47 protein-coding genes (2 of these 47 running past the window's edge) are annotated in these 57671 nt (G+C 50.0%); 12 read left to right on the top strand and 35 right to left on the bottom strand.

Annotated elements, in window-relative coordinates; translation table 11 throughout:
* The 7 genes from NYE33_RS15990 to fabZ all read right to left on the bottom strand — a co-directional run.
* Window positions 1-274: the start of an RNA polymerase sigma factor gene (locus tag NYE33_RS15990; protein WP_042138850.1), read on the bottom strand. Its footprint begins 323 nt before the window's first position; the window shows 274 of its 597 coding nt (coding positions 1-274); its start codon is at window positions 272-274; the stop codon falls past the left edge of the window.
* 239 nt (window positions 275-513) lie between these two features.
* A complete protein-coding gene (locus tag NYE33_RS15985) occupies window positions 514-1869 on the bottom strand; it encodes a glycoside hydrolase family 30 protein (protein ID WP_039310022.1) in 1356 nt (451 codons plus the stop codon).
* Between the two features lie 61 nt (window positions 1870-1930).
* Window positions 1931-3571, bottom strand: a complete 1641-nt coding sequence (locus NYE33_RS15980) for a sugar ABC transporter substrate-binding protein (protein WP_336102067.1) — start codon at window positions 3569-3571, stop codon at window positions 1931-1933.
* A 66-nt stretch (window positions 3572-3637) separates the two neighbouring features.
* Window positions 3638-4525, bottom strand: a complete 888-nt coding sequence (locus tag NYE33_RS15975) for a carbohydrate ABC transporter permease (protein WP_039310017.1) — start codon at window positions 4523-4525, stop codon at window positions 3638-3640.
* Window positions 4526-4540: 15 nt separating this feature from the next.
* Window positions 4541-5521, bottom strand: coding sequence for an ABC transporter permease (locus NYE33_RS15970; protein ID WP_341066603.1), 981 nt, complete (start codon window positions 5519-5521; stop codon window positions 4541-4543).
* 183 nt (window positions 5522-5704) lie between these two features.
* Complete coding sequence (locus NYE33_RS15965) at window positions 5705-6724, bottom strand: LacI family DNA-binding transcriptional regulator (RefSeq protein WP_039310015.1); 1020 nt, start codon at window positions 6722-6724, stop codon at window positions 5705-5707.
* Window positions 6725-6835: 111 nt separating this feature from the next.
* Window positions 6836-7264: a 3-hydroxyacyl-ACP dehydratase FabZ gene (fabZ, locus tag NYE33_RS15960; RefSeq protein WP_336102066.1), complete on the bottom strand. Its 429-nt coding sequence runs from the start codon at window positions 7262-7264 to the stop codon at window positions 6836-6838.
* A gap of 299 nt (window positions 7265-7563) precedes the next feature.
* On the opposite strand from fabZ, the gene NYE33_RS15955 reads away from it, so the two are divergent.
* Window positions 7564-7692, top strand: coding sequence for a hypothetical protein (locus tag NYE33_RS15955; RefSeq protein ID WP_341066600.1), 129 nt, complete (start codon window positions 7564-7566; stop codon window positions 7690-7692).
* Between the two features lie 834 nt (window positions 7693-8526).
* Here the strand turns inward: NYE33_RS15955 and NYE33_RS15950 are convergent.
* Window positions 8527-9915, bottom strand: a complete 1389-nt coding sequence (locus tag NYE33_RS15950) for an MATE family efflux transporter (protein WP_341066599.1) — start codon at window positions 9913-9915, stop codon at window positions 8527-8529.
* A 44-nt stretch (window positions 9916-9959) separates the two neighbouring features.
* On the bottom strand, window positions 9960-10391 hold the full coding sequence (locus tag NYE33_RS15945) for a MarR family winged helix-turn-helix transcriptional regulator (RefSeq protein ID WP_197074262.1): 432 nt from the start codon (window positions 10389-10391) through the stop codon (window positions 9960-9962).
* 369 nt (window positions 10392-10760) lie between these two features.
* Here NYE33_RS15945 and NYE33_RS15940 point away from each other — a divergent pair, with 369 nt between their 5' ends.
* Window positions 10761-11594, top strand: coding sequence for an SDR family oxidoreductase (locus tag NYE33_RS15940; RefSeq protein ID WP_341066596.1), 834 nt, complete (start codon window positions 10761-10763; stop codon window positions 11592-11594).
* Window positions 11595-11684: 90 nt separating this feature from the next.
* Entirely contained in the window at window positions 11685-12263 is a 579-nt protein-coding gene (locus tag NYE33_RS15935; RefSeq protein ID WP_042138858.1) for a TetR/AcrR family transcriptional regulator, read from the top strand.
* 54 nt (window positions 12264-12317) lie between these two features.
* On the opposite strand, the gene NYE33_RS15930 is transcribed toward NYE33_RS15935, so the two are convergent.
* A complete protein-coding gene (locus tag NYE33_RS15930; RefSeq protein ID WP_171718135.1) occupies window positions 12318-13073 on the bottom strand; it encodes a YheC/YheD family protein in 756 nt (251 codons plus the stop codon).
* 212 nt (window positions 13074-13285) lie between these two features.
* Here NYE33_RS15930 and NYE33_RS15925 point away from each other — a divergent pair, with 212 nt between their 5' ends.
* Window positions 13286-14101 carry a DUF6492 family protein gene (locus NYE33_RS15925; protein ID WP_340943947.1) on the top strand — a complete coding sequence of 272 codons (816 nt, stop codon included), beginning with the start codon at window positions 13286-13288 and terminating at the stop codon, window positions 14099-14101.
* A 14-nt stretch (window positions 14102-14115) separates the two neighbouring features.
* Window positions 14116-15441 (top strand): sugar phosphate nucleotidyltransferase, encoded by a 1326-nt coding sequence (locus NYE33_RS15920; RefSeq protein WP_341066593.1) that lies wholly within the window; start codon window positions 14116-14118, stop codon window positions 15439-15441.
* Between the two features lie 56 nt (window positions 15442-15497).
* On the opposite strand, the gene NYE33_RS15915 is transcribed toward NYE33_RS15920, so the two are convergent.
* The 4 genes from NYE33_RS15915 to NYE33_RS15900 form a co-directional block, all read right to left on the bottom strand.
* The gene (locus NYE33_RS15915) at window positions 15498-18989 is read right to left on the bottom strand and encodes a glycoside hydrolase family 2 TIM barrel-domain containing protein (RefSeq protein ID WP_341066591.1); all 3492 of its coding nucleotides are present in this window, start codon (window positions 18987-18989) and stop codon (window positions 15498-15500) included.
* A gap of 53 nt (window positions 18990-19042) precedes the next feature.
* Window positions 19043-20653 (bottom strand): extracellular solute-binding protein, encoded by a 1611-nt coding sequence (locus NYE33_RS15910; protein ID WP_341066590.1) that lies wholly within the window; start codon window positions 20651-20653, stop codon window positions 19043-19045.
* Window positions 20654-21056: 403 nt separating this feature from the next.
* Window positions 21057-21851, bottom strand: coding sequence for a Nif3-like dinuclear metal center hexameric protein (locus NYE33_RS15905; protein WP_341066587.1), 795 nt, complete (start codon window positions 21849-21851; stop codon window positions 21057-21059).
* 34 nt (window positions 21852-21885) lie between these two features.
* Window positions 21886-23970 (bottom strand): alpha-glucuronidase family glycosyl hydrolase, encoded by a 2085-nt coding sequence (locus NYE33_RS15900; RefSeq protein ID WP_341066586.1) that lies wholly within the window; start codon window positions 23968-23970, stop codon window positions 21886-21888.
* Window positions 23971-24262: 292 nt separating this feature from the next.
* On the opposite strand from NYE33_RS15900, the gene NYE33_RS15895 reads away from it, so the two are divergent.
* A complete protein-coding gene (locus tag NYE33_RS15895; protein ID WP_340943933.1) occupies window positions 24263-25168 on the top strand; it encodes an AraC family transcriptional regulator in 906 nt (301 codons plus the stop codon).
* Between the two features lie 82 nt (window positions 25169-25250).
* Here NYE33_RS15895 and NYE33_RS15890 read toward each other — a convergent pair whose 3' ends face one another.
* Window positions 25251-25904, bottom strand: a complete 654-nt coding sequence (locus NYE33_RS15890; protein WP_076248876.1) for a GntR family transcriptional regulator — start codon at window positions 25902-25904, stop codon at window positions 25251-25253.
* A 223-nt stretch (window positions 25905-26127) separates the two neighbouring features.
* Here NYE33_RS15890 and uxuA point away from each other — a divergent pair, with 223 nt between their 5' ends.
* Both uxuA and NYE33_RS15880 read left to right on the top strand, forming a co-directional pair.
* Window positions 26128-27204, top strand: a complete 1077-nt coding sequence (gene uxuA / locus NYE33_RS15885) for a mannonate dehydratase (protein ID WP_341066584.1) — start codon at window positions 26128-26130, stop codon at window positions 27202-27204.
* Window positions 27205-28821, top strand: a complete 1617-nt coding sequence (locus tag NYE33_RS15880) for a mannitol dehydrogenase family protein (RefSeq protein ID WP_341066583.1) — start codon at window positions 27205-27207, stop codon at window positions 28819-28821.
* 121 nt (window positions 28822-28942) lie between these two features.
* Here NYE33_RS15880 and NYE33_RS15875 read toward each other — a convergent pair whose 3' ends face one another.
* The 3 genes from NYE33_RS15875 to NYE33_RS15865 all read right to left on the bottom strand — a co-directional run bounded on the left by NYE33_RS15875 (window position 28943) and on the right by NYE33_RS15865 (window position 31237).
* On the bottom strand, window positions 28943-29224 hold the full coding sequence (locus NYE33_RS15875; RefSeq protein ID WP_341066581.1) for a hypothetical protein: 282 nt from the start codon (window positions 29222-29224) through the stop codon (window positions 28943-28945).
* A gap of 109 nt (window positions 29225-29333) precedes the next feature.
* On the bottom strand, window positions 29334-30368 hold the full coding sequence (locus NYE33_RS15870) for a DUF1835 domain-containing protein (RefSeq protein ID WP_341066579.1): 1035 nt from the start codon (window positions 30366-30368) through the stop codon (window positions 29334-29336).
* Window positions 30369-30676: 308 nt separating this feature from the next.
* Window positions 30677-31237 carry a bifunctional transcriptional activator/DNA repair enzyme AdaA gene (locus NYE33_RS15865; protein ID WP_341066576.1) on the bottom strand — a complete coding sequence of 187 codons (561 nt, stop codon included), beginning with the start codon at window positions 31235-31237 and terminating at the stop codon, window positions 30677-30679.
* Between the two features lie 139 nt (window positions 31238-31376).
* Between NYE33_RS15865 and NYE33_RS15860 the strand changes: the two genes are divergently transcribed.
* Together NYE33_RS15860 and NYE33_RS15855 are read left to right on the top strand one after the other, a co-directional pair.
* Window positions 31377-32366, top strand: coding sequence for an arsenic resistance protein (locus tag NYE33_RS15860; protein ID WP_341066574.1), 990 nt, complete (start codon window positions 31377-31379; stop codon window positions 32364-32366).
* A 398-nt stretch (window positions 32367-32764) separates the two neighbouring features.
* The gene (locus NYE33_RS15855; RefSeq protein WP_042138433.1) at window positions 32765-33973 is read left to right on the top strand and encodes an IS110 family transposase; all 1209 of its coding nucleotides are present in this window, start codon (window positions 32765-32767) and stop codon (window positions 33971-33973) included.
* A gap of 261 nt (window positions 33974-34234) precedes the next feature.
* Here the strand turns inward: NYE33_RS15855 and NYE33_RS15850 are convergent, their stop codons facing one another.
* From NYE33_RS15850 to NYE33_RS15840, 3 genes are all read right to left on the bottom strand, one after another.
* The gene (locus NYE33_RS15850; protein ID WP_341066571.1) at window positions 34235-35821 is read right to left on the bottom strand and encodes a glycoside hydrolase family 43 protein; all 1587 of its coding nucleotides are present in this window, start codon (window positions 35819-35821) and stop codon (window positions 34235-34237) included.
* The gene (locus NYE33_RS15845) at window positions 35818-37785 is read right to left on the bottom strand and encodes a YjhG/YagF family D-xylonate dehydratase (protein ID WP_341068682.1); all 1968 of its coding nucleotides are present in this window, start codon (window positions 37783-37785) and stop codon (window positions 35818-35820) included. Before NYE33_RS15845 ends, NYE33_RS15850 begins: the two co-directional genes overlap by 4 nt.
* 68 nt (window positions 37786-37853) lie before the next feature.
* Window positions 37854-38609 carry an IclR family transcriptional regulator gene (locus NYE33_RS15840; RefSeq protein WP_042138873.1) on the bottom strand — a complete coding sequence of 252 codons (756 nt, stop codon included), beginning with the start codon at window positions 38607-38609 and terminating at the stop codon, window positions 37854-37856.
* 95 nt (window positions 38610-38704) lie between these two features.
* On the opposite strand from NYE33_RS15840, the gene NYE33_RS15835 reads away from it, so the two are divergent.
* On the top strand, window positions 38705-39640 hold the full coding sequence (locus NYE33_RS15835; protein ID WP_341066568.1) for a dihydrodipicolinate synthase family protein: 936 nt from the start codon (window positions 38705-38707) through the stop codon (window positions 39638-39640).
* Between the two features lie 195 nt (window positions 39641-39835).
* Window positions 39836-40864: a CdaR family transcriptional regulator gene (locus NYE33_RS15830; RefSeq protein WP_341066565.1), complete on the top strand. Its 1029-nt coding sequence runs from the start codon at window positions 39836-39838 to the stop codon at window positions 40862-40864.
* 618 nt (window positions 40865-41482) lie between these two features.
* On the opposite strand, the gene NYE33_RS15825 is transcribed toward NYE33_RS15830, so the two are convergent.
* The 14 genes from NYE33_RS15825 to NYE33_RS15760 all read right to left on the bottom strand — a co-directional run.
* The gene (locus tag NYE33_RS15825; RefSeq protein ID WP_341066562.1) at window positions 41483-42625 is read right to left on the bottom strand and encodes a glycerate kinase family protein; all 1143 of its coding nucleotides are present in this window, start codon (window positions 42623-42625) and stop codon (window positions 41483-41485) included.
* A gap of 27 nt (window positions 42626-42652) precedes the next feature.
* On the bottom strand, window positions 42653-43954 hold the full coding sequence (locus NYE33_RS15820; protein ID WP_076248968.1) for a GntP family permease: 1302 nt from the start codon (window positions 43952-43954) through the stop codon (window positions 42653-42655).
* A 205-nt stretch (window positions 43955-44159) separates the two neighbouring features.
* On the bottom strand, window positions 44160-45620 hold the full coding sequence (locus tag NYE33_RS15815; RefSeq protein ID WP_341066559.1) for an MDR family MFS transporter: 1461 nt from the start codon (window positions 45618-45620) through the stop codon (window positions 44160-44162).
* Between the two features lie 124 nt (window positions 45621-45744).
* On the bottom strand, window positions 45745-46107 hold the full coding sequence (locus tag NYE33_RS15810; protein WP_341066556.1) for a MarR family winged helix-turn-helix transcriptional regulator: 363 nt from the start codon (window positions 46105-46107) through the stop codon (window positions 45745-45747).
* A gap of 249 nt (window positions 46108-46356) precedes the next feature.
* On the bottom strand, window positions 46357-46824 hold the full coding sequence (locus NYE33_RS15805) for a hypothetical protein (RefSeq protein WP_341066554.1): 468 nt from the start codon (window positions 46822-46824) through the stop codon (window positions 46357-46359).
* Window positions 46825-46829: 5 nt separating this feature from the next.
* On the bottom strand, window positions 46830-47357 hold the full coding sequence (locus tag NYE33_RS15800) for a CdiA C-terminal domain-containing protein (RefSeq protein ID WP_341066551.1): 528 nt from the start codon (window positions 47355-47357) through the stop codon (window positions 46830-46832).
* Window positions 47358-47518: 161 nt separating this feature from the next.
* Window positions 47519-47950, bottom strand: coding sequence for an SMI1/KNR4 family protein (locus NYE33_RS15795; RefSeq protein WP_076248972.1), 432 nt, complete (start codon window positions 47948-47950; stop codon window positions 47519-47521).
* A 7-nt stretch (window positions 47951-47957) separates the two neighbouring features.
* Window positions 47958-48041, bottom strand: a complete 84-nt coding sequence (locus NYE33_RS15790; RefSeq protein WP_256704081.1) for a hypothetical protein — start codon at window positions 48039-48041, stop codon at window positions 47958-47960.
* 338 nt (window positions 48042-48379) lie between these two features.
* The gene (locus tag NYE33_RS15785) at window positions 48380-48961 is read right to left on the bottom strand and encodes a hypothetical protein (RefSeq protein WP_144026241.1); all 582 of its coding nucleotides are present in this window, start codon (window positions 48959-48961) and stop codon (window positions 48380-48382) included.
* Window positions 48962-49009: 48 nt separating this feature from the next.
* On the bottom strand, window positions 49010-51007 hold the full coding sequence (locus tag NYE33_RS15780; RefSeq protein ID WP_341066549.1) for a hypothetical protein: 1998 nt from the start codon (window positions 51005-51007) through the stop codon (window positions 49010-49012).
* A gap of 38 nt (window positions 51008-51045) precedes the next feature.
* Window positions 51046-54219, bottom strand: a complete 3174-nt coding sequence (locus NYE33_RS15775) for a DUF5704 domain-containing protein (RefSeq protein WP_341066547.1) — start codon at window positions 54217-54219, stop codon at window positions 51046-51048.
* Between the two features lie 111 nt (window positions 54220-54330).
* A complete protein-coding gene (locus NYE33_RS15770; RefSeq protein WP_341066544.1) occupies window positions 54331-55635 on the bottom strand; it encodes an S-layer homology domain-containing protein in 1305 nt (434 codons plus the stop codon).
* Between the two features lie 326 nt (window positions 55636-55961).
* Complete coding sequence (locus tag NYE33_RS15765) at window positions 55962-56360, bottom strand: hypothetical protein (protein ID WP_042138882.1); 399 nt, start codon at window positions 56358-56360, stop codon at window positions 55962-55964.
* A 13-nt stretch (window positions 56361-56373) separates the two neighbouring features.
* Window positions 56374-57671 carry the 3' portion of a hypothetical protein gene (locus tag NYE33_RS15760; RefSeq protein WP_445669782.1) on the bottom strand. It continues 301 nt past the right edge of the window, so only the last 1298 of its 1599 coding nucleotides appear in the window; its start codon lies off the right edge, out of view; it ends in the stop codon at window positions 56374-56376.

The raw sequence follows: 57671 nt of genomic DNA, 5'->3' as shown, positions 1-57671 counted from the left end.
TGGAGGGAAACTGCACTCTCTTCCGCAGTTGGTCATTACATAAGTTCCGGGCAATCGTATATAAGTAAGCACGGCATTTCCCGCTATTCGAATACCTTGCGATATGCCTGCAGAACCGGTAAAAGGTCTCCTGGGTCAGATCCTTGGACTCTTCCTCACTGCGGAGCCGGTAATAACAGTACTTCTGTATTCCGGCGTAATACCGCTCAATCAGCGGCGTCAGATACCTGGTCTCCCCCTCCTGGATGCGACGAACCCATTCACCTTCATCCACTTGCGTCCTCTCCTTTCTACTCTATATAACTGTATTTGGCAGATAAAAAGTGAAGTATATTTGTGACCTTTTGATGAAGATTGATATTTTTTACATTTCCGGCAAAAAAGAAGCGTCCCGGCAGCCAGTTCATGGCTTTGCGGAACGCCTTGTTCATTTAATCTATTCGATTCCTTTTATTTGTAAATAAATAACGTGACTGGACACAAGCTGATCTGGCTGAACTTGTCGGGAGCCTGCTACTCCCTACTGCCGTCCACCTTCAATGATACAGCACTTTTAGGCGCCATGGGGAAGGTCAGTACCTCATCCCCTTGCAGCTTCACAGCTACATTCTCTTGCGTATCCCCATCGTTGAACAAAACCGCCGCAAACGATCCGTCACTGTTGCGGAAGGCAACGGAGCGTACTTGCTCATTGCTAGCGGCAGAAGCAAGGCGCAGCGCCTTGGGCCGGATGACTTTGCTGAAATGCGCCAGCGCGTAATAATCCAGGGTATATGTAAGCTCCCTTGTCTGCTGGTTGACCGTCACTACTCCGCGGCAGGTACTCTTGCCGAAGCCGGGAACGGTTGGACCATTCTGTTCATCCAGCGCCATATTCCACAGCACGAACGACTTGCTGTGATTCCGCAAAATCTCAATTCCCGTGCGCATCACATTGGAGAACGCCTGCTCAAACGGCGGAATCCATTCCCCGCCCGAGCCTTCGGTGAAGTGTACTTCTTTGCCGGGATAAGCCGCCAGCACTTCTGACTGCGCAGCCGGTGCACCGCCATACCAGTGCCAGGCTACACCATCCACTTCCGCTTCGGCCTGCTCAAGAACGGTCAGCGGATAATCCGGCCGGTCCCAGTTGTGATCGTAGCAGAGGATTTTGGCTTCAATTCCATTCTTCCTGAAGCTTGGCTTCAGATAGTCGCGGATGAACTCCAGCTGCTCCTCCGGCAGCATAAGCATGCCCGGATAATGCTGCGGTTCATAGAGCGGCTCATTCTGCGCAGTGACGGCATAGGTAGGCAGACCATGAGCCGCGAAGTCCTGAATATAGCAGACGAAATAGTCCGCATACACCTGATAGTGCTCCGGCTTCAGCTGACCGGTAATCATCGACCCGCTGGTCTTCATCCAGCCCGGTGCGCTCCAGGGTGAAGCCATCAGCTTGATTTCCGGATTCAGCTTCAACGCCTGCTGCAATAAAGGAATAATATCCGCTTCATCATGGGCTATGGAGAACCCGGACAATCCGGGATCTGTCTCGTTCTCAGGCAGATCATTATAACTGTAGACCGTTCTGGCATAATCCGATGCCCCCATCGGATTCCGCAGGAAGGACAATCCTATCCCGTCCTGCGGGTGGAACAGCTTGCTCATTACTTCCGTTCTTTGCTCCTCGTCAAGCACCTGATGAATCAGATAAGCGGCCGAGTCCGTGAAGGAGGCCCCGAACCCATCCATCTCCTGATACGTATGACTGGCATCTATCTCAACTGTGGCAGTAACCGTATCAGCAGAAATTTGCGGCAGTTGTGCAACTGACTGCTCCACAAACAGCTCGTCTTCTCCGTTAGACTGATACATGATAATTTCCCGCATGTGTTATCCCTCCATCTTTTTATGCAAAAGGGCCCAAAGCGGGCCCCTTCCTGTGCCTTGCTTATTTAATGCCCAGCTTTTCCTTGTTGGCTTGCATCTTCCCGCTGCGGATTTCTACGATCTTATCCCAGCTGTTTTTGTCCAGGAAGGCTTTATAATCAGCCAAGGTACTGTCAAAGGCTGCATCATCCTTGGCACGGATCATACTTACCATTGTTGTATTCCAGGTGGTGTTAATCGCCGTCAGGCCGCGTGCTTCGGCTGTACCCTGATCGGGATTGATGTTCTCCAGGATGAAATGCGGTTTCAGCTTGCCGTGGCCCCATTCCTGCATTTGCTTGATCGATTCAGGGAAGGCATCCTTGCTCAGCGCTTTGTGGCGGTCATGCCCGAAGAACATGAATTCGCCCATCCGGTAATCCTTCTTGAACTTATCCGCATTATTCAGCTGCAGATCCTTCACTTCCGGCAGCAGTTCTACCGTACCGTCGCTATTTGCCTTGTAGGTCTCGCCTTCAATACCATAGTTCATCAGCTTCTGGCCTTCTTCGCTAAGCAGGTACGTGAAGATTTGAATCGCTTTGGCCGGGTCCTTGCAGTCCTTGGTGATGTAGCTGATCATCCAGCCGGTAATCCCGGACTGATTGAGGGTCGGCTGATGTCCCACTGTGCTCTGCGGACCATCGATGGCAATGTACTCTTTTCCCGGATTAGCACTCATGAAGATCTGCAGATTCCCGCCCTGCTGTGGAGTACCGTCGAGCAGCATCGTGGCATATTTACCGGATTTCACTTTTTCCTCAAAGCCTGTACCGTCATCGGCGAAGCTGTCGTCACTGATCGCCCCGTCTCTGTATACGGCATTCAGCGTCCGCAGCCAGGTCAGGTAATCCTCATCCAGATTGCGGTTGTAGAACTTGCCGTCTTCGGTTTCCAGCGGCACGCCGATGAAATCCTGCAGCACATCCCCTAGTGAGCCGGTGCCTTCCCCAATGGAGTTGAAACCGAAGGGAATCATGTCAGGGAACTGTGTTTTGATCTGATTCATGACATTCTTGAATTCTTCCGGGGTCCCGAAGGAGGGGCTGCCCAGTGCTTCATAGACATCCTTGCGGATAACAAAAGCCGTTTTGGCCGGAATGTTACCGCTGTCATAATCAGCCTGTGTATTGGAATAGTTAGGATAGCCATAGGTTTTGCCGTCTTTCAGTTGGAACCAGTTCAGCGTGTCGGCCGCAGCGACCTTGTTGAAGTAAGGATCATATTTCTCGGCCAGATCATTCAGCGGGAGCGCCCAGGTAGCAGCTTTCTGTACTACTGGTGAGTTCGAGTCGAAGATCGTCAGCAGATCCGGCATATCGCCGCCCGCGAAGAATGTATTCAGCTTGGTGTCGTCCCCCGTAATGAACTTGATGTCGATGTTCAGATCCTCTTTGATCTTCTTGGTCACCACATCCTTGCCGAAGTCCGTATTCCACCAGTCCGCGTTGACATACCAGGTCAATTCCGTAGTCTCCGATTTCTTATCCAGCTGCCAGGCCGGAGTTTCCGGGTCCACCGTGTAGCGGTCTTCTATTGAGACATCGCTGCCCTTCTTCGAACCGCCGTTTGAGCTGCAGCCTGCCACCACCAGCATTGCCGCCATCAGCAGCAGAGCGAGCTTAACACCCTTATTTCCCAGGACTTTATTCATTTTAATCATTGATAAACCTCCTATAATATGATGTAGAAACCGATTTCTTTTGAAAAATACGCCCCCTCTTCTTCTCTACTCTTTGACCGCCCCCATCATCATGCCGGAGATAAAGTACCTTTGAAGAACTGGATACATCGCAACAATAGGCAGGGTAGTAATGACAATTGTTGCTAGCTGAACCCCTTTGGTGGTGGTTTCAATCACGGCTGAGCCCCCGATGTTCTGCATCGACTGGGTCTGTGACTGCACGATAATCTCATACAGCTTCATCTGCAGCGGATAAAGGGCCTGATTGGTGATATATAGCTTCGTTGTCATGAAGTCGTTCCATTGCCCCACCCCGTTGAACAGGGCGATTGTCGCCATAGCGGGCATGGAGAGCGGAATGAAGATTTTGAGGAAAATATGCCAGTCGCCTGCGCCGTCAATCTTGGCCGATTCTTCCAGCGAATCCGGGACATTCCGGAAAAAGTTCATCAGAATGACAACGTCGTAATAGCTGAATAATGCGGGGATGATGTACACCCAGAAGCTGTTCAGGAGTCCGAGCGATTTAATGAGCAGGTAAGTCGGAATCATCCCGCCGGAGAAAAACATCGTAATGACGCCCATCGCCACATACAACTTGCGGCCGCGGATGTATCTTTTGCTGAGACCATAGCCGATCATGGCGCAAAAGAATACATGGGTGAAGACCCCGACAAAGGTTTTGGAGATGGAGACCAGGAAGGACTGCCCGATACTACTGTCATTGAATACCGCGCGGTAATTCTCCAGGGAGAACTCCTTGGACCAGAAAATAAACCCGCCCTCGGCAAGCGCCTTGCCTGAGCTCAAGGATGAAATAATGACGTTCCATAAGGGAACGAGAATAATAACCATGAAGATTATCAGCAGAACCATATTGACCGCGTCAAAGATCCGGCTGTCGATATCTTCTTTAACCACCTTTCGGTTCACAGCACATGCCTCCCTTTATAACACGGATTGATTATCATTTAACTTACTGGTGATTTTGTTGGCCGTAACCAGCAGGATCACTGAAACGATGGAGACACCCAAACCAACGGCGGTCGCATACGAGAAGTCACCTTGCGTCATCCCCATACGGTATACATACGAATTGATGACCTCCGCTCTGGCCCGGTTCTGGGAGTTCATGAGGACCAGCGTCTGATCCAGATTAGAACCGAGTAAACCGCTTACAGTCAGAATCAGATTCAGGCTGATAATCGACTTCATGTTCGGAAGCGTGATATTCCAGATTTGCCGGAGCCGGCTGGCTCCATCTATTTTGGCCGCCTCGTAGTAGGTCGGATCGATTTTTGACATAATGGCCAGGTACAGAATTGTGCCCCAACCGGCTTCTTTCCAGATATCGGACAACGTGGCAATCCACCAGTACTTGCCGGAATCCAGCAGAATGTTGGACGGCTTCGAGATCAGTCCCAGATTCAGCAGCAGCTCATTGAACAAGCCGGAAGTAGAGAACCAGGTGATCAGCATCCCGCCGAGAACGATCCATGACAGGAAATGCGGCAGGTAGGAGATGGTCTGGACGAATTTTTTGAAGCGCCCCATATTCAGCTCGTAAATCATAATGGCGAGAATAATCGGAATGATAAACCCGATCCCAAGCTTCAGGAAGCTGATGCCCAGCGTGTTCACGACTGCATCCCAGAAGTATTCGTCAGACAGAATAATCTTGAAGTTATCCAGCCCCACCCAGGGTGCGGAAGATAGTGTGTCTATGACCGTGTAGTTCTTGAAGGCAATTGTCAGACCGTAAATCGGTATGTAGCAAAAAATAATCATAAAAATAATGCCCGGCAGAATCATGGATTGAATCTCCCACTGCCTTTTGTAATCGATTACAAACTCTTTGATCCGATGCCCCATAGGCTTCTTGGCGTTCGGCGGCATTGAAGTTGGCGGTACTACAGCTGTTTTATTCACGTTCTTCTCCCCTCCAAATCAAGAAATCAGATGTTCAAATCAATAAAAACGTTTTTATTTCCGTGCAAAAAAAAGCCCCCCTGCTGTGCATATTTTTATATAACAATGAAGTAGAAACAGAAGGAAACCTAATCGTGTGAAAACATATGGATGCTTATATCTGGAAACGACCACTCCTGCTCTCTAAGGGCGGTCATTCCGGTCCATCTTTACATGGCTTGAGCCTCTTACTACCAGTTCACCCTGCAATTTCTGTACGGCGCCTTGCTCTTTCTCTTGAATCATGCGCACCAGATGGTCAATAGCCAGCATGCCCTGCCTTGCGATCTGATTCCTCACTGTCGTGAGCGGCGGCGAGTAGTATGGAGCGATATCAATATCATCGAAGCCCATTACGCTGACATCCTCCGGCACCTCATACCCGTAGCTCTTAAGCGCCTGGATACAGCCGATCGCACTGATATCATTACCGGCCAGGAAGGCGTCAGGCAATTTCTCGGGATGCACGCGGATAAAGGACTTCACGGCATTATAGGTACTGTCTTCCTCAAAATAACCCTGAAGAATATAATCATCATCCACCGGAAGCTGATATTGGCGGAGCGCTGCCAGATAACCCTCCCGCCGCTGTACGCTGTCGAACATCGTATCTACGCCGGAGATATAGGCAATTTTCTTATGCCCCAGGCCGATTAAATACTTGGTAGCCTCATAGCCTGATTCAAAAGAATCAAAAATGATGCTCCCCATCCCCTCGTCCTCCAGCACCCGGTCCAGAAATACCGCCTTAATCTTGTCTTTCTTCATCGCGGCAATATCCTTCTCGTCGATGCCCAGCTCCTCGTAGATAATGACACCATCCACGCGCCGTCCGAGAATATTGCTCATGACCACCTGTTTGTCCTTGGTGACAAATACATTCAGGCCATAACCCAGGCGGTCGCATTGACGGGCCATGGATTCTACCAGCTTGTAAAAGTATGGACCTGACACACTTGTGGTGAAGAACCCCAGCATCTTGGTCGTACCGGACTTCAGCAGCTTACCGTTCAGGTTCGGAACATAATTCAGGCGCTGCGCTACCTTCAGCACATGGGATTTGGTCTCCGGGTTGAGTACATCCACGTCATTCAAGGCGTTGGAGACCGTGGAGATGGAGACGCCTGCTTCTCTGGCCACGTCTTTGATTGTTATCTTTCCCATATCATTGTTCCTCTGCAATAAAAACGTTTTTATAGTTTATAAAATAGCATGAAACCGTTTTAAACACAACACTTTTTCTCATGATCTTTCTCCAGCCACCTTTTCCGCTAGTTATTGCCCGCTGAAGGCAAACATAATCTCTGCCTCGCACACCCGCTCACCGTCTACAGTGGCGGTCCCGGTTCCTTTTACAATCATCCCTTTGACGCGGGTGACCTCAAATTCAAGGCGCAGCCGATCTCCCGGCTTCACTTGACGCTTAAACCGGCAATTGTCGATTCCCGTGAGCAGTCCGATGGTGCTTCCGCCCTCTTCCTGCTTGGACATGGCTATACCGCCTACCTGGGCCAATGCCTCTACGATCAATACACCCGGCATCACCGGATATCCGGGGAAATGCCCCTGGAAGAATGGTTCGTTTATACTCACATTCTTAATCCCGACCGCCCGCTTGCCTTCTTCAAGCTCGGTGATCCGGTCTACCAGCAGAAACGGATAACGGTGGGGAATCCGCGCCTGAATTTCATTCACGTCCAGCATACAGTAACTCCTCTGTGATTAAATTTATCTCATTTTACTATAAAGCAGCGGGATTTAGCTATGCAGGAGTTGGGCGGGCGGATGCGGGCGGCAAGTAACCAGGGTGAAGTATGATGCCGGTAACTGGCGGGGTGCGGGCGGGGGCGGTGGGTGCAGGTGACTGGCGGTAGTTCGGGCAGGGGCGGGGGGTGCCGGTGACTGGCGGGGTGCGGGCGGGGGCGCTGGGTGCCGGTAACTGGCGGGGTGCGGGCGGGGGCGCTGGGTGCCGGTAACTGGCGGGGTGCGGGCGGGGGCGGTGGGTGCCGGTGACTGGCGGGGTGCGGGCGGGGGCGGTGGGTGCCGGTGACTGGCGGGGTGCGGGCGGGGGCGAGTTGGGAGGTGAGTGCGGACGGAGTGTTATAGGTGCAGGCGATGATGAGGCGTATTGAGAGACGTTGTCCCCCTTCGTTCCACTCACTAGCCCATTTGCAGCAGAATTAAAGGGATTTTTCCCTCTAATTTCACTCGTCCCGCCTACTTTTGGTGTATTTAATGGGATTTATCCCTCTATTCCCCTCATTCTGCCTACTTTCGGCGTAATTAGTGGGATTTTTCCCTATATTTTTCATCTGCGCCCCACTTCCACCGGAACCAGGGGCACTTTTGCCCCTCAATTCCCACTCCAGGCCCACCTCCACCGGAATCAGGGCACTTTTTGCCCCTCATTTCCCCTCCAGGCCCAATTCCACCGGAATCAGGGCACTTTTTGCCCCTCATTTCCCCTCCAGGCCCAATTCCACCGGAACCAGGGGCACTTCTGCCCCTCATTTCCCACTCCACGCCCACTTCCACCGGAATGAGGGGCACTTTTGCCCCTCATTTCCCCCTACAGGCCACTTCCACCGGAATCAGGGGCACTTTTGCCCCTCATTTACCTCTCCAAGCCCACTTCCACCGGAACCAGGAGAACTTTTACCCCTCATTTACCTCTACAGGCTTACTTCCACCGGAATCAGGGGCACTTTTGCCCCTCATTCCCTCTCCAAGCCTACTTCGGGGGTCCCATGAATACATTGCATAATTTCCTAAACGCCAAAAAACCTTGGATATAAGCTAAACTTAAGAATGTTGACCAGCCGATGTACGAACCTCCTGCAGAGCAAGGTTTCGTACATGCAGCAATTCAGATTCTAAGTTTACCCTATATAGATTCAAGGTTTTTAAAGAAATCTAAGTAATTTACTTAGGGCTTCAGGTCTTCAAGGCATCATTGCTTCAGGGCGTCACACCGACGCCACCGGAGCAGCCCCCTCCGGATCGTCTACACTACCCAATCTCCCCAGCTTCCGGTTGAAGCCGATGAACAGAATCACGCCCAGGAGGCTTGTCGTCACCTCGGTAACGGTCATGGACCAGATCACGCCATGCAGGCCGAAGAAATGATGCAGTACGATAATCACCGGGATATAGAGCACGCCTTGCGTAACTGCCATAATCCCCGCCTGTGCGCCTTGGCCTGTAGCCTGGAAAATGCTCATGAACAGACCGGTGAAACCATTGAACAGCGCGGAGATGAGCATGGCTGCCAGAATGTAAATCCCCATGCTGATCACCGAGTTATCATTGGAGAACAAATGCAGGATAGGTCCCCGGAACACATAGACCAGACTGACAAATACCACCGCAATGCTGGCGATATAGCCAAAAGCATACTTAATACTTGAGGTAAGTCTGGCTCTGTTCCTGCTGGCATAGTTAAAGGCGAAGAGCGGGATCAGGCCCAGGAACAGTCCCATCGACAGGAACTCGGGAATCTGCACAATTCTCAGCGCTACCCCGAACCCGGCTACCACATTATCACCATACTGGATGGAATAGTTATTAAGCAGCAGTGTTGTCACAATCAAAAAAGCGCATTGCAGCAGTTCAGTGATGCCGACTTTATAAATCTCCAGCTTATCCTGCAGGGATATTCTGAAATGCTTCAGGAACCCCCTGAGATTCTGACTCCGTTTCTCCAGATAATAGAGATAATAGAGTGCCGAACCAAGGTTAGCGAGGCACATGGCCAGCGCCGCTCCGGCTACATGCCAGCCCAGAATCAAGATAAACAGCGGGTCAAAAATCAGGCTGAGCGCCGTGCTGATGAAGATCCCGTACATGGACTCCTTCGACGCCCCCTCCGCACGGACCAATTGTTCGAGTGCAAAGTTAAGCACAATCGCGAAACCGCCGGCGAACATCGTCAGGGCATAGGTCTTCGTGTAATCGAAGGTTGCCGCATCCGCACCGAGCAGGCGGGTGAGCGGATTAATCGCCAGCAGCGCCAGCAGGGCGATAACGATCCCGGCGATGATGCTTGCATAGAAGGTATATCCGGCGATCCGCTTTCCCTTCTCCGTATTCTTCTCCCCGGCCAGCCGGGTGACGAAGGTTCCGCCCCCCACTCCGAACACATTGCCGAAGGCCATCAGGACGGTAAAAATCGGCAAGCCCAGCGTGATCGCCGTCAGCATCCCCGTATTATGCAGCAGGCCGATGAAATACGCGTTGATCACATTGTAGACCGTTCCGACTGACATGCCGATCATCATGGGAACCGACAAATGGAATATCGCCTTTTTCATTGGAGCGGATTCCAGGTAATATTGGTTGGATACTTCCTTGTTCATATTCATTCCTCCAAACGTATACTTTCATAATCCAATTCATTCCATTACAAGCTTTGATTAACTTTGGACAGCAGCGACAATAGGGTTGATGCCTCCTCTTTGCTGAGCTGCCGGGTAATACCGGCTTCAACATCCGAGAACATAAGGTTGAACTCCTCGACCAGGATAACTCCCTTCTCCAATACGGTCAGCTTCTTCTGACGCTCATCCTTCTCATGGGTGACGCGGGCAATGTAGCCTTTTTTCTCCAGGCCCTGGAGCATGCTGGTGATGCTGGCCCCGCGCCGCTTGAACTGCTCCGCCAGATCCTTCTGGATCACGCCTTTGTCCTGATTCTCATAGATATATCCGATCATCCGGCCTTGCGCGGAATTCAGTCCCAGCTCGTTCAGCCGGGCATCGGCAGAGCTCTTAAGCTTCAAGCCAATCTCACGGATCAAATCTGAATACGGTGTATGCAAAATAGGTTCGGTCATCTTCATGTCCCCTTGTCAATTAGATAGAATTCTAAGTAATATAGCAAGCATAGTAGATAGAATCCTAACTGTCAATGTTCTAACTATCTGGACATCTTCTAATTATCTGGATATCTTTTAGCTAACTGGATACCGAAGCAGACCTAAGCCTCTCCTCCTTTCGGCATAGCCTTGATCCCTGCTGCAGACCTAATGTACTTAGGGAATGTAAACTGAGTTTAAACGGAATCTAACCAGCAAGTATCTTCATCCTTGACAATCCCCGCCGAAAGGATAATAATGTCCCTAGAATGATCATTCTAATGGATGGTATATTTTTTTATCACGCATTAGAATGATCGTTCGATCTAATAATAGGAGGGAATATTCATGTCTACTAACAGAGCAGCTCAAACGATTTTCATCACAGGTACCAGTTCGGGACTCGGAAAGCTAACGGCGATTCATTTCGCCAAAATGGGCTGGAATGTGGCGGCCACTATGCGTACACCGGAGAACGGGCAGGAGCTGCGCCAGTACGACAATATCAGGCTGTTCAAACTGGATGTTACAAATCCGGACCAGGTGAGTTTGGCTGTGGATGCGGCTATAGACGCTTTTGGCAAGATAGATGTTGTTGTTAACAACGCAGGAATGGGCACCTATGGACCGCTGGAGCTGGCGGCTGAGAAGGATATCGATTGGCAATTCGCTGTCAATACCCGGGGACCGATCAATGTGATCCGCCGCTTCCTGCCTCACTTCCGGGCCAATGGCGGCGGGATGTTCATCAACATCAGCTCCTTCATGGGTGTGACTACTGCGGTGCCGCTCGGCTCTCTCTACAACATGTCCAAGTTCGCGCTGGAAGGATTAACCGAAGGGTTGTACTACGAGCTGAAGCCGCTGAATATTGAGCTGAGGCTGATCGAGCAAGGCGGTTCTTCCGGCAATAACTTCACGGATAATATCATCTGGAACAGAGATGAGAAGATTACAGTGTACGATGAGATGATGGATAAACTGAGTGCGCTTATGGGAAACCGCGACAACAGCCAGCTGGATGACCCGCAAGTAATTGTAGATGCGATAGCAGACCTGGCCACCGGGGTAAGCAGCAAATTCCGGACGGTGATCGGCGATACAGGGAACAGCTTGATGGCGCTGCGTAATTCCGTGCCGATTGAAGAGTATCTGGAGACCATGGCGCAGAATAACCGCTAAAACGCAGCCGTAATGCCGCCCCCTGCGTGCCTTGACAAGCCGGAACCTCTTGCCTTACATTAGAATGAATGTTCGATTGGAGGCGGGTTTATGTTCGACAATTATAATAAGGTTCAGCAGGCCGTCCTGGAAACGACGCTGGGTCTGATTATTGAGAAGGAGCTTCAGGCGACTTCCATGTCGCTGATTGCCAGGAAATCCGGGATTTCTACCGGAAGCATCTATCATTATTTTGAGAGTAAAGAAGCAATCATCAATGAGCTGTATAGGGGTATCGTTACTTTTAACGGGCATAAGGTGCTTGACGGCGTATATACCGACGAACCTCTGCGCACCCGTCTGGAGCGGGCCTGGAGGAATCTGATCACCCTGTCACTGGAGTATCCGCAGGGCTTTCAATTTATCGAACAGTATTCGTTCTCGCCCTATATCTATGATGAAGTCAAGCAAGCGGCCTATGAAGGCGGCTGGTGTCATCCGCTGGAGAAGCTCTACGCCGAAGCCGTTGAGCAGAAGCTGTTTACCGCTATGGACCCCAAGTTCATGGTGCAGATGCATTACGGCTCCATCGTCTATGTCGTGAAAAGCGCACTGAACCATTATCTGGACCTTAAGGACGAGGAGATCGACGGTCTAATTGACTCCTGCTGGCAAAGCGTAAGCCTATAAAAAAATGATCATAAAAGAAAGGCCTTGCACGTTGGCAGGCCTTCTTTGTGTGCTCTATGGCTTCAGGCTAAAACGCCGGTACCTCATTACTCTGCGGTACATGGATTTATCCTTAAGCTGATTAAAGATATACGGGTCAGGATTCATGTTCACTTCAATAATCCATGGCTTGAGCGTCCGGTCAAGGCCGATGTCTACACCGAATTGCCGGTGGCGCGGATAGGTCTTCTGCATTTGAACCGCGATGCGTGTGCCCAGACGGTTCAGTTCTCCCTTCAACTGCGCGAGCTGGTGGGCCGACAGATGGGTAGAGAGCAACTGCTCCACTGCGGTCGGTTTGCCGCCGCTGTGGTAATTGGTTACTATTTTGCGCGGATGCCCCAGCCTGCCAATGATCCCGGTAGCCTCCCAGACGCCCTTAGGGCTGAGCTGCACCATCACCCGGATGTCGAAACGGCGCCCGCCCTGCTTCAGCAGATGGATACCTTTTTGAACCAGATAGCTCCTTCTGCCGATCTTCTTCGCCAGACTTTTATGAAAAGCTTCAAACGTATCGAAATGGCGCCGCGTTTCCTCATACTGGTACGTATACCCCTGCCGTTCCCCCCGCTCAGCGCGGATCACTCCATTGCCATAGGTTCCCCGTTCCGGCTTGACATAAATCATTCCATAGCTGTGAATCATCTGCTCCAGATTGCGTCTGGTAAACCTCCGGGTATCCGGGATGAAGGGGGTAATGGTTTGGTTCTTAAGCAACAATTGGGTCTTGTACCATTTGCTCTGACCTGACTGAACCTGCTTGGCTGTCACGCATGCACTCTCCTGTCCGGGAAGGAGCTCTCCATCCTCCCTTGATTTGCATAGTCGCTGCATTCTATGCGGAAGAAGGCGTATTTGAATAAAGCATCTGCCCCCTATGGGAAGATAAACTTTCAGCAGGATCATTGCCCTGTCAACCGTTAATCCGCAGGCATACCCTAGTGCAGACGCTCAAGTGTCAATATAGGTACGGAGATGAACCCATGTCAGATACTTCGGAAAATGTAACGAAAAACGGCCCTCCAATCGATGTTCTGATCCCGGCTATTGAAAAGGATCTTGCCACCCTCCCCCATGTGATCGACAGTCTCCGCCGCTACGTCCGCCACCCTATCAGCCATATTTATATTGTTTCGCCGAACAGCAGCAAGATCAGAGGGCTGTGCTCCCGCAAAAATTGTGTCTTTGTCAATGAAACCACCGTTCTGCCGTTCACCAAGAAAGCTATCCGCTACTCCTCTTCCCGCTGGAACCGTTCCGGCTGGCTGTACCAGCAGCTGCTTAAGATGAACGGGGATCATATTTGCCGCGAGAAATTTTTCCTGGTGGTTGATGCGGATACGGTGCTGATTCGCCCCCATCGTTTCCGTTCCGGCGGGAAAAGCATCTTTTATTGCCGTAGCTGGAGCCAGCCGGAATATTTCCGCACCTACCGGAAGCTGCTCGGCGCCGCCGCTCCTTCCCCTAAGTCTTTTGTTACACACTATATGCTGTTCGAGTCCGCGAAGCTGGCCAGTCTCAAAAGAACTATTGAAGCCCGGCACGGGATGCCCTGGCATGCCGCCATTCTCCGCTCCATCGACAAAACGAAGCAGTTCGGCTTCTCCGAATTCGAAACCTATGCCAACTATGTGTACAGCAGGAACAGCGCCGCTGTGCTGCTCAGGAACGCCAACAATAAAGCTCTGAAGACTCCGGCGGGCTCTCTGGGCAAAGCGCAGCTTCAGAAGTATGCCCGTACGTACCGTTCGCTGTCCTTCCATCAGCGCAAGGGATATTCCACTCCGCCCAAACCTTAAGGAGGCAGACCGCCTTGCATACTATTCTTCTAAGCGGGGGCTCCGGTATGCGGCTATGGCCCCTCTCCGGCAGCCTCCGTTCCAAGATGTTCCTGCCGCTGCTTCCTGCACCTGACGGGGGCACGGAGTCCATGATCGGACGCGTATGCCGGCAGCTCAGTCAAGCGGGACTTGACGAATCCGTGCTGTTCGTTGCGCATCAGGAGCAGATGGCCATTACCCGCCGCTATACCGGAAACAAGTTTCCAGTAATCGGGGAGCCTCACAAGCGCGGCACATTTACGGCAGCCGCCTATGGTGCCCTGCATTTGTACTCCGCAGGAAAGGCTGGACCGGAGGACATCATCTGCGTGGCTCCGGCTGATATGTATGCGGACGAAGACTTCTTCCGGCTGTTTCCTCAATTTCCGGATATTCTGGCATCCTCACAGGCAGAGCTCCTCCTGCTTGGAACCCAGCCTGCCCATCCATCGGATCAATACGGCTATATTGTCCCGGCACAAGGGGGCACGGAGGCGTATGCTCAGGTGCTCTCTTTTGCAGAGAAGCCGGATATCGCCAAAGCCCGGGAGCTGATAGAGGAGCATGCTTTATGGAACTGCGGGGTATTCGCGTTTCGGCTAAGCTTCCTGCTGTCGCATCTGCAGAGGATGGGGCTGCCCGCTGATCATGCGGCATTTGCTGCGCAATATGCCGGACTTCCGGTCCGCAGCTTCGACAAGGAAGTGGCGGAGCACAGCACCAAAGCAGTCGTTGTACGGCATAAGGGGGAATGGTCTGATCTGGGAAGCTGGGATACGCTGGCTGCCCGGCTGGACTCCCCGTTGACTGGCGAAGGAGGCCTATGGGGGGAATGCCGGGATACCCATATCGTCAATGAGCTGAAGGTTCCGCTGCATGTAATCGGTGTACCCGGCATAGTCGCCATAGCGAGCCCCGAAGGCATCCTGGTTGCAGCCAGGAAGGAAGCAAACATGATCAAGGATATCCTGCAAGAGCATTCTGTTCAGGAGCCGAGGTACGGTGAGGCCGGCTGGGGCAGCTATACCCTTCTGGACCAGGCAGCAAATGGCACCCGCCTTGTACTTACGATGATATTAAGACTGCTGCCGGAGCATGACATCCCGGAAATGGACTGTAAGCATTCTGCCAAGACATGGATGATTGTATCGGGTCACGGTGAGGTCACGGTGAACGGAGCCGCAGCCGCAGCATCGGCAGGCGGAATATTCACTATAGCCCGTGGAGACCGGCATGCGGTCAGGGCTGTCAGCACAATGAAGCTTATTGAGGTACGGATCAGTGAAGCAGGCGATGACGGGCGGATATATGGCAGCTGATAGAAAAAGGGATATCTCAAACGCCAGATGGTGGCTGTTTGGGATATCCCTGATTGCTATACGGACGGCAGAAACTGGAACCACTTGAAGTCAAACCGGCTGCCCGGCAGGAACAGGAAGGTGACCGTCTGGCTGCCGCTTACCGGCGGCTCCAGAGTGAATTCACGCTCCGTATAGCTGCCGCTTCCGGCAAATTCAATCAGCTGCTTGGACTCGCCGCCGGGACCGCTGAACAGGATCTGCAGCGTATTGTTCGCAAGCGTTGAGCGTCCGCAGATGACAACCCTTGAGCATCGCCCCCCGCCAAAGTCCATCCCGGCAAATATAAGCGAGACATTGTTGCCGATCCCTTCAATGGCATCCTCCGTTATGGTGAAGGCATCCCCGTAAACGGCACTGTTGGCCTGTGCAGCCAGACGCTCATACGCCTTGTGCCTGCGGACAAACGAGAAGCCCTTCAGATGGATCTTCTTCCGCAGGACGAAGGACAGTGAAGTGATGCCTGTCAGCCTTTTGGGCAGCGTATAGCTTGCTTCCTGGTACACATTCCAGCGGGACGGCTTCTGGTAAATGACTGAGGTGAGTAGCTCGGCACCATTCTCTCCGGGAATGCCTTCCCATATCTCAATCGGGAATTCCTGATCATCCAGCGAGAAGATTGGCAGAACGATCTCATCGGCTCCATCATCCCCAAAGTCAATCCGTTCGAAGCAGATCCGGCTCTCCCCTTCCCGGGCTGTAGCTACACCGCGTTCATTGCCGTTGGTCAGATTCCGGCTATGGCTGCTGTTGAATCCGGAGGAGACAAACTCATACGGATTCAGATAAGCCTGGCCAAGCCCCGTAAGCTTGAATTCCATCTGTGAATAGAGCCGGATGCCGTCTGCGCCATTGGCTGTCCCGCAGCGGATGTATACATCGCCATCGCCCAAAGCCGTGATTACGGCTTCATGCCCGCTGGTCTCAATGGTGGCAATATTGGCATCAATTCCGGCGGCGTTGGTGATCCGCCAAAGGACATCCTGCCAGGCGGCACCCTGAGGATGCAGCTTCACCCGGACCGGAAGTGACGGCTGCGCCGGCGTCAGAATATTACCCTCAGGGCAGATCATCTCCAGCTTGCGGACCGGGATCTCCTCTTCCTTGCCGCTCTCCGGATTTCCGGATGCTGCATCTGCCTCCAGCGGGTTATGCGCATACAGATACAGCTCATCTTCGGCGATCATTCCCGGTGCGGGAAGCACCGACCGCAGCGTAAGCTCAGCCGAAGCCATATCCGCCGAAGCCGCACGCAGCGTAATCGTTCCGGGCTCCAATGTACCGGCAATCACTGCCAGCAGCTTACCGCTGAACAGGCGGCGGCTTACGCCTTTGTAGGAATCATAGTCCGTGCTGTCCCCGTTATCCAGACCGATCAGCCGTCCGGGGCCCTCAACACTGAGGTGAACCCGGTTATTGGCATTCGCTACCGGACGCCCCGACTGATCCAGCGTGCTAATCGTTACGAAGATAAGGTCCGTACCGTCTGCGGCAATCTCCTGCTTGTCTGGAGTTAACACCAGCAAAGCTGCATCCCCGAAGGAGGAAATCTGCTCCGTGGCGATTACATTCCCCTGCTCATCATAAGCAGCTGCACGCAGGACACCGTCCGCGTAAGGCAGCTGCCATTCTCCAAGCAGCTTATGTCCGTGGACATGATCGATATCTACGCTGCCCTGCGACACTTCATTCATGAACAGCTCAATGCGCGGAGCATTCGAGCAGACCCGTACATCAATCAGCTGGCCCTGCGAGAAATCCCAATAAGGAAAGATATGAATCATCGGATGCGTGCGGTAATCCGTCCATTCTGCCTGATAGATGTAATAGGAATCCTTAGGGAAACCGGCGGTATCCAGCTGCCCGAAGTATGAGTTCTTGGTGTGATAAGGAGTCGGTTCCCCGATATAGTCAAAGCCCGTCCAGAGAAACTGTCCCAGCGAGAAGAAAGCATCCCGGTCCGCGGTGATGCAGGCCTCCGTGCTTTTGGCACCCCAGCTGGTAGAACTGTTCCCCAGAGAAGAGCACTGCTGATCATCATCGGCCAGAACAGATTGAGCCAGCGGGAAATGATAGACTCCCCGGCTCTGTACTGTCGAGCAGGTCTCACTGCCGTAGATTATCCAGTCCGGATGTTCCCGGTGATGCTGCTCATAATATTTCTCCGCATAGTTGTAGCCTGCCACCTTGACGATATCGGCGCATTTCTGCGCATTCTCCCAGGGCATATAGTTCGAGCCAATGGTAACAAAAGCATTGCCGCGCGGATCATGGACCAGCACTTCCTCCTGCAGCTCCCGGGTGAGCTCCTGGCCGCGGCTGTCTGCATGGGTATCATAAATCTCGTTGCCGATGCTCCACATCAGCAGGCTTGGCCGGTTGCGGTCCCGCCGCACCCAGCTGGCAATATCGCGCTTCCACCACTCCGGATAGAACCTGGCATAGTCATAAGGCGTTTTGCTGCGCTCCCACATGTCGAAGGCTTCCGACACGATCAGCAGCCCCATTTCATCGGCCAGCTCCATAAGCTCTACAGCTGGCATATTATGCGCGGTGCGGATGGCATTGACGCCCATTTCCTGCAGCAGGACGAACTGGCGGCGCAGCGCCGCCTTGTTCACAGCAGCACCCAGAGCACCGAGGTCGTGATGCTGGCAGACTCCGTATATTTTGACATGACGGCCGTTGAGGAAGAAGCCCTTGTCACTGTCCAGCTCCATCGTCCGGAACCCGAAGCGCTCCTTCTCCACTTCAATGACCTCATCGTCTGCCAGCAGTTCAGATTGCAGAGAATAGAGATGGGGACTGGTAATATCCCATAGCAACGGGTGATCAACCGTCAGGCGGATGTGGTTATGTACGGCTGAACCGCCCTGCATCACAGGCACCTCAGAGGTTCCTGCGGCAATTACCGTTCCTTGCGCATCCAGAATGCTATGCCGCAGCTTCAGCTCCCTGCCTGACGCCCCAGCTTCAGCAGTATGCAGCTCCACATCCACGTCTACAGTCCAGGCTTCACCCTCCGCCGCTGCTCTAGCCGCAATATAAATTCCGTCAGCAGCCATATGCGTCTTCGGCATTGTCTTCAGCCAGACCGGCCGGTAAATTCCGGCGCCGGAGTACCAGCGGGAATTGGGCGATTCGTGGATCACACGCATATAGACTTCATTGTCTCCCGCTATCAGGTACGGGGTGATATCGAATTCAAAGGTGGAATATCCGTATTTCCACTCACCCGCCACCTGTCCGTTCACGTACAGCGTCGAGTTCATATACACTCCCTCGAAACGCAAGGACACAAGCTCATCTGCAGGTACTTCTTCGAACGTAAGGCTGGTGCGGTACCAGCCCTCCCCGTTCTCGTAGAGATTGCGGGTATCATAGATCAGCCAGTCATGCGGCAGCGTAACCGTCATCCAGTCTGCACCTGCGGCCACCTCGGCAAGCTCCGAATGAAGCGGCTGCTTGCTGAACTGCCAGCCATTGCTGAGTTTCCTTTTTTGACTCATGGATAATTCCTCCTAAAGGTTTGGTAGTATAAGCCTGGAAATATGAGCATCGTCTAACGGTTCAGGTAACGTTCATAGGCCGCTTGTTGAATTTCCAGCGCGCGCCCGATGCCCAGGTCCCTCATCTGCTGCACATAGTTATCGTAATTGTCTACGGAATCGGTGCCCAGAATGATCTTGAGCTCACTATCTTTCACAAAAGCATTGATGTCGTTCATAATGCTGCTCATTTCATCCGCTTCTTCGGCGGTTGGCGTTACCGGAGGCAGCAGGTGGCTCTCATGATTGGTCTGTTTCCAGATGCCGATAGATTCTGTGGTTGCCGGATATTTCGCCGGCAGATTGTTGTCCTGCTGAATCATCGGGAAGTTGGTGCCGTGCGAATACTTGGACATGACCTGGTCGCTGCCGAGGCCTTCGGGATTCTTAACCACAAGATCGGTATAGACGGGCTTGCCGTTTTCCAGCGTATAGGTAATGCCTTCAATCCCATAGGTATTCAGCTTGCTGCCTTCTTCGGTAAAAGCATAATCCAGCCAGCGCATAGCGGCTTCGACATTTTTGGTTGTGGCTGAGATGGCTGCCGAGCTTGTTCCCGCATAGGCATTATCCAGCTGGCCGAACTCAGGAAGGCCGCCTTTGACCGCAGACGGGTATGGAGCGGCTACAAAATCGGCTTCCGGGTCCGATTCCTGCACGGCTGAGTTATATTTCTCAATATAGTACTGCCAGCCGATCGTTGCTCCGCTTACATTCGAGGTCATTTTCTTGTCAACGGTAGCGCCGTCAATCGAAGCGAAATCCTTGTCAATCAGCCCTTCTTTGTACCACCGGCTCATGGTATTGAGGTATTCCTTGTAGCCAGGCTCCAGATAGCCATAGACTACTTTGCCGTCGTTAACGTAGAAGTTACCCATCACACCGAACGCTCCGGCGAACCCTCCAGTCCGCTCTCCCAGGAATATCGTACGGAAGGTTACGGGTGAGGCTGCATTTTTCTTGTTTTTAAAAGCAGTCAGTACGGTATGCCACTCCTCAATCGTTTCCGGGATGCCGAGATTCAGCTCATCGAGCCAATCCTTGCGGATAATCGGCCCCCCGTAGACCCGGCCGATCTCCGAGCGGATGAACGGGAAGGCGTAATACGTACCGTCATCGGTTTTGATCATTTTGTCGATATCCGGGTTCTCCTGAAGGGTCTTCTTCAAGTTGGGCGCATATTGATCGATCAGATCATTGAGCTTCAGAATGTAACCCTGCTCCACGGCTTTATCAGGTCCGCCCGGGTATTGCAGCCAGGTATTGAGGAAGATATCCGGCAGCTCGCCCGAGGCCAGCAGCAGACTGAACTTCTGGTCGGTCATCGGTGTTCCGCCCAGCTGTCTGATTGCGATTCCTGTCCGCTTCTCATATTCGTCATCGACCGGCAGCCGTTCCGGCGTACCTCCCAGCTGTTCATTCATATAAGTCAGCTCTATGCCGCCCGTCATCGGATAAGTGAAAGCTGCCGCGGCTTCATTGGAAGCCGGGGCATTTCCGGCAGGAGTGACAGAAGCGCTTTCATAATTATCCTTCTTGGAGCTACTGCAGCCTGCAGCAAGCAATGTGAGACCTAACACAACGATAAGCGGTTTATGCAGCTTTTGCGATCTGGATGAATTCATCACTGGTACGACCTCCGTTATAGGTGTAGTTGATGGCTTGATGCCTCTACAATGTAAGCTGAATCTTGTATACAAACAATATTCAAAATGCGGAATCAATGGTTAAAAACGCAAAAGGAGAATAGAATAAGCCTGATTCTATCCTCCTGTCGTGAAATTGGCTATCCAGATGGCGCTTCATCTTCTGCACTGCCTAACCTCATATAGAATTCCACTATATGATAGTTGCGCCCGGGGGGCAATCCGCAATATGAACCAGACCGGCAGTCTGCATACAATGCCGCTGTCCAGCGCAATCCGGCGGGATGTTCCAGCTGAACGTTCAAAACCCCCTTGCCGGCAGGAGTCCTGAAGGGACAGCCATTGTCCCTTGGTCTTCATACCTTCAAAGAGGTTCCGTTAATTATACAATCTGATAAACGGGCTGTTCCTGAATGTAATGCACCGGCACATCCGGAAACTGCAAGGCCAGCCGCTGCGCCAGCAGCTTCATCCCCGGCGCTTCACTCTCCGCATGGCCCAGCATAATTAATGCCCGGCTTCGGCCCTGCCGGACGGCATCCCGGATATATTCCGGGGTCTCCCACTCCGGGCCTTCACCGGCGATAATCAGATCAAGTGACTCCTGCTCAAATAGGGGAATGGTAGCTGCACCACCGCCTCTGTAGCCAACCAGCACGCCCACTCTGCTGCATACAGCGGATAAATTGCCTGCTGCGCGGACATAGGGGATATGCAGCTGCTGCTTCAAATATCCGGCAATCTCTGAAACTGACGCAGCAGGGACCGAGAGAATAGACACATGGGGCAGATGCCGTTCGACATACGGCTCCCATTCCAGCTCCCGCAGCAGCCCTTCTATGATCCCGTCCGGTGTATAGCGGTGCACATAATCATGGAAGCGGTAGATACCTACACCGGTGCTGGCGACCAGTTCAGATTTCTGCCGGTAGACAGGATCATTCTCCAGCCCCTCCCGGTTATCCTGATGGCTGTAATAAATACCTTCATGCGTAATGATCAGATTCGCGCCAAGCAAGGCCGCCTGCTCAATTACATATTGCGAAGCCGAGAAGGCGGTCACAATCCCCTGCACCTCCGACTCCGGAGCTCCCGGCTCCAGCCTGTCTACCGTTCCATCCGGCTTGCGGATGCCTGCTGTTAAATGTCCGATAACCTGTCCGAAAGTGAGCGTCATGAACCTGCCCCTCCTAATAGTTCCCTATTAACTCTCAATAAATCTTGCGTGCTCCGGAATCTTCTATGCCGCTCTTGCGGTAAAAGTAAGTATTGATCTGGTCGCGCCACTCCTTGGCATGTGCAGCCTGTCCCCGCAGACGTTCCTCTACCTGTACATACAGCCCCTCTGCGATCCTGCCCTTCAATCCGCTCCAGGCAGCCAGCAGCCCGGCAGCACGTTCCGCACCTTCAAAATGGGTGTCGTAGATATGCTGAATCACAGTTTTGCCGGAATGCAGCACATGGGTATACGGCACATGATGGAAGAACAGCAGCAGCTCATCCGGACATTCTTCCAGCGAATCATATCGCTGCGCATTGCTGCCCATATACTGGGCGCTGTAGCCGGTGCCTGTGGCCACAGTCCGGTCTACACCGATTCCCTGATGATCGGCATAATGGTAGGTACCCCATTGTGAATATTCATAGCCGTCCACATTAGGGCCGTAGTGATGCTCGGGATTAATCATCCAGCCCACGCCAAGCGGTGCCGTATAGGATTCGTAAATCTCCCAGGAATCCAGTAAAATCCGGCTGATTACGCCGGCAACCGCAGCGTCTGTACCAAGCGTGAGGGCGATCCACTCCGCAGCAATTTCTTCCGCGCTAAGCTCCGGGTTCCAGGCCAGCCGCCCGAATCCGTAAAGATTCGCCTGGGCCAGCAGATGCCCGGTCCAATTCCGGTCATTGCCCACATTGGATACTGCAGCCACACCGCTGTAACGGTTGCCCCATAGCGAGCCGTCGACGATATGCTTCACCGGAGCCGTTCCGCCTTGGGCCAGCGTGTCAAATTCCATAATCTCTTTCCACTGCGGAACCAGGTAACAGACATGACGCTGCTGTCCGGTATACTCCTGGGCAATTTGAAATTCAATCACCTGATTGGTCTGTTCAAGCGCCCCGAACAGCGGAGATACCGGCTCTCTGACCTGGAAATCCATCGGGCCGTTCTTGATCTGCAGAATTACGTTATCATGGAACTTACCGTCAAGCGGCTTGAAATGATCATAGGCTGCTCTCGCCCGGTCTGTCTTGCGGTCACGCCAGTCCTGCTTGCAGTTGTACACGAAGCAGCGCCAGATGACGATGCCGCCGAACGGCTTCAGCGCCTCCGCCAGCATATTCGCGCCATCGGCATGATCCCGCCCGTAGGTGAACGGGCCTGGCCGGTTCTCTGAATCGGCCTTGACCACGAATCCGCCGAAATCGGGAATCACCGTATAGATTTCAGCCGCTTTCGTCTTCCACCACTCCCGGACTCCGGCATCCAGCGGATCTGCGCTTCCCACTTCCCCTTCATGCATCGGACCGGCGAAGTTCACGCTCAGGAACAGGCGGATGCCGTACGTTCTGAATACATCAGCGATCCGGGCAACATCAGGCAGGTAGGTGGAGATAAACAAAGTTTCCAGCGCATGAACGTTCACGTTATTGATCGCAATGGCATTGATGCCTGCGGTGGACATCAGCCGTGCGTAATCGGTAATTCGGTTAAGATCATCCGTGAAGCGGTTATTCTCATAGAGGAAGGATCTCCCCGAATATCCCCGCTCTACACTGCCGTCGAAATTATCCCAATGGTTAATCATGCGCAGCGCGTTCACCGGATTCACGGTTTCATCCAGATGCTCAATGTCCTTCAGACCTCCGATCAGGCGCAGGAGGTGGAAGACACCATACAGCACAGCTGCCGGTGAGGAAGCTCCTACAGCAATACACTTATGGGTCAGGCTGGTGCGGATCGCGAACCCTTCCGGTCCCACCGCCTGTCCGGCTGCTTCGTCAAATATGGCTTCGACCCGCGGATTGCCGCCGTTAAAGGTGCCGAATGCCACACTGAATCCGTCCGCAGCCGGTGAAGCCCCTGCCTCAATGTCCAGCATCGAGGCAATCCCTCTCTGCCATTCACGCAGCGCGGCTTGCACCGTCTCCTGCTCTTCCGTCACGGATACGGCTCCGCACCATTTCACATATTGCGTATATAGATTGCCTTGCGGCAGCTTCGGGTAGCTTAACCAGGCGTCGTATCCGCTGCCGGCTACTGCGGCAGTCTGATTGTCCGGTTGTTGTCTCATGCCAATATCTCCTCCAGTGTATTATTCATGCTTAGCGGGCGTATGACCGGGCAGGTGTCGCTGAGCCACGGTTATTAACACAGCCGGTGAAGCCCGGGCTTCTGCGCCCATCTTGTATACTAGTTCCTGTTCAGGTTCATCCTACCACGCAGCCGCCGGACGGGAACATTGTCAAATCAAGCAATTATTTACCCAAATCAAGCAGGTTTCAGCTATACTAAAAACGGGATAATGGACCGAGTAAAACGAATACACTCATTAATTCTAACGCAAGCGTCAGGGGGAGAATCTAATGGTTTCCGCTTTTTTACCGCCTGTTCTGGGACAATGCCTTAGTGAAACGATCATCCCGGATGTGAAAACCACACTTAACCTGTTTGGCATGCATCTGCGCAAGGTCAGCGGGGAATGGGATTATCCGCTGCATGCCCATCCGCAATATGAATTCAACTATGTGCTGGAAGGGGAGCAGCTGTTTACCGTTAATAACCGCAGCTATATCCAGCGTGCCGGAGACTTAGTGCTGCTCCGGCCGGGAGATTCTCATGCCAGCCGCAGCGGAAACGGCCAGGCTTTTACGTATTTCTGCATTCATTTTGATATCGATGACAAGCTACTGATCTCCTTGCTCAGCCGCCTGAATCACGTACTCTTCCCTTCCGCAAGCAATATTGCCCATAAGCTAGGGCCCATTCTCTCCAAATTGGTGGATATTTCAGGCTCTATCTCGGGAGACATCACCATGTCACAGCGCATGAGGCTGCAGTCCGCCGTCTTCGATCTGTTCGCCCAGCTGTGGGAAGCCTTCTCTATTGAAGCTGATCTGTCTTCCCCTGCCACCTATGAGAAGATTGAGCTGGCCCACCAGATCCGCGGCCGCCTTCAGGGGCTGGTCTACCAGCAATTCAAGCTGGAGCTGCCCTATGACAGCCATTACGGAATTGATGATATTGCCTCGGAGCTCGGGATCAGCGCCTCGCACTGCTACCGGGTGTTCCGCCAGGTGTTCGGCATCTCGCCCCGGGAGTTTCTGTCCGAACAGATGCTCCATGAAGCCAAGGTCCTGCTGGATGATCCCAGCCTGTCCGTCAGCCGGATATCGGGCATTCTCGGCTACCGCGATATTGCCCATTTCAGCCGGCAGTTCAAGCGCTGGCACGGCACCTCACCGCGCGAATACCGCGAGTCCGGACAATAGGCCTCCATGCCAAATATCCCTGCCTTCATGTCACATGAGTGCAGGGATATTTGGCATCTGCCAGACGGTCCAGAATACGGATTTATTTCTTGATATAAGTGGCAAAATGCTCCTGAAAGTTCGTCGAATCAATATCTGCCCGCAGATGATGATGCAGCAGCTCATCGATCCCCGCCGTGTCCCCCTGCACAATATAATCCAGCAGCTGCTGATGCTCCTGCTGAATTGTAGCCAGCTTCTCGTCCTTCAGCATGTGCAGCTTCCGGTAGCGGATGTAATGCACATTGAACTGCTGCAGCACCCCCCACAGGAATTCTCGTCCGGCCAGGCCGAACATGGTGCGGTGAAATTGATCATCCAGCTGCAGGAAAACCTCGGCCCCCTCCGCCTGCTCAATGCATTGCTGCTGCTGCGCAAGGTTGCCCCTCAGCTCATGCAGCCCCTTCAGCGGAATATTACCGGCCAGCGACTTCATAATTTCCTTCTCCAGCACATTGCGGAGGTAGATAATCTGCTCCACCGACTCCAGATCTATGTACGAGACCAGATTGCCTTTTTTGGGATAGATGTCAACGTACTGCTCCAGTGACAATTGCTTCAGCACATCCCGGATCGGCGTCCGCGACAGCTGGAAGCGTTCGGAAAGCGCGGTCTCACTGATCATCGACCCGGGCTTCAGCGCAAGCGAGAGGATTTCCTGTTTCAGATACGACATTATTTCTTTCTTGGAAGTCATGGAATGGACCAACTTTCTGTACGATATTCTTCTCCACTCATTATATAGAAAACAGATAGGAATTTCATTGACAAAGCATAAAGCTTATTCTATGATCAATACGAATCCTAACTTGTATACAAGATGATCATATCACAAAACGTTTTATCCGTAAGGTCAATTGTCACAAGCATTCAGAATGATTGTATTTGTATTTATGTTTAATACCAAGGAGGAAATGACAATGAATATGACTTGGAGATGGTATGGCGAGGGCAACGACAATATTACCCTTGACCATGTACGTCAAATTCCGGGAGTAATGGGCATCGTCTGGTCGCTACATCACAAGGTAGCGGGTGAAGTATGGGAAATGGAAGAAATCCAGAAGGTTGCCGATCAGATTACAGCCAAAGGCTTCAGCACAGCGGTTGTAGAAAGCGTTAACGTTCATGATGATATCAAGACCGGGCTGCCGTCCCGCGACAAATACATTGACATCTATATCGATACCATCCGCAAGCTGGCCAAGGTCGGCGTTAAGGTCATCTGCTACAACTTCATGCCGGTGTTCGACTGGACCCGTACTGAGCTGTACAAGGAGCTGCCGGACGGATCGAATGCACTCTTTTATGAAAAGGCTGCCATTACGGATAACCCGCGCGAAATGGTGGACCGGATTCTCAAGGGTGCCGGTGAATTCACAATGCCGGGCTGGGAGCCGGAGCGGCTGGAGAAGCTGGATGATCTGTTCGCGGCTTACGCCGATGTTACCGAGGATATCCTGTTCGACAACCTGAAATATTTCCTGGAGCGCATCATTCCGGTCTGTGAAGAAGTGGATATCAAAATGGCCATTCACCCTGACGATCCGGCCTGGCCGATCTTCGGACTGCCGCGCATCATCCGCAGCCGCAATTCCATCCGCCGTTTCCTGGACATGGTCGACAGCCCGTATAACGGCCTTACCTTCTGCACAGGTTCGCTTGGAACCAACCCGCAGAATGATCTTCCGGCGATGATCCGCGAATTCCACGACCGGATTTATTTCGCCCATATCCGCAACGTGAAGGTATTTGAGAACGGAGACTTCATTGAAGTATCCCACCGGGGGCAAGATGGCAGCGTGGATGTGGCTGAGGTTGTCAAAGCTTACCACGAGAACGGATACACCGGCTATGTACGTCCGGACCACGGCAGACATCTCTGGGGCGAGGAGAAAAACTGCCGTCCGGGTTATGGCCTGTACGACAGAGCGATGGGCATTATGTATCTGCTGGGCGTATGGGACAGCCTGGAGAATGCCAAGGGGGCGAAATAAATGCTGAGCCTCACCAGAAGCAGCATTGCGGACCGTGAAGCCTGGGAAGCCGCAGGTGTAGAGCTGCCGCAGTTCGATTTCGCAGCGGTAGCACAGAATACACTGGAGAAGCCGGAGTGGGTTCACTTTGGCGCCGGAAATATCTTCAGAGGCTTCGTGGCCAATGCCCACCAGAAGCTGCTCGACAGCGGCAAGGCAGATACCGGCATCATCGCTGCCGAGACCTTCGACTTCGAGATGATCGACAAGGTCTACAAGCCTTATGATAATCTGACTCTGCTTGTACTGATGAATGCGCGCGGCGACTTCCAGAAGAGAATTATCAGCAGCATCGTGGAAGGCCTCACAGCGGATAAGACCCGCGAAGCGGATTACAGCCGCCTGACCGCAGTGTTCGAGAATCCCAGCCTGCAGATGGCCAGCTTCACCATTACCGAAAAAGGCTATTCCCTTACTGGTCCGAACGGCCAGTATCTCGGCATCGTCGAGAAGGATATCGCCGGCGGTCCGGATCATCCGGTCCATGCGATGAGCATCGTCGCTTCCTTCGCTTACAAGCGTTATCTGAAGGGCCAGTACCCGATGACCTTCGTCAGCATGGACAACTGCTCGCATAACGGCGACAAGCTGAAGAACGGCATGGTTACGATCGCCAAGGAATGGGCGGCCAAAGGCCATGTGGAAGAAGGCTTCGTAGCTTATCTTGAGGATGAGCAGAAGATTACCTTCCCGCTGTCCATGATAGACAAAATCACGCCGCGCCCGTCCGAATCGGTGCAGGCTGCGCTGCTGGAGCAGGGAATCGGCGGCATGGATGTGATCGTCACCTCCAAGAATACGTACACCGCCCCCTTCGTCAACGCCGAGATCAGCGAGTATCTGGTGATTGAAGACAAATTCACCAATGGCCGTCCGGCGCTGGAAGAAGCCGGTGTAATCTTCACCGACCGTGATACGGTCAACAATGTGGAAACTATGAAGGTAACCACCTGCCTCAACCCGCTGCATACGGCGCTGGCTGTAACCGGCTGTCTGCTTGGTTATACGCTGATCGCCGATGAGATGAAGGACGGTACCTTGCGGAAGCTCGTGGAGATCATCGGCTACAAAGAAGGCCTGCCGGTTGTGGTAGACCCGGGCATTCTAAGTCCGAAGCAGTTCCTCGATGAAGTGCTGCAGGAACGGTTCGCCAATCCGTTCATTCCGGATACCCCGCAGCGGATTGCTACCGACACCTCGCAGAAGGTCGGCATCCGCTTCGGCGAGACGATCAAGTCGTACATCCGCCGTGAGGAGCTCGATCCGGCGCAGCTGACCGCCATTCCGCTGGCGATTGCGGCCTGGTGCCGGTATCTGCTTGGCGTGAACGATGAAGGCGGCGTATTCGCACTAAGTCCTGACCCGCTGCTGGAAGCCTTGCAGACCCGGCTGGAAGGAATTACGCTTGGCGCGAATGCAGAGCAAGCAGCGAAGGTGCGGGCGGTTCTCGAGGATCAAGCCATCTTCGGCGTTGATCTGTACGCCATCGGACTCGGCGAAGTCATCCAGGGGATGTTCACTGAGATGCTGGCGGGACCCGGTGCTGTGCGGGCTACGCTGGAGAAGTATGTGGGCTGATCATTGACAGCTGCGATAGCATAGAGAAAGACCGGGAGCATGGCTCCCGGTCTTTTGTTGCGTAGTTCCAGCGCCCCGGATTTCTCCCGCCATTCCGTTCCTTCCCCTTCATTATTCTTATCTACTTAGATGTAGCCGTGGTAATATTCCTCATTATTTTCCAAGATAAATAAACAATTATTCCAAGTAGCATTAGACTAGAGAACTCAATAATTCTCCACATTGAACTATATTCATGCCCAAATGTTATTTTATGTTGTAGATAATCCATAGTCGTATTCTTATTTACAATTTCCGGAACATATTTCATTGAAAGATACATCCCCCTAATAATCTGAATAGCATAATAAACAAATGCAAAGATTAGTCCTACAATCAGGCTTCGAATTAATGTTTTTTTCATAGTGCCCCCCTGTGCTAGTGTTATAACAATCACGTATATCTACCCGTTAGCTTAAAGCAGTCAATGATTTCGGCTGCCTATTGTAATGGTGCTATCGTTTTCCGTTAGCTCAACCTACGGTGCCAAGTCTAACAGAGAACTGATACAAGGCCCTCGGCATTCCACTAAACTCTAAAACTCCTTGGTTAACTAAGATCCATATTCTATTGGTAATAAATGAATACCCTACGAGTTGGTGCGACGTATCACATACTCTCGCGACGACACTCCCCGCCTTGATAAACCCATTCTCATCTTGTTCTTGCTCTAGTTCAATAATTGACCTTATTATCACTTCGTCCAGAGCAGTTTCATCAGTACCTTTAACTGAACCTTCTTTCCACAAGCGGAGCATATGATTTTCATTCGAGAGGATTAGCCATTCTGATTCATACCTTCTTCTTTGGTTAGGATCTAGAGGCACACCTTCATAATACTTTTTTACGATTTCCTGAAAATGCTCCCGATCGATTAAACCACTAAAATAGGGATTAAATCCTTCTTTGTTATGAAGCCCAGTAGTATTAAAGAGCTCTGTCACATTGACAACATTAACTGGCTGTTTTCGATCTCTCAACAAATGCAATACGAAACGTAAGCCTGTTTGATCATGTGCGTTATCCGCACACCAAATGACAATGGTTTTATTTTCTGGAATATTCTTTACTGCCTCTACCATTTTAACAAGCAGATGCTCTGGGGTATATCTGAAGTCCCCATCGTTTTCCGTCAACCAAAAAAGTCTATTCTGCTGCCCAGTTTTCGTATCTAAGTTAGATATTGGCCCAACTGAAAACAATTCATTAAATGCTAAGACTTGGCATAGCTCCCGTTTGCCGATTTTACTTAGAGTTACTTTTAATGATCCTGCATCTGAGAGACTGAAAACAAGATAGACATATTGTTGGAGTTCATTCATTTGTAGTTTATGGTTGTGAACCGCCTCTAACTGGGTTTGAAGTATATTAACGAGTCCTGCTGCTAACTTTTTTTCTTCAATACTGCCGTCCGTACCATAACGACCTACTGTATTTAACAAATTGTAAAGGAACAACCGCAGGTCATTTCCATCAAATTGATATAAGCTATCGTAAAACTTCTCCATTGATATCCTCCTCACGGGACATATCCACTATAATACCATATATTGTAATAATTCTGCCCTTTAGTTTAAACGAATCATCACAACCAACGCCGAATTGGCGCCCTGTAGAAATAGGGACGGGAGATCATCTGTGTGAGAAAAATCTAAAGCCCTTCAGCAATTCATTATTTGCGTCTTCAATAAAAGAAGAAGCGGCGACCGAGACTTTATTACCCAAGTCTTAGTCGCCGCTTTACCGTTGAACTAAAGTTTTCCGTTAGTTGAAAGATTGTTGGGTCAAATATATCCCTTTTAGAGTGTAATTAGATTTAAATCTCTGGATTCTTTTGAAGTGATTTTCGATACTCTTTCGGAGTAACTCCTACGACTTCTTTAAATTTTGTTGAAAAATGCCCACTATTGCTATAACCCAGATTGAGTCCAATCTCTGTAATGGATAACGTCTTTGTTTCCATTAAAGACTTTGCTTTTAAGATCCGTAAATGATGAACATATTGCAAGGGTGTAAATCCGGTCACTGCCTTAAATGTTCTCTGAATGTAGTAGGGGTCTTTCTTTACATGAAGGCTTATTAAATGTAGCGTCACATTTTCGTGATAAATCCCGATAATATATTGCCTTATTTCTTCAACGAGCTCTTCCTTATATCCTTTCCATGCATTCTCATCTGGTTTACATCGCCTACATGGTCGAAATCCCTCAAGCATGGCTACACTCACATCACTGAATATGACTACATTCTTAGGGTTAGGGGTACGAGAAGTGCAAGAAGGCCTACATACCGTTTTAGTTGAGTGAAGTGCATAATAAAATATTCCATCAAAGCGTGGGTCATTGTCTTGAATAGCTTTCCAGTGTTTTTCGTTCATATGAAGCCCCGTTTCGAATTGAAAGTCAATTATATAGATGTAATGAATTCATCCATAAGGTACGATTGTAGCCAAAGAGTTTCGTGCACGTTCTCTTCGTTTTGCAATAAATATATAACATAAAGGAGAAGTTGTATTCATGGTATCTCGAGAAAAATTGGAGCATAACCAAATTTGGATATATGCAATTGCCCTTGTCATTGCAGCTATTGCAGGAATAATGATGCCCGAGACGACGTCGTTGCTCGATAATCATGTTCTGATCTCAATAATTATTGCAGGCTTAATGTTCGGGATGTTTACGCAGATTCCGTTCTTATCGATTAAGGAATCTATGGGAAATCCCCGCTTTATTTACGCCCTCTTAGTCGCAAATTATGTCGCTGTTCCTTTGGTTGTCTGGCTGTTGACGCAGTTCTTACCGCAGGAACAGCCATCATTGTTACTTGGCGTGTATTTAGTACTTCTTACGCCTTGTATTGATTACGTGATTGTATTTACTTTTCTGGGTAAAGGGAATGAAAAGGCCATGCTTTTAGCTACACCTATCCTTTTTGTGACTCAAATGATTTTTCTGCCAGCCTATCTATGGATTTTTATGGGGAAACAAACGGCGGAATTAGTTAAACCGGGCCCTTTTATTGAGGCTTTTTTGATCATTATTCTGTTACCGTTACTTTTGGCCATACTTACTCAGGTGCTCGCCAAAAAAGGATTTAATCCTGTATTAGAGGCCTCTGCTTGGCTGCCTGTGCCACTGATGGCTCTCACTCTATTTGTCATCGTAGCATCACAAATGAGCAAACTATCATCTTATGCAGATACCATCGTCAAAGTCATTCCTATATATCTTGCTTTTATGATTATTATGCCAGTCATTACACGCTTGATTGTAAAGTACTTCTCCTTGGACATACGATCAGGACGGGCTGTTGTCTTTAGTGCAGGTACCCGGAATTCTTTAGTTGTGCTTCCCCTTGCTCTCTCCTTACCTGATCAATGGAGTTCACTAGTTGCGGCTATCATCGTAACACAAACTATTGTTGAGCTCGTCGGAGAGCTGATTTACATCCGACTTGTTCCCAGATTTGTTTTACCGGATAAGTCATTGGAACAAAACAGCGGCTAATAACATACTTATTAAAGAGTACGATAGCGAACGACAATCAGGGTCTTGACTCACTAAGAGCAAGGCCCTGTACTGTTTATATCTTATCTTAACAGAGTTCTTGTTAAATGAGGCAAGCTGCTGGCCTGTTGTGTTAAACTGCCCGTTCGTATTATGAGATCAACCAGTTCTTTCTGGTTGATCCTTTTTTCATTTGCATAGAGGATTAAAGTAGCCTGGTCGAACGTACCTGCCCGTGGGACTTGATCCCGAGCGCTATAATGTTCACCCTACTTGTCATGACCATGATTGAGGCTGGTTGGGACGTAAGATCCCGTATAACAAGCGATGCTATGGAGCGACAAGAAGAACCGTAGGGATGCCGGTGAATTTAAACTTACAGGGAGAGATGAGATGAAATGAATCCAGTTGTCGGTCTAGATATTTCAAAAGAAGAAAGTCATGGACAAGCCTTTTTAGCGCGCGGAAAGCTCTTCAGAGGGACATTCCACTTCGAGCACACTCGTGATGGCCTAGCAAATCTACATCAAGTTTTAAAGGACGTTGAATCGGTATCCAAACAACGTCCTTTGCTTATTCTAGAAGCAACAGGACATTACCAAAGCCCTGTTGTTCAGTTCTTAGAGGAACATCACTATATTTACATTGTCATTAACCCGCTAATCTCCAATCGGCTTAGAAAGTCTCAGCTTCGTAAAGTAAAGACGGATGCTGCTGACGCTTACCTATTGGGTGAGTTGTACTACAGGGAAGAGTTTGAACCTTTTAAGAAAAGAGGTGTGCAACTTCTCAATCTGCGCTATCTTACAAGGCAATATGAGACTCTTTCAAAGATGTGTGTATCGACTAAACTGCAATTCCAAGCTGTTTTAGATCAGGTTTTCCCGGGTTATAAAGGCGTGTTTGGAGCTATGTATTCCGGTGTTTCACTGCGGTTTTTAAGTGAATTCCCAACCTCATATTTAGTTTTACAGACGGATGAAGATACACTTAGAGCTAAGATGAAAGAACTGCTTTCTTCGAAACGGGGGCGTTCAGAGGACTGGATTAACCAACGGGTTCAACGATTAGTAGATGCGGCAAAACAAAATCCATTTCAGCAAACCATGTATGCAAGTCATTTAATCAATATGAGAGTTCTTATTACCCTTATTCTTCAATACCAAGAGCATCTTGCTGAACTGGAACAGAACATAGATGCTCTGGCTGAAGAAATTGAAGAGTATGAATTAATTCAGTCGATTCCCGGGATTGGGCATAAAATTGCTGCAACAATTTTATCCGAAATAGGAGAAGTCGAACGATTTGATCATCCTAAGAAGTTAGTCGCCTTCGCAGGCATTGACCCGAGTGTCTTTGCTTCCGGTAAGTTTACAGCGACTCGAAACCGAATCACGAAACGTGGTTCCAGGCAGCTGCGTTACGCACTGGTGATGGCTGTTCAGTGTGGACTTATACGCTCCCGAAATATGCGAATCAAAGCGTTCTATGAACGTAAGAGAGCTGAAGGAAAACCACATAAAGTAGCTCTAATCGCATGTGCAAATAAACTCGTCCATTGGCTCTATGCGATCTTAAAAAATAAAAAGGAATTTCGTCCAATTTAAAAAATATTATTGGCATAACCTTCCAAGACACAAAGAAAATTGGAGGGTTTTTTGGCATGCCTCATTTTAACTATACCACATGATTTAGAATCACTTTACTGGTAATGTTGACAAGCTATTAGCTGGTATAGCTTAATCATGGCATCGTCAGTCAAGAGCTGTAATTCCTTTTGACAACAAAAAGAGGCAGATCCCCGTACAGCCGATTTACGGCTTGCGGGTCTACCTCTAAATAAAATATACGCCTTATTTCATTGCCTTCTACTCGGGCAGCTCCCGGTACTCAAAATAATCAAAATCCGCCGCACGCAGCGTTCCGCTCAAATCCTGCACACACATGCCGATAAATGTGCCGGTAAACCGGATATAGGCCGGGAAATCATCGGACAGATGATAGATTTCCATGGGCCCGCCGATCTTCTCCCAGTCAGACTCTCCGGCCCGGTAATAGAATTGGGCGAATTCCCGGTCGATCACTACCTTTAATGCTACGCTTGCTCCCGGCGGTAGCGCAATATCTGCCGTAAGGGTATCCTCGTAGACCCCGTCCCGGGAGCGGATGATGCCCACGCATTTCCCGAGGGTCTCATCATGAGTGATCCGCAAGTAGAGATAATCCTTCGTATCATAATAGACAATTAATCCGGCCATCTGCTGGAAGTGCTGCGGCTCGAATTCAATGGCGGTTTCGGCGCTGCAGCTGAAGGCCTGCTGGCGCAGGGCAACCAGACTCTGGCGGTGCATGGAGCTCATGGATTCTCTGCCCCGGAGGCGCAAATATCCGGGGCACTCCTGTAGTGAGAGCCACGCTTCCTCAGCAGGCACACGCAGGGTGCTCCAGCGGACATCCAGCTGCGGGTCATCGAAATCATCACGGGGAGCCGGAGCGGAGAATGGATGCTCCGGAATGTCCGGACCCGGCACAGTAAGCGCCGGGGCGTTCCCGCCTCCGGCCAGGGCGAGCCAGCCGTCCTCCGTGAATTCGCAGCGCTGAATCGCTGTCTCCCGGCCGAGATTGCAGTAAGGGTCTTTCACGGGACGGCCGCACAGATGCACCATATACCATTCGTCTGTATGCGTGTGTACAAGACTGGCATGTCCCGCCTTCTGCAGCTCCAGTTCACGGTTTCCGGCAGAGGTCAGCAGCGGATGATTCGGAGCTGTCTCATACGGACCTTCAATCTGCTTCGACCGGGCCACCGTCACCGCATGATTATACTGTGTACCGCCCTCAGCTGTGATGAGATAATACCAGCCGTCCTTCCGGTACAGATGCGGCCCTTCCGTAAGCTTCAGCTCGGTTCCCTTGTAGATGGGAATGACCGGACCGGTCAGCCGCTGCTCTGTTGCAGAATATTCCTGCAGCACAATCCCGGCGAAGCTGTTATTGCCGGTGCGGTGATCCCACAGCATGTTGACCAGCCATTTGCGCCCGTCATCGTCATGGAACAGCGAAGGGTCGAAGCCGCTGCTGTTCAGGTATACAGGCTCAGACCAGGGACCTTCGATATTCCCGGCAGTCACCAGATAGTTAGGCGTATCCTTGAAGGCACCCTGTCTGCTTTTGACATCGGTATAGATCAGATAAAAGAGTCCATCATCGTAAGTCAGGCAAGGTGCCCACACGCCTCCGGAATCCGGGTCACCTTCCATATTCAGCTGCGACTTGCGGGTTAGTGCATACGTAAGCGGCCGCCAGTTCACCAGATCGCGGGAATGATGAATCCGTACGCCGGGAAACCACTCGAAGGTGGAGGTGGCAATATAATAGTCCTCTCCCGCCCGGCAGATGGACGGGTCCGGATGAAACCCGCGTAGAATCGGATTGTGAATCAGTGTTGTGCTCATCTTGTCTCCCCCAGTGCTTGCCGTCCTGCTTCCAGTAAGGCAATAATTCTATCCGTATCGTAGACACAGCCCTGCCAGGTCCCTCCGCTTGCCGCCTGTAGCGCAGCCCATAGCCGGGTATCATCCGGCAGGCCCGGATCAACGGCAAGGCCCGGATGCGGAGTCCTTGCGTTCAGAAGCTCCGTTCCCGCTTCCTTCGACAGCGGCTGTCCGCCTTCTCCGCCTTCCCCGACCAGATTCACGCTCCCATCCAGCTTCACGGTATCGATCAGAACCTCTACCCAGTCATTATCCCGCAGCTTCCCGAGGGGACCGCCGGCCAGTGCTTCGGGTCCCATATGACCAATACAGGCTCCCGTGGATACCCCCGAGAACCGGGCATCCGTGATCAGCGTGACATATTTGCCGTAAGGCAGATGCTTGAGCGCGGATGTCAGCTGGTAGGTCTCTTCCATCCCTGTTCCGCTGGGCCCCCGGCCGATGATGGCCAGAATATCCCCGGCCTGCACCTTACCGTTCTTGATGCTACGGATCGCATCCTTCTCGGCAGTGAACACCTTCACTCTTCCCGTATGCCTGTAGACTCCTTCGCTGTCCAAGACGGAAGGGTCAATGGCTGCCGATTTGATTACTGCACCTTCGGGGCACAGATTCCCTGTGGGGAACGTCATTGTGGAAGCCATCCCCTGCCGCTTGGCCTCTTCCGGGCTCATGATCACAGAATCCGGGTCAATGCCATCCGCTTCCTGCAGTCTCCGCCGCATGTCCGCCCGTCTCTGCGAGGTCTCCCACCAGTCCAGATTCTCGCCCAGCGTCCGCCCTGTCACGGTCAATACGGATTCGTCAATCAGCCCCAGCCGCCGTAAATGCAGCATGACTTCCGGAACACCTCCTGCCAGGAACACGCGGATCGTCGGATGCGGCACCGGTCCGTTCGGAAGCACACTGACCAGCCGGGGAACCTGGCGGTTCACCTCGTTCCAGTCATCAACTGAAGGAATCTTCAGCCCGGCGGCATGGGCAACGGCCGGCAGATGCAGCAGCAGATTCGTAGAGCCTCCGAACGCGGCATGCAGGATCATCGCGTTCTTAATGGCCCGATCTGTAAGAATATCACTCATCACTATTCCGCTATGCTCCATATGCTGAAGCGCGCGGGCCGACTGGCGGCCGATATTCTTCCAGACCGGCTGCCCCGATGGTGACAGAGCCGAATGAGGCAGCGACATGCCCAGTGCTTCAGCAATCACCTGGGCCGTTGCGGCCGTGCCAAGGAATTGACAGCCGCCTCCCGGGGTAGCGCAAGCCCGGCAGCCCAGATCGGCTGCATCTTCGAGCGAAAGTTCACCATTGCTGAACCGCGCTCCGATGCTCTGCACCTTGCCGGCATCCTCGCCGTTAACCGGCGGCAGTGTAACGCCGCCAGGTACGATAATCCCCGGAAGCTGATGCCGCATTCCGGCCAGTGCCAGCATCATGGCGGGCAGACCTTTATCGCAGGTGGCTACGCCCAGAACTCCTTTGCGGGTAGGCAGGGAACGAATCAGCCGCCGCAGAACCACGGCTGCATCATTCCGGTAAGGAAGAGAATCGAACATGCCCGTGGTTCCCTGGGAGCGCCCGTCACAGGGATCACTGACATAACCGGCAAACGGAATCCCCTGATTGGCGGTGAGCTCCTCAGCGATTTCTTCCATCATCACGCCGATTTCCCAGTGTCCGGTATGGTATCCGAGCGCAAGCGGACTGCCGTCCTCCCGCCGGATTCCGCCCATCGTGCCGAGAATCAGATATTGCGGCCTGTTCAGCTGCAGCGGATTCCAGCCCATCCCCGCATTCTGGGTCATTCCGAAGATTTCCCCGCTTGGGGCATTTCGCAGCACCTCACCTGTAATCGGAAGCTTGCCTGCGGGACCTTCCGCAGCGGTATGTACAGGAACAGTATCATCTATGGCTTCCTTCATAATCTCATGCAAAGTCAGCTTCACACTTAACCCTTCTCTCCTTCAGAATGAACTTGCCCAGACGATTATCACAAGGATAGTTTCCTCGCCAGCTCTATCACTTCCCGGACCGCAGCCTCCTGTTTATCGGCAAAAGCATGCTGCAGCATCGTGGTGCTTACAGCGGCAACGGCATTTCCCGCAGCATCCAGAACCGGCGCAGCCACGCAGCTGATGCCCTGAATAATTTCTTCCCGGTCCACTGCGTAACCGGCCTCGCGAATCTCAGACAATGCAGCCGTGAATTCCGCCCAATCCGTCAACGTGTGCGACGTAACCGCAGTTAAGGTTTTGCCGGAATAACGTCTTATGAGCTCGCCGTCCGGCAGAAGTGACAGCATCATCTTGCCCATAGCGGTCGCATGTGCCGGGAACCGCATCCCTGGACTGGACTCCAGCCTCACAAGGGAGGGCCCTTCCTGCTTGGCCAGATAGATAATCTCATCCCGGTCAAGAACCGATAACTGAAAGGTTTCCCCGATGACCCTGACGCTCTGTGCAGAGCCTGCCAGGAAGCGCTCCACCAGATTCGTATTCTGCTTAAGCGATTCGTTGTAAACCGTATTATAGTAGGAAACCCCAGCCCCCAGCGCGTAAGCCTCCCTGTCATCCTTCACCACCCATTGCAGGGTTTCCATTGTACGCAGCAGCGAGAACATGGAGCTTTTGTTAATGCCCGTTTCATCGCACAGGTCGGTCATCTTATGTTCTCCGGGCTTCCTGGAGATTGCCGTAAGAATCAGATCGGCCCGTTCTAAAGCTGGAACCCAATATTTCCGGTCCAAACCTTCATTCCCCTCTCATAAATCAATTGATTAAGCTCTCTTAGTTCACTATAATAATCTTATGTTTATAATAACAAACCTGGAGGCGGAATAAAATGAAAATTTCTAACATGACCATGAGACCGCATCATACAGGCATCATCCCCCCGGTCCCGACGATTCTGGATCAATCCGGAAAATTCGACCCAAGCGGAATGAAGCTGCTAATCGACAGCCTGATCCGGCAAGGGGTTCAGGGACTCTTTTTCCTCGGGACAGCCGGAGAATTCAGCCTGTTCAGCACCGGGCAGCGCGAGGAAATCACTGAGGTATGCATTAAATACACGAATGGCCGTCTTCCCGTATGGATTGGCACCGGCAGCAATACGACAGCAGAGACCCTCCGCCTTAGCAAGCATGCTGCGGAGCAAGGGGCGACAGGCATCGTTGTCATTAATCCTTATTATTACAAGCTTAGCGAAGAGGCTTTGTTCTCGCATTATGCCTCTATTCTGGAAGCCGTTGATGTGCCGCTAATGCTGTACAACTTCCCGGCGCTGACTGGCCAGGATCTGAGTCCGGCCTTCGTCAGCCGCCTTGCCGCCAAATATACAAATGTAACTGGAATTAAGGAAACCGTAGACCAGCTCAGCCATATCCGGCAGATGATTATGCAGGTGAAGGCGGTTAAACCGGACTTCTCGGTATTTTGCGGTTTCGATGAATATCTGCTGCCTACGCTTGCTGCCGGTGGAGACGGGGCGATTGCCGCCAGTGCCAACTTCGCACCGCAGCTGATGCTCGGGTTACTCAGCAGCTTCCTGAAGAATGATATGGCAGAGGTGCTTGAGTTTCACCGGAGAATCATAGAGATCCCTCCGCTGTATAGTATCGATGATCCCTTCATTCCTTCAATAAAAGAAGCCATTCGTCTGGCTGGTGTACCGGTGTCCACCTTCAGCCTTGCACCCGCAAATCCCTGGAACGCAGACAAGGAGGTTACTTTGAAAGAGATCTTCAACCGGGCGGGAATCTCCCAAGTCTCTATCTAGTCCATAGTCCGCATAATCCGTAAAACATGGCTGCGCTACTCTGCCTGGGCCGTTTGGCCGCCCCCTTAGATCCGGCACACCGGTTCAGTCTTTATTCTCCGTGCAGAATGCTCTATACTTTTGTTCAGATGCACAATGGAAGAGACTGAGGTTGCCTAGGCAGCCATCCGGGCACGGCGAAGGGGGAAATTCCGGTTGTTTCAGCTATCCGAGAAGCAGGCGCAGGAAATTGTAGACAAAATGATGATGGATATTCCTTATAACATCAACATCATGAATCATCAGGGGATTATTGTCGGCAGCGGAAAGAAAGAACGGGTCGGCACCGTTCACCAGGGGGCAGTCAAAGCACTGTCCACCGGGCAAATGGTCGAGGTGCTGGAGGATGGTCTGTATGAGAAAAAAGGGACCAACGAACCGATTGTCATCGGCAACACCCGCGTTGGTGTGATCGGGATTTCCGGGAGCCCTGAGGAAGTCCGGCCTTTTTGCAACATCGTAAGAACCACGGTATCCCTGCTCATCGAACAGCGGAACACGCTGGAGAATCTCGCGAATGAGGCAAACCGCAAGAAGGCTATGCTGGAAATGCTGCTCGCCCATCAGGGAGCGTATTCCCAGAAATTAAGAAAAGAAGCTGCTGCCTACAATATTGATCTGCTGCTGAAGACTACGGTACTCTATCTCAAGCATTTCAATCCCGAAAAGGATGCTGCGAAGCTCCTGCTGCGTTACCCGTCCTTCCAGCTGGATGAAGATACCTGGCTGCTGCTGATCCAGAACCGTCCCGACTGCAGCCCGCTGATTGCAGAGCTGCTGCATAACCAGCCGCTCCTGCTGCTGGCCTCCGGCAGACTGGAACCCAGCATTGCCGAAGGGTACCGCCAGGCCAAATCGGCCTTGGGTATACTGCTTGCACTGAAGCCTGCTTCACAAGCCATTACCTTCGAAGAAGCTGAATTTCTGGTGAAGCTCAGCCATGCGAAGCTGTCGGACAAACCCGGCAGGGCGATCAAGCTGGAGGATACCGCCGATCTGCTGGAGACACTTAGAAGCTTCATCAACCATAACTGCAGCGTCTCGCAAACGGCGGATCATCTCAATATTCACCGCAATACTCTGCAATACCGCCTGAAGCGGATCGAGAGTATTACCGGCAAAGACCCGAGGAATCTGCTGCAGCTCTTCGAGCTTACGTATGAGCTGCTGGCGCTTTATAAGTAGAGCAGCTTCTCGTGTTGTTATGTCCTGGCGGGGGTGCGGGTGGGGGTAGGGGTGTGCGAGTGCGGGCAGGCGGGCAGGTGCGTCGGCGGGGTGCGGGTGCGAGGGGGCGGGTGTAGGCGGGCGGGTGCGGGTGTAGGCGGGCGGGTGCTCGGGCTCGGGTGCGGGCGGGTGCGGATTGCGGGGCCTCCCGTGCGTTGAATTACTGCCCCGCGTTTCCAAATGTTGTACGTAATACAACTCGGAAGCGTAAATTCAGGCGGTTTCGTAACGATTGTTGTATGAAATACAACAATTTCTCCGCTTACCCGCCAATACACGGGGAAATGTTGCATTTCATACAACAATCTGTGATTAGACCCGATATCACGGGAATAATGTTGTATTTCGTGCAGGATTTCACCTCTGCCTAAGATTACTCTCCCCTATACAAAACCAATAGCCCCTGGGAATTATCCCAGGGGCTATTCAATCAGACTCAACTCAATCCAATTCAACTCAGCTTTTCGCCCAGCTGCACTATTCACTCAGCTACACTAATCCCCCAGCTCCACTATTCTCCCAACTCAACTATTCGCCCAGCTCCACTATTCACCTTGCTACACTAACCGCCCAGCTTCACTATTCACTAAGCTTCAGCAGCCTCGCAATATTCTCGCAGGTCCGCTCAACATTGGCCGGGCCTTCGGCCAGCAGCTGCTCCAGGCTGGAAGCGCCCGGGACTATGCCGAAGATGGCGTCGATACCTTCTGCATACAGCGTTTCAATTCCTTCGCCGATGTAGCCGGCCAAGGCAATCACCTTCTTGCCGTTTGCCTTGGCGGTACGGGCTACGCCATACGGTGTTTTGCCGAATTTGGTCTGGAAATCGATTCCGCCTTCACCGGTAAATACGAAGTCCGCATCCGCCAGCTTCCGGCCTAGACCCGTGTATTCAATCACAATCTCGATCCCCTTCTGGAGTGTGGCCTGCGTGAAGATCATAAGGCCTGCCCCCAGACCGCCGGCCGCACCGGCACCGGGAAGATCCCGCACATCCTTGCCAAGCTGCTGCTTCACCACCGCCGCATAATGAGCGAGATTGGCATCAAGCTGCTGCACCATTTCAGGTGTAGCGCCTTTTTGCGGGCCGAATACCGCCGATGCCCCGTGATCGCCGCAGAGCGGATTCGTCACATCACAGGCCACAATCAGCTGAACCTGCTGCAGTCTTGCATCAAGCGAGCTGATGTCGACGCTGCTCAGCCGGCCCAGACTACCGCCGCCGCGCGGCAGCAACTCCCCCGCCTCATCGATGAATCTCGCACCCAGCGCCTCGGCCATGCCTGCGCCGCCGTCATTGGTCGCACTCCCGCCGATGCCGATGATAATTTTGCGGATTCCCCGTTCCAGACATTCCAGAATCAGTTCACCCGTACCGTAAGTCGTTGTGATCAGCGGATTCCGGTCCGCCTTGTCCACCAGCTGAATGCCGCTGGCAGAAGCCATTTCGATCGCCGCAGTCTCTCCGTCGCCAAGAATTCCGTATTTCGCTGTAACCGGCTGTCCCAGAGGGCCCACGACTTTTTTATAATGAATCTCCCCGCCGGAAGCATCGACAAGAGACTGTACCGTCCCCTCTCCGCCGTCTGCCATGGGAACATGGATATAAGCCGCTTCCGGATAAATCTTCCGCAGTCCGCTCTCCATCGCAAGACAGACTTCCTTCGCAGTCATACTCTCCTTAAAAGAATCCGGTGCCAGTACAAAGGTTTTCTCTCTCATTTCCACACCCCGTATATGATATTGATATTAGAATAAAAATCCGTAAACCAGCGTAGCCACAATCGTCATCGTTCCGCCGACAAGCGCTTCGTAAGGAATCAGCCCCATACGCTGCTTGATCGTCATCTTCATACTGTCAGCAGTAACGTGGAAGTAGGTACCCTGCGGCAGCGAGTCGATGACCGTCGCCCCGGTATGGACCATAACGGCTGCCGCCAGCGGAGCCGTGCCCATATCCAGAATGGCCTGTCCGAAGGAGCCGGTCGCCACAATAACACCGGTGGAGGTGGACGCGGTTGCCGCAGCCATCAGAATACCGGAGATCGGCGCCAGGAACGTGCCGGAGATTCCGGACAGCTCAATGAGATGAACCACCTGATTCGATAAATCCGAAGCAGAGATCAAGCCGGCAATTCCGCCTGCCCCGATCAGGATCAGGACGGTGGCAGTCATTTTACTGAGACCGGAGGAAGTATACTGCAGAACCTTGTTCCCCTGCCCCATCGCCAGCATACCGATAATTCCGGCCAGCGGCAGAATATAAAGCGCATCCACTTTAAGTCTGGCCAGTGCTTCGATCCCGGAGATCGAACCGATTGGATTAATCATCAGCAGGACAATCGCAACCAGAGGAGCGACAATTGCTCGGCTGAGCGGCGGATAAGCAGCTGTATTCGCAGTGTCGGTACCGTTAGCAGCTTCTTCAGTGGTAACCATTATACCTTTTTTCTTCAGCACTGAGGCAAGGATAACGGTTACAATCAATCCACAGACGGCCGGGATCAGACCCGCCAGCATCACATGGCTTAAATCCAGGTCGAAGCCCCGTGCGGCTGCGATGGTATTCGGATTCGGGGAGATAATATTCCCGGCCTTCCCTCCGCCCGACAGTGCCAGCAGCAGCGCTACCTTGGAAATCCCCATCTTGTTACCGACCGATAGAGCAATTGGAGCCACAATTAATACCGCTACCGGAATGAAAACCCCCATGGCCGTGATGACCATCGTCGCCAGCGCCAGCGCCAGAATCGCTTTGCTCCCGCCGAACTTTCTCACGATAGCCTGGGCTATAGCTTCAGCCGCCCCCGATTCCATCATGACACCAGCCAGGACTCCGGCGGCCAGCACCCGCAGAACCGTGCCCATTACACTTTGTGTACCGCTTACAAGAACGCTTACTGTCTGTTCCAGATTGGCTCCGCCAATAAGCGCCCCTACAATGGCTCCCAGGAACAGTGCGTATACCGGATTTAATTTTCTAAGGATCAGAATAATGGCAATTGCCAGTCCTGCCAGTGCTCCGTACCAACCAATGATTAATCCTTCCATTTCGAATATCCCCCTAAGTACTTGTTGAACACGCTCTCATTATAAGGTCTTAGGGGAGCAAAAGAATATTGATGATCGGACGAAATGCATTGTGCAAGTGACCAATAGAAACCCGCTATATTTGTACTCCATTGTTAAAAGAGGACCTCCGGCAAATGCCGGAAATCCCCTTATTAACTCTCGAATATTAGGAAGCCGTCTGTCGTCATGCCGTATCCGGCTGTGGTGCAGCATGGCTGTGAACGATACTCCGTCTCACGAAGAACCCGGCAATCACACCAATCAGCGTGATGACTGCCGCCAGAATGAACGCATTATGCACGCCTGCCGCCAGACTTAGTGATCCCATATCCGCTGCTGCGGTATCCAAATGAGTACTGATGTAAGTACTTTGGCCGGCAGTCATCACACTTACAATCAGAGCTGTCCCGACTGCACTGGCTAACTGCTGCAGGGTATTCATGATGGCTGTACCATGCGGATGCAGTTCCCGAGGCAGCTGATTCAGCCCGTTCGTCTGCGCAGGCATCAGGGTAAGCGCAAGACCTACTGTCATGCAGCAGTGCATAAGAATGATCATGTAGACTGGAGTATTTACGTCAACGCTGGTGAACATCCACATGGCAGCGGACAGAATGATCATACCCGGAATAACCAGTACCCGGGGGCCGACTTTATCAAAGCTCCGTCCGATAATAGGGGACAGTATGGCATTGACCAGCCCTGCGGGAAGCATGAGCAGTCCGGCATACAGCGCTGACAATCTCAGTGAGCCCTGCATAAAGATCGGCAGCAAATACGATGTAGCGAAGATCGTCAGGAAGCCGATAACAATAAACAACGTACCTGCTGTGAACATCGGATATTTGAACGCCCGCAGATTCATGATCGGCTGCTTCATCGTGAGCTGGCGCAAGATAAACAGTAAGAGTGCTGCAAGTCCGATAACAATGCAGGCAATAACCTTCGGACTGCCCCAGCCTCCATCTCCTTCGCCCACAACACTAAGCCCGTATACAATACCTCCAAAGGCGATGGTGGACAGGACAAGCGACAAAATATCAATCTTCGGTTTGGTGATCGTTGCCACGTTCTCAATATTAAGCAGCCCGATAATAAAGTCGATTACCAGGAAAGGAACCAGCACCCAGAACATCCAGTGCCAATCCAGCTTGTCGATGATCAGCCCGGACACGGTAGGTCCAAGCGCCGGAGCTACCATCATCACAAGACCTACCATACCCATAGCCGCCCCGCGTTTGGCGGGTGGAATAATAGTCAGGATCGTATTGAAGATGACCGGCATCAAGATTGCGGTACCCGCTGCCTGAACCAAACGCCCGATAAGCAGCATCCCAAAGCCCGGGGCAAGTCCTGCGGCCAAGGTTCCGAGCATAAATAAGCTGATGGCAGTCACGAATAATTTTCTAGTTGTGAACCACTGCAGCAGTAAGGCTGAAACCGGCATAATGATGCTGATGACCAGAATGTAACCTGTGGTGATCCATTGTGCGGTTGAAGCGGAAAGATTCCACTCCGCCATGAGCACCGGCAGGGCCACGTTCATCATGGTCTCACTTAACAACCCGATGAATCCCCCCAATAATAGCGCTACGAGCACAGGGATTACCTTGTATTTCACCTTGATTTGTGATGCCTCATTCATGTACTAACGTTCTCCTCTCAAATTGCCTATCCATATTATCTATATGTCCGCTTATTATATGTTCACTTATTAAATAGAGTCAAGGTTTTTCTTTAACCTTTCTTTTGGCAAATTCATTCCAGATCTATGTCGACAGCGTCTTTAAGCGGGCAATGAAATCATGCATATCCGGCCCCAGCTTGGAGAAAAACATCTGGTCCGCGCTCATAACTATCCGGCTGGCACGTTCCATAACAGCTACACCGGATTCGGTCAGTGAGATCAGCTTGGCTCTGGTATCCTGCGGATGCGGCACACGGCTGATATACCCTTTTTTCTCCAGTGTTCTCAGCACTTCTGAAGCCATCATCGGATCGATACCAGAATTGTGGGCAATCTGAATCTGCGTCACACCGGACGCGCTTTCCCGCTCATTCAGTGCATGGCAGGACCGCAGCAGCGCAAACTGGACATGTGTCAGATCCACCTCCCGCAACTCAGCTTTCATTAACTTTTGCCAATTGTTCGTGACTCTCCACATGATATACCCTATGTCTTCCGTATATTGCTCCATTCCCGCGTCTCCCGTCGTTGTTGCTGCATTATATTTGTTCATTATAAGCAGGAGAGGTAGCGCCGTCAAAAAATATAGATGCTCCCCATTCCGATTACTTTGCTGCTAAATAACAACATCCTGATATCCAGCACGGATGTCTTTGGCCACGCTGGGGCATCGGGTATACCCCGGCCTCCATCTTTAGTTCGGTAACTCCTGAAAAAAATATGGAAGTCGTAGTAAAGTGATCATCTTTTCTGATAGATACTTTTGCTGATATTGATCTAACTTTAAATTTATGATTACAGTAGCATCTTCTTTTCTGAATATTTGATCTATACCATTTTCTACAAACACCATGTCAGGATTAAAAGCCATCAACATATTACCAAAAATTTTAAACAACACTACTAATCCTTCAGAAAATAATTTCCCGAATAATTGAATCCCAATCTCCACATTAATTTCCAATCCATATTCTTCTCTTAAAAAATCAATACTATTAATATCTTCTAATTCAATATCAAGTGTGAAGTATTTACAGCTAAGACGAGAAGAATTTTCGTAGTTTGTTACTTTACCTTCAACTGCATCGCAAACTATCTCATAGATTGTTGTTTTAAGTGTTTCTTTATCCAAATTTGAGACCAAGTATAATGTACAATCCATCACTTCTAACCTCCAAATACCCTTGTAATCTTTCCATTCTTCACTAAAATTAATTCTTCTAGTCTTTTTAAATCTCCATCCGGATTTGCTTTTCTTAAGATTGTTTCGATAATTTCGGTAACTTTTTCATTTGGAAAGTTGTCTAAGTTCAAAACAATTCTTCCAGATTGTTTCTTTGTCTTTCCTGCTATTTCTTTAATTATACTTTGTATCTTTCCATCTGGTTTTGGAGCATAACAATCAAATACATTTCCTTCGATTAGAAAGTCCGGATTCGACCCCTCAACAATGCCATGACCATTTCCACCATCAATTTCATCTAACATTTCAATGTCATAGGCATTAACAGCCAATACATCGGCTGTTTCATTTTGTTTTTTGATTCCATGGGAGTCGCCTTCACCATACTTCCCTTTAGGTTTGCTACCCTTGGATAAAAGAAGGTTCTGTAAATTTAAGCTTTGAAGCCTCACCCAAGCTCTCAATCCTATTACTACCGCATCCGCTACAGTTGCAATTAATTTAAAAAACATAAAAAGCGAACATAACAAAAACAAGCCAATCATGGTGTTACCTGACCATAATCGACCTGTTTAATTGTGTATTACAAGGGTTAAGTATGTTCCTAGTTAAATAAAGAATTCATTCTGCATTGGGTAGCCTCTGCATAATCAATTCATCTATTATTATCTAATTATTCTTCTGTCTCATCATACAGCTTCTCTAAAAATTCTTTGAAATCCTTAGCAATGAAATACATATTACTCATATCTTCGGGGTCTTCATCATGAATCCAAAAGTAAATATTGCCAGAATACTTTTCAGTAAGACCTATACAAATTTGATTTCCACCCGAATCATCTGCGATTGGAAAAAAACCTATATCTATTATATCGTCAAAGATATCAATTTTCTTTTCTAAATTGTCATACATCTCACCAATACCATAAAAAATATTTACCATACCAATGCCTTGCTCTTTTGAGATGGTAAAGTAATATAGTTTGGGATAACCCCCATTGTATTTCAATAAAAATTCTCGATACTGTCGGGGAAGTTGAACTCCATTCATTCTTTCAAAGTCTTGAAGTCTTGATTCTGTTAAAACTTCAATATCCCCTTGCATCTCCAACTTAATCTCCTCCTGTTCCATTTACAATGGACTGTCCGCCCATGTGTTTATATTCGTCGTGAATATCTTTTTCAACTAGTACCATTGTATTTCCATCCTCCATATGATGTCAGGTATATCCTTCTGGAGGTTTATTTTTTCATGTACAGATGGGTTAGATGTTTTACTAAGTCCTGCCTCTATATTTGCTGCCTCATAATCTTTTGGATAGTTTTCCGGCTGTGCATACTCAATTTTTACTGGCTTGACATTAGGATGAAAATATTTAGAAAGGCAAACGTAGCCGTATCTGCCACGCCCATGACTACCTCTTTAACCAATTCCTCGGTAAAAACCAACGCCAACGCATCTGCCTGATGGACCCGACCAAAATCGCCCTATATATTTAACACTTTAGCGTGATACAAGGAAACGATTTGTTATTTATTCAAAATACTTACTTACTATTTCAGTTAACTGGTCATTTCCCAGCTCAATGTTCATTAAATAATAAAGGAAATAGTTTTCTACTTCACTATCTTTGAATTGACTCAGGTAACGAAAAGCAAGGATTGCAGTATTATCTTCTCTTAGACCTTCTTCCAATTTTGATTTCATATACCGTATTACTTGATTAACAAATCTGTTATCCCCGGTCTTAATAAGACCATTAAGAATGAAAATTATCTTTTCTTCATCCTCATTTTCAAAAAACTCACGCACTTCATTCTCTTCTAGCTCTTCACTTATTAGCTGTTCCTTGACCGAATTAAATATTGTTATAGCTTTTAACTCTTCATTATAATAGTCCTCCCAAAAACTTAGATAAGCAAATTGTCTGGGTAATAATGCTGAACTATTATTAGGCTTGTTCCATAATATCCAATCAGAATTAACTTTATCCGAAACACTCTCGAATAATGCACTTGGGTAAGGAACAACTTGATTAGCATCATTTTCTATTCTATAAAATTCCTCACCGTTTCTACTAGTTTCAACAGAATATACTATATACTTATTATTCATTGATAGGTTCTCTTTTTTCTCTGAGCTCGCTTTAAGACTTACCCTCATTTATCTTACTCCCTTTATATTAAAGTCTTCATCTAATTCAATTATCCAAAACAGGTCATTTTCATTTGTTCTAAGATTTTTTGGTTTGGAGACCTTTAGTTTTATATCAAACACACTAATTTCTCCTGTCTTCTGATTTTGATAAAAATGTACTTCTCCTTTCCCGTAAGGAGTTTCATATTGTTGCTTCGATGTCATTTTAGCCCAATCTTCTATTTTACTACCGTCCTTTGTTAGTAACATTCGGGCTTTATCATCCCAAAGATCTTCCCCCTTTATGATAACATCGGAGTGAGATACAACATCTTCTTTGATAAGGGCTTGTTTGAACTGTTGATGTTTAAAAACGTCACTAGCTTCACCCGGCCCCTCAATCCTAATCCCGCCACCACCTATTTCATCCATCGCATCAATATATTGCTGCTGCACGGATGTCTTCGGCAAAGCTGGGGTATCGGGTATTTCCCCTGCCTTGAAGGCCAGCCCTCCTGGCGTCTGCAATACCGGACCCAGATCCGGGAGCTTCTGCTTGATCCCATTCAAAGCATCCTTCGCCGCTTGGCTGACAGCGTCTTCCACCCCGCCAATCACTTTTCCGGCTTTGCCGATTTTGGTGACCTGCAGTCCCGGAACCAGGATGGACGCTACCGAGCCCAGCATCGCTGCCTTCTCTTCTGGCGTTCCTTCGTTAAAATTATGATAAGCCATCTTGGCCGCTTCCACCAGTACTTCCGGATGCTCCATGATATACACTGCTTGATTCTTCATCTCCGTCGTTGTTTTTACCGGGTGGACCACAAGGTTGAAGGCAAACGTAGCCGTATCCGCTACACCCATGACGACCTCTGTGATCAAGCCTTCCCCAAAAGCCCTTACTACCGCGTCCGCTTGTACGACTTTTTTCCGCCATTCCGTCATACCGTACGTGTCTTCCAGCCACATTTCATAGGCTAGCACCTGATTGGTTACTTTTGGATCAGAAATCCACTCCATATAATAGGTAAAGGTCGTATCATTTCTTTTGTTGCTAGCGGTAATCGGAGTGCCATCCGGCAGTTCCAGCGGCGGACCGTTTAGCCGTCTTGCAGCTTCGATCTGCTCCTGGACCTGCCTCACAGCCTCAGCGATCCTGATCTCCTCCCGCTTCACTTCCAGCTGGCTTCGCGCATAGTTCCCAGCGGCACTCTTCTCCATCGCCATCCGCAGCAGCAGGAGATATTCTTCGTTATGTATTAGCGGTACACTCTCCGCCGTGATCGACGGATCATAATCACAGGCCTTAACTCCTGCCTGCTTGAAATAGCCGCTTAGATCCTTCCCTGCTTCATATTGAACCTTGGCTACACCCAGGGACGCCAGCTTCCGGCGTGCTTCCTCGGCCTCCGAGTGGACGGCTTCCATCTGCGTCTTGTTCCCGAACGCTTCGTAGACCTTGAAGGCCATCTGCGCCTTCGCGATCCCATCCCGCGCCGCGAAGATATCCTTCAGCTTGCTTAGGGCCGCAATACTCTCTACAGTCAAAAGCCCGGAGGTTTGGATGTTATTCCGCAGCTTCTGCACTGCCGGATCGTTATTCAGCTCATCCTTTCCCAGCAGGACGGTAACCGAAGTGATCAGATGCGATACACTCTTCTGCACAAAGGCTGGAATGGAAACCCGCCCAGCAGTATTTGACGTCCCAAAGCTTCCGAATGCACCTGCGAGAAGACTAAACTGCTGCGTAAGCTTGTCGGCCTGCCGTTTATTCTCCTCTTGCAGTCCTGTGACCCCCTTCAGGGCTACCCGGATGATATCCTCCAATTTCTCGGCTTCTACGGTTAATTCATTGATCAGGACCTGGGCCTTCACGAGGTGGTCTCCCAGGGGAATCCCGTCCCAGCCGCTGGACTGGCCCTTCAGCTGCAGATATAGCCGGTTGGTGTCCTGGCTTACCTGGCCTATTCTGGTCTGCAGACGCTGAACTTCATTCTCGTTAAATATAAGCTTCGTTGACGCCATGTCCACCCTCCCGCTTATCCCCACATTTTATTTGCTCTTTATTTGCTCTGTCCCTGATAATCATTCCGTACAGAATAGTCTGATTCGAACATTATGATATCCCCTGAGGAAAATGAAAACATCTGCCCCAATTCATCGGTATCCCCCGCCATTTGACCTTCAATGGCCCACATATTAGCAATCGGTGCCTTATATCCGAGAATGCGTGTATTGGCATCGCCATTTTTTATCGTATAAATTTCGAATTTCACGAGGATATATCCCCCTCTTAAAAACTCCGGCTCATGCCCGTCCAAGGCTCCTCCATAGTGATTGGCGAGTGAAACAATACTAGTGCCCTTAGGGAGAATGTAAGGAGCAATCGGCAAATGATATTCTCCATACCAATGCTGTACACTCCGTACCGCCGTAACCGGATTCACAGAGGCCGGGATTACCGTGGGACCTACTAAAGTTCTGGATTTAAAAGGGAGTATCTCCAGGTTGTACCCGTTCCCTATTGTCGTTTTACGCTTCAGGTATAGCCTATAGAACTTGGTCCATGAAGTCTCTGCCCGCTCTGCATCCGACAGAATATAGTTGTATTCATAACTGGCCGCTGTAGACAGCTCGCCGGTTGGAATATTTCGCATGCTGTCTGCCAGACGATAGGTACGCTTATAACTCAGAGTATCCTTGGGTGAACCAACGCCTATCATTTTATTCGCAGTTCCAGAGATATCATAGTACAGATCCACAGGAGCGGGTGAACCCCCAGTCTTTGGAACAAACCAAAACGTAGGTTCAATCCGTATCCCCTCACCCGGCTCCCACAAATTCCCTATAGTCCGGAAATCAAATAAGAACGAATACCCGTTATGCGGAACCGTCTTTTGCTCGGCCGGATGGGAGCCCTTGCGGATCGGCAGGAACCATTGCTTGTGTCCATATAAGGCTGTTGGGTTTCCGTTCTCATCGTTCCCCCCTGTGTAGTACATGGCCGGGCTGTGATCGGTGCTTCCCATCGCGGTACGGAACACTTTCTCAAACCTGAAGTCCCCGATATCCCATATGCGAAAATCAAACAGGCGTCCTACCACACCTACATCAAAGCTATTTGAGGCGCAATAATTATTGAGATCTCCGTTCCTGTTCAGTTCACAGAGACCGGTTGGATCTGCAGGTGTGCCGTTAATGGCCCACGATTGCGTATGAACGGTATAATTGCCTTCATTCACCCAAGTCGGCATTGTAAAAGTCTTTTCTGGTGTTCCGACAGGGATATTAATCCAGGTGCCTTCAGGATAGTACTGGCTGCCTTCAAACACACCAAACGGAAACTGTATCCTTTTATTCAGGGTATATTTCATGTAATCTCTGCTGCCATAACCCGGAATATTAAGATGTTGCCCGCTCTCCGTAAAATGAACGGTAAACGGCCGGTCCAGGATCAGCACCGTCCTTGTCAAGTCCGGGAACATCCGCTGATCATATGGCCGGTTGTCATCCGGAATAACAGAGTAATTGACCACAGGAGTATGAACTGTTATAGAATTAATACCGTTTATTGCAAAACTTTTATCGGAGCCACCGTTCACATTTCCAGGGATCAGGTTGTAATAGATGGACCCGGAGCTTAATGTATTCGCCCGGTTCTGCAGTGTTGACCCTATCCAATAATTCGTGCCATATAGAACATTCCGATCGATCTGAGTTGGCACGGGTAAGGCGGATGGGGCAGGCGCTGACTCCGGTACCTCTGTTTGATCCATTATGGTCATCTCATTAAAAACGACAGAATCATTATTCACTGTATTCTTGCCCACACTCGATTCTGCTTCACTTTGGAAAGCGGCAGTCTGGTTAGGAACTTGAGGCTCCGTTGTAGTTCCGGAAACCGTTTCCGGATCCAATTTAATGGGTTCGCAGGCAAATGGCCTTACGTGATCATCTACGTCCGTACTATATTCAGATGAAAGCGAAGGCTCTGTATATCCGGCAGGATTCAATTGTACGGAACCGCCCGGCAGCGCGTAATTGGATAACGTCGATTTGGAAAGCTTGTAGATCTCCAAATTGTCGATTTGCCAATAAGAATAGGGCCTCGTTACGGTTATATCCTTGGTTACGGTTTCCGGGCGTTCCTTCGGCTGGGCTGGGGTTCCAGCTGCAGGAGGCACACCCGCAGTGGCGGGTATAGTCCAAGTCAAGTTATACGTTTTCTGCACCTGAATTGTATAAGTGACGGTTCCGGTCATATTCACAAACTGATATTGATGAAGATAATTGTTGGCAAGTACATTCGCATACAGGCTCTCTGTGGTTGGTATTCCCTGCGTAACATCAAACTGCTCGGCGTCCCTATGATCTGCACGAATAACACCTGACGCTGCAGGGTCAAGTACAGCATTTGATAGGACTGTTCCTCTTGACGGAGGATTAATTACCACGCTGCATTGTGGTGCCGGGTCTGTTGGAGGAGTTCCCCCATCTTCTTCATAAACGGCTATGACGTTGGTTCCCCCGAGATAAGTCGTGAAGTTACGCTCGGCTATAACACCCGTTACAATATGGTTCATATCGCTTAAATGATGTTTAGACTGTAAGTATGATTTAATTAATCTGTATGTTTTACCATCTGCACCAGTAAGTGTTGCTTGGAGAGGAACCGTGATGGTCTGACCAGGTTTCCAGTTGTGTGATGGATCATCCGGATTCACCACAGCAGATTGAGAAATTAATTGTCCCGTGCTTTTTTTGAGCATTAAGGTAACAGGAAACTTAGGAGCGTACGTGACGTTACGATCATAATATTGTCTAAAATCATCAAGGTTTGCCCAAGATTCCGCACCTTTTATATGCTGAAGGTCAACAAAATCTCCACTTTCTGAGATAAGTACATTGTTGCTATAGTGCAGAACATGGAAAATAGCGGATAGAAAAATGGTTCCTCCATATGAAATATCTTCAAGTCCGGCTTCCACTAGCGCTTGAGATACCATTTCTTCTGGAACTTCAAAAAAAGTTTGAACTTGTCCATTTCCGACGGGTACATCAGGACCTACTTGCTGAATCCGTATCTCACCATGAGTTCCTGATTGCGGGTCACATTGAGTACTAGTACACATTTCTGTCCGATGAACTGTAAACCCTACCGTGCGGAATTTGATCCCTGTCGTCGCCGCTGTGGAGGTTGTATCGAAGGCAAATGAGCCATCACTATTAATAATCATATTACTGGCAAAGATTTGACTCGGGAATATACTTATCAGTAGTGAAAAGAATATTAGGAGAATTAAGATTTTCGAGCAAAATCTCTTGGGTATATTCATATATTTATCGCCTTAGTTTTTTTTGTGAATAATAGTGCTTAACTTAAATAGAGAAATATCAGAGCTTACTCTTTGAATGCCATCTTGCACATTTGTGCTAAGTTCAGTATTAGTATATCCGTAGTACCACTGGCCCTTTTGAAATTTACCGAGAGACTTGAGATTATCGAACTTTTGATGAGTATTAAAACGATCATCATCAAAAATATCTTTATATTCGTTATATTCCTTGATTCTAAAAGAGAATTGCGAACGCATAAAATAGCCACCAATTCTTGAATGAAATACCATAGAAGGCTCAACCACAAGTGAACCCTCTGTCACAATTTTATTCTTTTTCACCCAAGCTACATAAGCCGTAACCTCTTCAAGCCGACTCCACTGATTCTTATGACTATATAAGTCCGTAGCCCACTTCCCGTTAATTGTCCGGTAATCTACATTTAGGAGGAGCTTGTAATACGCCTCAGCATTTTCCTTCCATTTCTCCATTTCCTTCTTATTCTGAATAAGAGTATCCGTTTTATATAATTCTGCTGGCGTGCTGATCTTAAATGCCGGCTCTGTTATTCCCTTGAAGGGAAGCTCCAACTCGTACATTTCATTCGGGTACTCTTCCAGTATGTATGGGAAATCCTTTGCATTTTTGGGGAGATTCGTTGTACGGACCGCTCTTCCCCACGGGTCTTTCGGAGCGTTCATAGCTTCTTGCGCATTGGCCACAGCCAATGTATCCACGGGAAGTGTTTCTCCTTGTAAGATATGTGAGATTCGTTCAATAACCGTCACGGTTTGGGCCCTAGTCGTTGTTCCTGTTATATTCAGTGCCCCGTTTCCCGTTCCCGATAACACCCCGTTCGAGGTCGCCATATACATATATTCCGTATTATCCTTTGCCGTTTTCCCGATGACATGCACTGCAATTCTGGCTAACTCCTGTCTGCTTAGAGGCGCATTCCAATCATCTGAGCTGAAATCCCCGGTTACATAGTAGCCTGATTCCGTCGCTGCCTTAACATAAGGGGTATACCACGGGGAGGTTACACTCGTATCTGAGGCTTGCCCCAGGGAACGAACCAGCATAGCTATAAATTCGGAGCGGCTCACCGTTTTCTCCGGCTGAAATGTTCCTTCAGGATAGCCTGACACATAGCCCTTCTGCACCGCAGCCAGAATACTAGCCTCTGCCCAATGTCCTGTCGTATCCGTAAATGATGCAGCTGCAGGTGCCTCAGCTTGTACGGCGTTGCCTACACCCGCAAATATACTAACTGCCAGAACTGCTGTGGATAAATAAAATAAAGGTCTTTTTTTCATAATATCCGCTCCTCATTTCTATCTTATTGATCATTCACGCTTCGTCCGCAAAGCAATATTTCATATGTAATTTATTACTTGATATATAAGTTGCCTTTTTATTATCGGCTTTATTTTCCATATCATTTAGAGTTATCCAAAGATGTAGGATTCCTCTTCTGTTCCCACACAAAAAAACAGATCAACCATGGTGTTATCTGACCATAGTGGACCTGTTCATTGTAATGGAATAGCGTTTTTAGGATTTGAAGTTAAACCATTTGATGTGTCTTTATACGGGTATTGTATGGACCAGTTGAGCCATTAAACAAAAATCATTAAAAACCTTACACAATGACGTTAAAGGGTGCATGACCTGTTTCAGCATTCCTTAATAATGTTGGTTTTCTAAAACGTAAACTAGTTTCCAATTTGAATATGGCGGTATCCTCTTCTATCTCCATAAAAGATATATTAATCCATATAGGAGCTTTCGGAAAAAGCCCTCCTAAAACCCCAACAACATCTTCTAATAATAGTTTTTTACCACCAATATTCTCTTTAGATAACACAAGACGTTTCATCATTTCGTCGCCACCATCTAACATTTTCCCATGCTCCTCCATAGGCTCTATAACAAATTTAACTATATTGCTTGAAATTCCCCTTAGTTCTTTTATCTTATCAACTGCTTTAGATAAATTTGTTGAAAAAATTTCTTCATTCATTTGAGTAACTTTTATCAAAATACTTACTCCTTTATTTCAATTTAGTTGATTGTATTTTCTTTAATTTTCCTAAATCTACATAACCATTGTTCGTTAGTTCTAATTGATATATTTCTAACCATGCATTTTCCGTCTTTATTCCAGCACTATTAAATATTTGCTCATAGTTTTTGACTTGCTCAGCTGTTGGGGTATAGTGTCCTGATTCATTTGTTATTTTTCTAACATTTCCATCAGCATCGACTTTTAGTTTTCCAGCAGCTTGAACATCAGCTCCATTAGCTAAATAAGAATGTCCTCGTCCAACCTTTAAGTTGCCATTTTCATCAATGATGAAGTCAACTTCTTTAATTCCATCTCGAATCTTAATTTGACCATTCTCCAAAACATATTCAAAATTCTTTCCTTGCTGAATTTCATTTGGATATCTGTTTTGAATTATTTGAACTAGTTTTTTAGATACCGAACCAAAACCTACACCCGTCCCCTCAGATAAAGGAACATTTAGCTTCTTCACCCTAGACGCAGATATTTCACCCGCACCGGGGTTCAGCGGAAGGCTTCTCTTTATCTTTACATTGCCGCGCATTCCTTCAATCCCTTGAAAACTGGCGACTACACTGCTAATGATTATACCATAGGCCTGCAGCTTCGATAATTTCGCACCGGTCCAGTAGTTGGTCCCGTCTTTCGCTGCCAGAATCTGCTCCTGCATGATATCAACGGGCACATTATCCAGATTAGATTTGATTTCTCCATTCCTGACGGCTTCCTGATACGCTATGGATGCTTGTGCCGCCTCCTGATCTGTTATGCCATTTTTACTGAGTACCCATGTGTTTCCTATAAGTGTTTTGCTGTACTCCTCAAAGTTGTATTTCTTGGCCCCCGTATTGCTATCCAGTGCCAACTGACGTTCAGCCGCCTCAATCTGCAGCCGCTTCACTTCCAACTGGCTTCGCGCATAGTTCCCAGCGGCACTCTTCTCCATCGCCATCCGCAGCAGCAGGAGATATTCTTCGTTATGTATGAGCGGTACACTCTCCGCCGTGATCGACGGATCATAATCACAGGCCTTGACAGCCGGCTGCTTGAAATAGCCGCTTAGATCCTTCCCTGCTTCATATTGGATCTTGCCTACACCCAGCGAAGCCAGCTTCCGGCGTGCTTCTTCGGCCTGCACGTGGACGGCCTCCATCTGCGTCTTGTTCCCGAACGCTTCATAGACCTTGAAGGCCATCTGCGCCTTCGCGATCCCATCCCGCGCCGCGAAGATATCCTTCAGCTTGCTTAGGGCCGCAATACCCTCTACGGTCAAAAGCCCGGACG

The organism is Paenibacillus sp. FSL R10-2199 (assembly GCF_038000235.1).
Classification (GTDB): Bacteria; Bacillota; Bacilli; order Paenibacillales; family Paenibacillaceae; genus Paenibacillus_AQ; species Paenibacillus_AQ phytohabitans.
The sequence above is the reverse complement of the archived record's forward strand: the minus strand, read 5'-3'. Positions and strand labels throughout refer to the sequence as shown.

Bases quoted from the DNA above. Each gene is read 5' to 3' on its own strand.
- NYE33_RS15985 (WP_039310022.1), bottom strand. From the start codon at position 1,869: ATGCGGGAAATTATCATGTATCAGTCTAACGGAGAAGACGAGCTGTTT.
- NYE33_RS15980 (WP_336102067.1), bottom strand. From the start codon at position 3,571: ATGATTAAAATGAATAAAGTCCTGGGAAATAAGGGTGTTAAGCTCGCT.
- NYE33_RS15965 (WP_039310015.1), bottom strand. From the start codon at position 6,724: ATGGGAAAGATAACAATCAAAGACGTGGCCAGAGAAGCAGGCGTCTCC.
- fabZ (WP_336102066.1), bottom strand. From the start codon at position 7,264: ATGCTGGACGTGAATGAAATTCAGGCGCGGATTCCCCACCGTTATCCG.
- NYE33_RS15950 (WP_341066599.1), bottom strand. From the start codon at position 9,915: ATGAACAAGGAAGTATCCAACCAATATTACCTGGAATCCGCTCCAATG.
- NYE33_RS15945 (WP_197074262.1), bottom strand. From the start codon at position 10,391: ATGACCGAACCTATTTTGCATACACCGTATTCAGATTTGATCCGTGAG.
- NYE33_RS15940 (WP_341066596.1), top strand. From the start codon at position 10,761: ATGTCTACTAACAGAGCAGCTCAAACGATTTTCATCACAGGTACCAGT.
- NYE33_RS15935 (WP_042138858.1), top strand. From the start codon at position 11,685: ATGTTCGACAATTATAATAAGGTTCAGCAGGCCGTCCTGGAAACGACG.
- NYE33_RS15925 (WP_340943947.1), top strand. From the start codon at position 13,286: ATGTCAGATACTTCGGAAAATGTAACGAAAAACGGCCCTCCAATCGAT.
- NYE33_RS15915 (WP_341066591.1), bottom strand. From the start codon at position 18,989: ATGAGTCAAAAAAGGAAACTCAGCAATGGCTGGCAGTTCAGCAAGCAG.
- NYE33_RS15910 (WP_341066590.1), bottom strand. From the start codon at position 20,653: ATGAATTCATCCAGATCGCAAAAGCTGCATAAACCGCTTATCGTTGTG.
- NYE33_RS15905 (WP_341066587.1), bottom strand. From the start codon at position 21,851: ATGACGCTCACTTTCGGACAGGTTATCGGACATTTAACAGCAGGCATC.
- NYE33_RS15900 (WP_341066586.1), bottom strand. From the start codon at position 23,970: ATGAGACAACAACCGGACAATCAGACTGCCGCAGTAGCCGGCAGCGGA.
- NYE33_RS15895 (WP_340943933.1), top strand. From the start codon at position 24,263: ATGGTTTCCGCTTTTTTACCGCCTGTTCTGGGACAATGCCTTAGTGAA.
- NYE33_RS15890 (WP_076248876.1), bottom strand. From the start codon at position 25,904: ATGACTTCCAAGAAAGAAATAATGTCGTATCTGAAACAGGAAATCCTC.
- uxuA (WP_341066584.1), top strand. From the start codon at position 26,128: ATGAATATGACTTGGAGATGGTATGGCGAGGGCAACGACAATATTACC.
- NYE33_RS15880 (WP_341066583.1), top strand. From the start codon at position 27,205: ATGCTGAGCCTCACCAGAAGCAGCATTGCGGACCGTGAAGCCTGGGAA.
- NYE33_RS15875 (WP_341066581.1), bottom strand. From the start codon at position 29,224: ATGAAAAAAACATTAATTCGAAGCCTGATTGTAGGACTAATCTTTGCA.
- NYE33_RS15870 (WP_341066579.1), bottom strand. From the start codon at position 30,368: ATGGAGAAGTTTTACGATAGCTTATATCAATTTGATGGAAATGACCTG.
- NYE33_RS15865 (WP_341066576.1), bottom strand. From the start codon at position 31,237: ATGAACGAAAAACACTGGAAAGCTATTCAAGACAATGACCCACGCTTT.
- NYE33_RS15860 (WP_341066574.1), top strand. From the start codon at position 31,377: ATGGTATCTCGAGAAAAATTGGAGCATAACCAAATTTGGATATATGCA.
- NYE33_RS15855 (WP_042138433.1), top strand. From the start codon at position 32,765: ATGAATCCAGTTGTCGGTCTAGATATTTCAAAAGAAGAAAGTCATGGA.
- NYE33_RS15850 (WP_341066571.1), bottom strand. From the start codon at position 35,821: ATGAGCACAACACTGATTCACAATCCGATTCTACGCGGGTTTCATCCG.
- NYE33_RS15845 (WP_341068682.1), bottom strand. From the start codon at position 37,785: ATGAAGGAAGCCATAGATGATACTGTTCCTGTACATACCGCTGCGGAA.
- NYE33_RS15835 (WP_341066568.1), top strand. From the start codon at position 38,705: ATGAAAATTTCTAACATGACCATGAGACCGCATCATACAGGCATCATC.
- NYE33_RS15825 (WP_341066562.1), bottom strand. From the start codon at position 42,625: ATGAGAGAGAAAACCTTTGTACTGGCACCGGATTCTTTTAAGGAGAGT.
- NYE33_RS15820 (WP_076248968.1), bottom strand. From the start codon at position 43,954: ATGGAAGGATTAATCATTGGTTGGTACGGAGCACTGGCAGGACTGGCA.
- NYE33_RS15815 (WP_341066559.1), bottom strand. From the start codon at position 45,620: ATGAATGAGGCATCACAAATCAAGGTGAAATACAAGGTAATCCCTGTG.
- NYE33_RS15810 (WP_341066556.1), bottom strand. From the start codon at position 46,107: ATGAAAGCTGAGTTGCGGGAGGTGGATCTGACACATGTCCAGTTTGCG.
- NYE33_RS15805 (WP_341066554.1), bottom strand. From the start codon at position 46,824: ATGGATTGTACATTATACTTGGTCTCAAATTTGGATAAAGAAACACTT.
- NYE33_RS15800 (WP_341066551.1), bottom strand. From the start codon at position 47,357: ATGTTTTTTAAATTAATTGCAACTGTAGCGGATGCGGTAGTAATAGGA.
- NYE33_RS15795 (WP_076248972.1), bottom strand. From the start codon at position 47,950: ATGCAAGGGGATATTGAAGTTTTAACAGAATCAAGACTTCAAGACTTT.
- NYE33_RS15790 (WP_256704081.1), bottom strand. From the start codon at position 48,041: ATGGTACTAGTTGAAAAAGATATTCACGACGAATATAAACACATGGGC.
- NYE33_RS15785 (WP_144026241.1), bottom strand. From the start codon at position 48,961: ATGAATAATAAGTATATAGTATATTCTGTTGAAACTAGTAGAAACGGT.
- NYE33_RS15780 (WP_341066549.1), bottom strand. From the start codon at position 51,007: ATGGCGTCAACGAAGCTTATATTTAACGAGAATGAAGTTCAGCGTCTG.
- NYE33_RS15775 (WP_341066547.1), bottom strand. From the start codon at position 54,219: ATGATTATTAATAGTGATGGCTCATTTGCCTTCGATACAACCTCCACA.
- NYE33_RS15770 (WP_341066544.1), bottom strand. From the start codon at position 55,635: ATGAAAAAAAGACCTTTATTTTATTTATCCACAGCAGTTCTGGCAGTT.